The sequence below is a fragment of the Cryobacterium psychrophilum genome, assembly GCF_004365915.1.
Taxonomy (GTDB): domain Bacteria; phylum Actinomycetota; class Actinomycetes; order Actinomycetales; family Microbacteriaceae; genus Cryobacterium; species Cryobacterium psychrophilum.
The window spans coordinates 57,672-115,342 of record NZ_SODI01000001.1; the positions used below are offsets into that span (position 1 = coordinate 57,672).

General features: G+C 63.7%; 50 protein-coding genes, 1 tRNA gene and 1 other RNA gene (2 of these 52 cut by a window edge). 31 read left to right on the forward strand and 21 right to left on the reverse strand.

The features are described 5' to 3' along the window. The 5 genes from EDD25_RS00295 to EDD25_RS00315 form a co-directional block, all read left to right on the forward strand. Positions 1 to 576: the 3' portion of a PucR family transcriptional regulator gene (locus tag EDD25_RS00295; RefSeq protein WP_166671150.1), read on the forward strand. The gene continues 621 nt to the left of window position 1, outside the view; 576 of the gene's 1,197 nt are visible here — the last part of the coding sequence; its start codon lies beyond the left edge, outside the window; it ends in the stop codon at positions 574 to 576. A gap of 405 nt (positions 577 to 981) precedes the next feature. Beyond that, a complete protein-coding gene (locus tag EDD25_RS00300) occupies positions 982 to 1,629 on the forward strand; it encodes a phosphoribosyltransferase (RefSeq protein WP_134171502.1) in 648 nt (215 codons plus the stop codon). A gap of 35 nt (positions 1,630 to 1,664) precedes the next feature. Then, positions 1,665 to 3,362, forward strand: coding sequence for a bifunctional 3'-5' exonuclease/DNA polymerase (locus EDD25_RS00305; RefSeq protein ID WP_134171503.1), 1,698 nt, complete (start codon positions 1,665 to 1,667; stop codon positions 3,360 to 3,362). 374 nt (positions 3,363 to 3,736) lie between these two features. After that, the gene (locus EDD25_RS00310) at positions 3,737 to 4,258 is read left to right on the forward strand and encodes a DUF3145 domain-containing protein (protein WP_134171504.1); all 522 of its coding nucleotides are present in this window, start codon (positions 3,737 to 3,739) and stop codon (positions 4,256 to 4,258) included. Between the two features lie 30 nt (positions 4,259 to 4,288). After that, positions 4,289 to 4,702, forward strand: coding sequence for an ankyrin repeat domain-containing protein (locus EDD25_RS00315; protein WP_134171505.1), 414 nt, complete (start codon positions 4,289 to 4,291; stop codon positions 4,700 to 4,702). Here EDD25_RS00315 and EDD25_RS00320 read toward each other — a convergent pair. From EDD25_RS00320 to aceE, 6 genes are all read right to left on the reverse strand, one after another. After that, entirely contained in the window at positions 4,699 to 5,934 is a 1,236-nt protein-coding gene (locus EDD25_RS00320) for a beta-ketoacyl-[acyl-carrier-protein] synthase family protein (protein ID WP_134171506.1), read from the reverse strand. The two genes, EDD25_RS00315 and EDD25_RS00320, sit on opposite strands and share 4 nt — an antisense overlap. Positions 5,935 to 6,080: 146 nt before the next feature. Next, entirely contained in the window at positions 6,081 to 6,329 is a 249-nt protein-coding gene (locus EDD25_RS00325; protein ID WP_134171507.1) for an acyl carrier protein, read from the reverse strand. 95 nt (positions 6,330 to 6,424) lie between these two features. Further along, positions 6,425 to 7,429: a beta-ketoacyl-ACP synthase III gene (locus tag EDD25_RS00330; protein ID WP_134171508.1), complete on the reverse strand. Its 1,005-nt coding sequence runs from the start codon at positions 7,427 to 7,429 to the stop codon at positions 6,425 to 6,427. Between the two features lie 37 nt (positions 7,430 to 7,466). Next, positions 7,467 to 8,387 carry an ACP S-malonyltransferase gene (locus EDD25_RS00335; protein ID WP_134171509.1) on the reverse strand — a complete coding sequence of 307 codons (921 nt, stop codon included), beginning with the start codon at positions 8,385 to 8,387 and terminating at the stop codon, positions 7,467 to 7,469. A 94-nt stretch (positions 8,388 to 8,481) separates the two neighbouring features. Further along, the gene (locus EDD25_RS00340) at positions 8,482 to 9,687 is read right to left on the reverse strand and encodes a PucR family transcriptional regulator (protein ID WP_134171510.1); all 1,206 of its coding nucleotides are present in this window, start codon (positions 9,685 to 9,687) and stop codon (positions 8,482 to 8,484) included. A 6-nt stretch (positions 9,688 to 9,693) separates the two neighbouring features. Continuing rightward, the gene (gene aceE / locus EDD25_RS00345) at positions 9,694 to 12,420 is read right to left on the reverse strand and encodes a pyruvate dehydrogenase (acetyl-transferring), homodimeric type (protein ID WP_134171511.1); all 2,727 of its coding nucleotides are present in this window, start codon (positions 12,418 to 12,420) and stop codon (positions 9,694 to 9,696) included. A gap of 234 nt (positions 12,421 to 12,654) precedes the next feature. On the opposite strand from aceE, the gene EDD25_RS00350 reads away from it, so the two are divergent. The 4 genes from EDD25_RS00350 (at position 12,655) to EDD25_RS00365 (ending at position 14,952) form a co-directional block, all read left to right on the forward strand. Further along, entirely contained in the window at positions 12,655 to 13,122 is a 468-nt protein-coding gene (locus tag EDD25_RS00350) for a peroxiredoxin (protein ID WP_134171512.1), read from the forward strand. A 67-nt stretch (positions 13,123 to 13,189) separates the two neighbouring features. Next, a tRNA-Val gene (locus EDD25_RS00355) sits at positions 13,190 to 13,262 on the forward strand. A gap of 440 nt (positions 13,263 to 13,702) precedes the next feature. Continuing rightward, positions 13,703 to 13,975 carry a hypothetical protein gene (locus tag EDD25_RS00360; protein ID WP_422386816.1) on the forward strand — a complete coding sequence of 91 codons (273 nt, stop codon included), beginning with the start codon at positions 13,703 to 13,705 and terminating at the stop codon, positions 13,973 to 13,975. A gap of 2 nt (positions 13,976 to 13,977) precedes the next feature. Beyond that, positions 13,978 to 14,952 carry an FHA domain-containing protein gene (locus EDD25_RS00365; protein ID WP_241986631.1) on the forward strand — a complete coding sequence of 325 codons (975 nt, stop codon included), beginning with the start codon at positions 13,978 to 13,980 and terminating at the stop codon, positions 14,950 to 14,952. 285 nt (positions 14,953 to 15,237) lie between these two features. Here the strand turns inward: EDD25_RS00365 and EDD25_RS00370 are convergent, their stop codons facing one another. Further along, the gene (locus EDD25_RS00370; protein WP_134171513.1) at positions 15,238 to 16,794 is read right to left on the reverse strand and encodes an IS1182 family transposase; all 1,557 of its coding nucleotides are present in this window, start codon (positions 16,792 to 16,794) and stop codon (positions 15,238 to 15,240) included. 794 nt (positions 16,795 to 17,588) lie between these two features. Between EDD25_RS00370 and EDD25_RS00375 the strand changes: the two genes are divergently transcribed. The 6 genes from EDD25_RS00375 (at position 17,589) to rnpB (ending at position 21,656) form a co-directional block, all read left to right on the forward strand. Next, positions 17,589 to 18,290 (forward strand): GAF and ANTAR domain-containing protein, encoded by a 702-nt coding sequence (locus EDD25_RS00375; protein ID WP_134171514.1) that lies wholly within the window; start codon positions 17,589 to 17,591, stop codon positions 18,288 to 18,290. A gap of 12 nt (positions 18,291 to 18,302) precedes the next feature. Beyond that, complete coding sequence (locus tag EDD25_RS00380) at positions 18,303 to 19,037, forward strand: GAF and ANTAR domain-containing protein (RefSeq protein ID WP_134171515.1); 735 nt, start codon at positions 18,303 to 18,305, stop codon at positions 19,035 to 19,037. A 132-nt stretch (positions 19,038 to 19,169) separates the two neighbouring features. Continuing rightward, complete coding sequence (locus EDD25_RS00385; protein ID WP_134171516.1) at positions 19,170 to 19,505, forward strand: hypothetical protein; 336 nt, start codon at positions 19,170 to 19,172, stop codon at positions 19,503 to 19,505. A gap of 109 nt (positions 19,506 to 19,614) precedes the next feature. Continuing rightward, positions 19,615 to 20,436, forward strand: a complete 822-nt coding sequence (locus EDD25_RS00390) for a Nif3-like dinuclear metal center hexameric protein (RefSeq protein WP_134171517.1) — start codon at positions 19,615 to 19,617, stop codon at positions 20,434 to 20,436. 58 nt (positions 20,437 to 20,494) lie between these two features. Further along, positions 20,495 to 21,232: a zinc ribbon domain-containing protein gene (locus EDD25_RS00395; RefSeq protein ID WP_134171518.1), complete on the forward strand. Its 738-nt coding sequence runs from the start codon at positions 20,495 to 20,497 to the stop codon at positions 21,230 to 21,232. Between the two features lie 34 nt (positions 21,233 to 21,266). Further along, positions 21,267 to 21,656, forward strand: an RNA gene (gene rnpB / locus EDD25_RS00400) — RNase P RNA component class A. Positions 21,657 to 21,710: 54 nt separating this feature from the next. Here rnpB and EDD25_RS00405 read toward each other — a convergent pair. The 3 genes from EDD25_RS00405 to map are packed head-to-tail and all read right to left on the reverse strand — an operon-like array spanning position 21,711 to position 24,785. Then, complete coding sequence (locus tag EDD25_RS00405; protein WP_134171519.1) at positions 21,711 to 23,141, reverse strand: serine hydrolase domain-containing protein; 1,431 nt, start codon at positions 23,139 to 23,141, stop codon at positions 21,711 to 21,713. 2 nt (positions 23,142 to 23,143) lie between these two features. Continuing rightward, entirely contained in the window at positions 23,144 to 23,902 is a 759-nt protein-coding gene (gene ppgK / locus EDD25_RS00410; RefSeq protein WP_134171520.1) for a polyphosphate--glucose phosphotransferase, read from the reverse strand. Between the two features lie 16 nt (positions 23,903 to 23,918). Further along, positions 23,919 to 24,785, reverse strand: a complete 867-nt coding sequence (gene map, locus EDD25_RS00415; protein WP_134171521.1) for a type I methionyl aminopeptidase — start codon at positions 24,783 to 24,785, stop codon at positions 23,919 to 23,921. Between map and EDD25_RS00420 the strand changes: the two genes are divergently transcribed. Beyond that, positions 24,786 to 24,986: an SPOR domain-containing protein gene (locus EDD25_RS00420; protein WP_134171522.1), complete on the forward strand. Its 201-nt coding sequence runs from the start codon at positions 24,786 to 24,788 to the stop codon at positions 24,984 to 24,986. Between the two features lie 115 nt (positions 24,987 to 25,101). On the opposite strand, the gene panB is transcribed toward EDD25_RS00420, so the two are convergent. After that, positions 25,102 to 25,989 carry a 3-methyl-2-oxobutanoate hydroxymethyltransferase gene (panB, locus tag EDD25_RS00425; RefSeq protein ID WP_134171523.1) on the reverse strand — a complete coding sequence of 296 codons (888 nt, stop codon included), beginning with the start codon at positions 25,987 to 25,989 and terminating at the stop codon, positions 25,102 to 25,104. Positions 25,990 to 26,060: 71 nt separating this feature from the next. Between panB and EDD25_RS00430 the strand changes: the two genes are divergently transcribed. Both EDD25_RS00430 and EDD25_RS00435 read left to right on the forward strand, forming a co-directional pair. Beyond that, a complete protein-coding gene (locus EDD25_RS00430; protein ID WP_134171524.1) occupies positions 26,061 to 27,398 on the forward strand; it encodes a glutamine synthetase family protein in 1,338 nt (445 codons plus the stop codon). Between the two features lie 18 nt (positions 27,399 to 27,416). Continuing rightward, entirely contained in the window at positions 27,417 to 30,467 is a 3,051-nt protein-coding gene (locus tag EDD25_RS00435; RefSeq protein ID WP_134171525.1) for a bifunctional [glutamine synthetase] adenylyltransferase/[glutamine synthetase]-adenylyl-L-tyrosine phosphorylase, read from the forward strand. A 103-nt stretch (positions 30,468 to 30,570) separates the two neighbouring features. Here EDD25_RS00435 and glnA read toward each other — a convergent pair whose 3' ends face one another. Continuing rightward, positions 30,571 to 31,995, reverse strand: coding sequence for a type I glutamate--ammonia ligase (gene glnA / locus EDD25_RS00440; protein WP_134171526.1), 1,425 nt, complete (start codon positions 31,993 to 31,995; stop codon positions 30,571 to 30,573). A 146-nt stretch (positions 31,996 to 32,141) separates the two neighbouring features. Between glnA and EDD25_RS00445 the strand changes: the two genes are divergently transcribed. Further along, positions 32,142 to 32,570 (forward strand): RDD family protein, encoded by a 429-nt coding sequence (locus tag EDD25_RS00445; protein WP_134171527.1) that lies wholly within the window; start codon positions 32,142 to 32,144, stop codon positions 32,568 to 32,570. An 80-nt stretch (positions 32,571 to 32,650) separates the two neighbouring features. Here the strand turns inward: EDD25_RS00445 and EDD25_RS00450 are convergent, their stop codons facing one another. The 3 genes from EDD25_RS00450 to lipB are packed head-to-tail and all read right to left on the reverse strand — an operon-like array spanning position 32,651 to position 35,055. Further along, positions 32,651 to 33,358 carry a DUF4191 domain-containing protein gene (locus tag EDD25_RS00450; RefSeq protein ID WP_134171528.1) on the reverse strand — a complete coding sequence of 236 codons (708 nt, stop codon included), beginning with the start codon at positions 33,356 to 33,358 and terminating at the stop codon, positions 32,651 to 32,653. A gap of 48 nt (positions 33,359 to 33,406) precedes the next feature. After that, on the reverse strand, positions 33,407 to 34,393 hold the full coding sequence (gene lipA, locus EDD25_RS00455; RefSeq protein ID WP_134171529.1) for a lipoyl synthase: 987 nt from the start codon (positions 34,391 to 34,393) through the stop codon (positions 33,407 to 33,409). After that, positions 34,390 to 35,055 (reverse strand): lipoyl(octanoyl) transferase LipB, encoded by a 666-nt coding sequence (lipB, locus tag EDD25_RS00460; protein ID WP_134171530.1) that lies wholly within the window; start codon positions 35,053 to 35,055, stop codon positions 34,390 to 34,392. The genes lipA and lipB overlap by 4 nt, the downstream gene beginning before the upstream one ends. Before the next feature lie 213 nt (positions 35,056 to 35,268). Here lipB and EDD25_RS00465 point away from each other — a divergent pair, with 213 nt between their 5' ends. Then, the gene (locus EDD25_RS00465) at positions 35,269 to 36,984 is read left to right on the forward strand and encodes a protein kinase domain-containing protein (RefSeq protein ID WP_166671151.1); all 1,716 of its coding nucleotides are present in this window, start codon (positions 35,269 to 35,271) and stop codon (positions 36,982 to 36,984) included. A 14-nt stretch (positions 36,985 to 36,998) separates the two neighbouring features. Here EDD25_RS00465 and EDD25_RS00470 read toward each other — a convergent pair whose 3' ends face one another. From EDD25_RS00470 to EDD25_RS00480, 3 genes are all read right to left on the reverse strand, one after another. Further along, a complete protein-coding gene (locus EDD25_RS00470) occupies positions 36,999 to 38,507 on the reverse strand; it encodes a 2-oxo acid dehydrogenase subunit E2 (RefSeq protein ID WP_134171532.1) in 1,509 nt (502 codons plus the stop codon). Between the two features lie 72 nt (positions 38,508 to 38,579). Beyond that, complete coding sequence (gene lpdA / locus EDD25_RS00475) at positions 38,580 to 39,953, reverse strand: dihydrolipoyl dehydrogenase (protein WP_134171533.1); 1,374 nt, start codon at positions 39,951 to 39,953, stop codon at positions 38,580 to 38,582. A gap of 97 nt (positions 39,954 to 40,050) precedes the next feature. Continuing rightward, on the reverse strand, positions 40,051 to 41,514 hold the full coding sequence (locus EDD25_RS00480) for a leucyl aminopeptidase (RefSeq protein ID WP_134171534.1): 1,464 nt from the start codon (positions 41,512 to 41,514) through the stop codon (positions 40,051 to 40,053). Positions 41,515 to 41,611: 97 nt separating this feature from the next. Between EDD25_RS00480 and EDD25_RS00485 the strand changes: the two genes are divergently transcribed. The 5 genes from EDD25_RS00485 (at position 41,612) to EDD25_RS00505 (ending at position 47,475) form a co-directional block, all read left to right on the forward strand. Beyond that, positions 41,612 to 42,535, forward strand: coding sequence for a proteasome assembly chaperone family protein (locus EDD25_RS00485; RefSeq protein WP_134171535.1), 924 nt, complete (start codon positions 41,612 to 41,614; stop codon positions 42,533 to 42,535). Positions 42,536 to 42,588: 53 nt separating this feature from the next. Beyond that, complete coding sequence (locus EDD25_RS00490) at positions 42,589 to 43,923, forward strand: MFS transporter (protein ID WP_134171536.1); 1,335 nt, start codon at positions 42,589 to 42,591, stop codon at positions 43,921 to 43,923. A gap of 191 nt (positions 43,924 to 44,114) precedes the next feature. Then, the gene (locus tag EDD25_RS00495) at positions 44,115 to 45,446 is read left to right on the forward strand and encodes an RNA polymerase sigma factor (protein WP_134171537.1); all 1,332 of its coding nucleotides are present in this window, start codon (positions 44,115 to 44,117) and stop codon (positions 45,444 to 45,446) included. Positions 45,447 to 45,454: 8 nt separating this feature from the next. Beyond that, complete coding sequence (locus EDD25_RS00500) at positions 45,455 to 46,750, forward strand: MurT ligase domain-containing protein (protein WP_134171538.1); 1,296 nt, start codon at positions 45,455 to 45,457, stop codon at positions 46,748 to 46,750. Next, positions 46,747 to 47,475, forward strand: a complete 729-nt coding sequence (locus EDD25_RS00505; RefSeq protein ID WP_134171539.1) for a type 1 glutamine amidotransferase — start codon at positions 46,747 to 46,749, stop codon at positions 47,473 to 47,475. The genes EDD25_RS00500 and EDD25_RS00505 overlap by 4 nt, the downstream gene beginning before the upstream one ends. 88 nt (positions 47,476 to 47,563) lie before the next feature. On the opposite strand, the gene EDD25_RS00510 is transcribed toward EDD25_RS00505, so the two are convergent. Next, the gene (locus EDD25_RS00510; RefSeq protein WP_134171540.1) at positions 47,564 to 47,800 is read right to left on the reverse strand and encodes a DUF7455 domain-containing protein; all 237 of its coding nucleotides are present in this window, start codon (positions 47,798 to 47,800) and stop codon (positions 47,564 to 47,566) included. Between the two features lie 160 nt (positions 47,801 to 47,960). Between EDD25_RS00510 and EDD25_RS00515 the strand changes: the two genes are divergently transcribed. Beyond that, positions 47,961 to 50,039, forward strand: coding sequence for a DNA gyrase/topoisomerase IV subunit B (locus EDD25_RS00515; protein ID WP_134171541.1), 2,079 nt, complete (start codon positions 47,961 to 47,963; stop codon positions 50,037 to 50,039). Between the two features lie 42 nt (positions 50,040 to 50,081). Here EDD25_RS00515 and EDD25_RS00520 read toward each other — a convergent pair whose 3' ends face one another. Further along, positions 50,082 to 52,574: a DNA gyrase/topoisomerase IV subunit A gene (locus tag EDD25_RS00520; RefSeq protein ID WP_134171542.1), complete on the reverse strand. Its 2,493-nt coding sequence runs from the start codon at positions 52,572 to 52,574 to the stop codon at positions 50,082 to 50,084. Positions 52,575 to 52,696: 122 nt separating this feature from the next. Here EDD25_RS00520 and EDD25_RS00525 point away from each other — a divergent pair, with 122 nt between their 5' ends. Further along, on the forward strand, positions 52,697 to 53,842 hold the full coding sequence (locus EDD25_RS00525; RefSeq protein ID WP_175182986.1) for an alkaline phosphatase family protein: 1,146 nt from the start codon (positions 52,697 to 52,699) through the stop codon (positions 53,840 to 53,842). A 25-nt stretch (positions 53,843 to 53,867) separates the two neighbouring features. Here the strand turns inward: EDD25_RS00525 and EDD25_RS00530 are convergent, their stop codons facing one another. Beyond that, a complete protein-coding gene (locus EDD25_RS00530) occupies positions 53,868 to 54,458 on the reverse strand; it encodes a DUF3043 domain-containing protein (protein ID WP_134171543.1) in 591 nt (196 codons plus the stop codon). A 38-nt stretch (positions 54,459 to 54,496) separates the two neighbouring features. On the opposite strand from EDD25_RS00530, the gene EDD25_RS00535 reads away from it, so the two are divergent. From EDD25_RS00535 to ctaD, 4 genes are all read left to right on the forward strand, one after another. Then, entirely contained in the window at positions 54,497 to 55,918 is a 1,422-nt protein-coding gene (locus EDD25_RS00535) for a dipeptidase (protein ID WP_134171544.1), read from the forward strand. A gap of 174 nt (positions 55,919 to 56,092) precedes the next feature. Continuing rightward, positions 56,093 to 56,443, forward strand: a complete 351-nt coding sequence (gene erpA, locus EDD25_RS00540) for an iron-sulfur cluster insertion protein ErpA (protein ID WP_134174998.1) — start codon at positions 56,093 to 56,095, stop codon at positions 56,441 to 56,443. Between the two features lie 212 nt (positions 56,444 to 56,655). Next, entirely contained in the window at positions 56,656 to 57,543 is an 888-nt protein-coding gene (gene ctaC / locus EDD25_RS00545) for an aa3-type cytochrome oxidase subunit II (RefSeq protein WP_134171545.1), read from the forward strand. Between the two features lie 3 nt (positions 57,544 to 57,546). Continuing rightward, a protein-coding gene (gene ctaD / locus EDD25_RS00550) for an aa3-type cytochrome oxidase subunit I (protein WP_134171546.1) crosses the window boundary here: on the forward strand, positions 57,547 to 57,671 show its beginning. 1,606 nt of this gene lie beyond the right edge of the window; only the first 125 of its 1,731 coding nucleotides appear in the window; the start codon lies at positions 57,547 to 57,549; the stop codon falls past the right edge of the window.

Sequence of the window (57,671 nt, forward strand, 5' to 3'; positions counted from 1 at the left end):
GACCCGATGCCGGGGGTCGCGTCCCGACTTCGCGCGGCTGGCATCTACTCGGCGTGGGCGACCTGGAAAGGGGAATTTGTCGGCCTCCTCGCGTGCCTGCTCGATACGGAAACGGCGAGCGCGATTCACGTTGTTGCCGAACTTGCAGCATCACGAATCGGTGTCAGCCGAAGCTTTCCCAGTCTGAGCGTTGCCCGCGACGCGGTTACGCAAGCGCGGCTCTCCATGCAGTGCATCCCGAACGGGAGCGTGGGGGCCCATCGCTACGGGGCGGCACCTCTTGACCTGCTGATCGTCAGCGACCCGGCGTCTACGGCGGAGGTCCACGCAACCGTTCTCGGCCCATTGAGCGCGATCGATCATCGAGATTCAGGGTTGCTGCTCGACACCCTCGAAGCCTGGTTCGCCGCTAACGGGTCCACCAGCGAGGCAGCGCAACTGATTCACTGTCATCGCAATACGGTGCTGCATCGACTGGCAAAACTCTCCGAGCTCACCGGGCGATCGGTCACGCGACCGTTGGATGCCGCAGAACTCTACGTCGCGCTGCGTGCCGCCCGCCTCGCCCGAGGCTGACGGTTAGTCCAGCCGCCTGCTCGTGGCGGTCGTGGTATTGACGCCGGTGCCAAGCCTGGTGACCGGTGTCGCCCATTCGTTGTTTGGAGCTGGCTCGCCGGCACGGCACCCAAAAGGGTGAAATCATGACTCTGGATCTGTTGCCGTGCTCGACGACCCTCATGGTCGACGTTTATTCCTTGAGTTCGCTCGCTCAACGTGAGACAGGGAGACCACGGATGCTGATGAGCTTCGGCAGGGAGGTACATGGGGTTCCAGACCACGGCTGAGCGGGCAGCGCCACCGGCGGCCCGTGCCGGCAGCACGCGGGTCCGGGTTCACCTGACTTTGGTCGTCGCCCATTGGCGGCGGGCGCGGTAGACGCTACATTGTGATCACGTCCCTCGGTATCGAAAGGCGGCAGTGGTGATCTTCCGGAATCGAAGTGAGGCAGGTCGGCTGCTTGCCGAACGCGTGGCGGAGCTTGAGCTGTTTGATCCGATCGTTTATGCGCTGCCGCGCGGCGGCGTTCCCGTGGCTGTCGAAGTGGCGCGAACGCTCGCGGCCCCCCTCGACCTGCTGATCGTACGCAAGATCGGAGCCCCCGGTTTTCCCGAAGTGGCGCTCGGTGCCGTCGTCGGAGGCGTGACCCCTCAACTCGTTCTCAACGACGACATTTACGCCGCCACCGGTCGTGATGCCGCGAACCTCGAACGAGCGCGCCGGAGTGAGCTTGACGAAGTCGCGCGTCGTCGTCGTCGATATCTGGGGGACCGACCCGTACAAGACCCCGCGGGCCGGGTTACCATCGTCGTCGATGACGGAATCGCCACCGGAGCCACTGCCAGGGTTGCGTTGGCGGCGCTACGAGCGCAGGGAGCGGCGACGATCGTTCTGGCGGTACCCGTTGCACCCGCGAGTTCCGTGGAGGATCTCAAGTCCGAGGCGGACATAGTCGTCGTGCTCCACGCGCCGGAGGAGTTCTGGGCGATCGGTCAGTTCTACCGCGACTTCCATCAACTGAGCGACGAGGAGACGATCAGCTATCTGCGAGCTGCGTGGGACTCGGAGTGAACCAATCAGGGCCCGAACAACGGCAGAATTGATATGTGTATGAAGTGGTCAGTCAATCCGGCGGTGGTGGCTTTGTCGTCGCTACCTGTGACCGGTCGGGTCATCAATCCCAGCCGTCCAGGTCGTTGTCGACGGCCGAGTTTCTCGAATATGTCGCACGCGTGGAACCGGCAGGACCACGATGGGTTTGGGCCGACACATCTGCCCTGTATCCGCTGCTCCTGGAGCACGGAATCCGGGTACGGCGCTGCCATGACCTGCGCCTGTGTCACGTCATTCTGCGCAATTCCACACTGACGCTCGACAGCGACCTGGCCCGCCAGGCACCGAACCGATGGGACAGCGCGCACCGGCGTGACGCCGACCATAGAGCCCCTGGAGCGACGGCAACCCTATTTGACCTCGACGAGACGGGGTCTGCAGGCGTTTCGATTCAGAATGATGACGTTGGCGAATTCGTCAGCCAGCTGACCGCCATGGCCGGGTCGTGTGACCCCGCTCGCCTTCGGCTGCTCCTCGCCGCCGAGTCCGTGGGCGCCCTGATCGCCGCGGAAATGACCCGAGCAGGGCTGCCATGGCGAACGGAAGTCCACGATCGACTACTGACCGCCGAGCTTGGACCCCGGGTCGCCTACGGCGTGCGTCCGGAACGACTCGAAGAGCTGGCCGTCGCGATCCGCACCCATCTCGAGGATCCGCACCTCAACCCCGACTCGCCGAGCGATCTGCTCAGGGCGCTCCAGCGCGGGGGACTCGCCGTCACCTCGACCAGGGCCTGGACGCTGCAGGAACTGGATCACCCCGTGATCGAGCCGCTCCTGCGCTACAAGAAGCTCTACCGACTCCTGAGCGCCAATGGCTGGTCGTGGATGGACACCTGGATCGTGAACGGGCGATTCCACCCGGAGTATGTTCCCGGCGGCGTCGTCACCGGGCGATGGGCGGCACGTGGCGGCGGTGCCCTCCAGCTCCCCAAACAGATTCGTGGTGCTGTCGTCGCGGACGAGGGCTGGACCTTCGTCGTGGCTGATGCCGCCCAACTGGAACCGAGGATTCTCGCGGCGCTCTCCGGTGACCTCGTGATGGCGGGAGCGGGCAGGGGCACGGACCTCTACGCCGGCATTGTTGCCAACGGAGTTGTCGACACCCGCGCCCACGCGAAGGTCGCCATGCTCGGTGCCATGTACGGGGCGACGACGGGAGAGAGCGGACGACTGCTCCCGCGACTGGCCAGGGCGTATCCGCGCGCGATCGGCCTCACCGAGTCCGCAGCTCGCGCAGGGGAACGCGGGGAGGTTGTCACGACCCGATTGGGTCGGTCATCACCGACGCCCGGGCAGCCGTGGCATGACGCCCAGGCCCAGGCGTATGATCCGGGGGCGACGAGTTCCGATGAGAAGCGGGCACGAAGCCAGGCGCGGGACTGGGGACGCTTTACGCGCAATTTTATCGTGCAGGGAAGCGCGGCAGAGTGGGCGCTCTGCTGGATGGCTGAGGTACGCAAGCAACTCTGGTTGCTCTGCGAAACCGACGCAGGGTTCGATACCGCGCCGCACCTGGTGTTCTTCCTCCACGACGAGATCATTGTGCACACGCCAATTGCTCTCTCAGCCCGGGTCGCCATCGTGGTCAACGAGGCGGCAGCGACCGCGGGACGACTGCTCTTTGGTGACTTTCCCGTTGACTTCATGTTGACTGTAGCGACGGTCGATACCTACGCCGAGGCCAAATAGCGCTCGAATTCTTTCGACGGATCGAAGCCGGCCGAGGGTCTTGGCGCAAAAAAACTCACTCCGTTGACTTCGCAAGGGCAGACCGTGTGCATTTAGTGACAGTTCGCGGCGATGGCACGAAACTTCTACGCGCCGCACAACGCCCTCGTGGACCTTCATACGGGGTGATTCCCAGGCCGGAAGCCGCGGGAACTGGCTCACGCTGGTGCGATCAGTCCCCGCGGTCGGCCCCGCTGCCGAGGCGGGGTTCACCCCGGCCTCGGCCTTGTGGTTTCTCACGTCGGTGGGGCATAATTCACCTAACGGCAGCAGTGTCGTGAATTCCGTTCAGAGGTCGTTGGGGAAGACGCACCTCACAGGAACGGAGAGAAAAGATGACTGCTACACAAACCCGTCGGGCAACCGCCGCGCGGGGTGTGCTTTACGTACACTCCTCACCCCGCGCACTGTGCCCACATGTCGAATGGGCCGCGGGTCGAGCCCTTGGAGAGGCTGTGAACTTTGACTGGGCCGACCAGCCCGTTCTCAAGGGTGCCCAGCGCGCCGAATTCTACTGGGAGGGCGAACGTGGCACCGGGGCGGCCCTCGCCTCTGCCCTTCGAGGTTGGGAGCATCTCCGATTCGAGGTCACCGAAGATGCCGGTCTCGGGACCGATGGCGGTCGCTGGCTGAATACGCCGGACCTTGGCATCTTTTACGCCCAGACGGACACCGTCGGCAACCTGGTAATCCCCGAGGACCGCATTCGGTATGCCATGGAAGCGGCGGGACCCAACGTCCTTGAACTGCATCGGGAACTGCGGTTAGCACTGGGGCAGGCTTGGGACGATGAGCTTGAACCCTTCCGACACGCAAGCGACGCGAATTCCGTCGTCTGGCTGCACAAGGTTGGCTGATCGGGGGATAGGCCCGGCTACCCTTGATGCATGACTAAAGAACAGCTGCCCGCTCTGCCCGACGACGTCCTCGCTTTCGCCGAGACCGTCTTCGACCTGGCCCGTGAAGGCAACGCCGGCCAACTCGTCGCGCTCATTTCGCAAGGAGTCCCCGTCGACCTCACCAATGCCCGGGGCGACAGCCTGCTTATCCTGGCGGCATACCACCAGCACATCGAAGCAGTGAATGCGCTGGTTCGCCTCGGTGCCGATACCGCACGGGTGAACGACAACGGCCAGACCGCTCTCGTCGCGGCCGTGTTCCGTAACAACACGACCATAACCCTAGCCCTGCTCGCTGCGGGTGCAGACCCGGAACTGGGCGCGCATCCGGCCCTCGCTGTTGCGTGCCAGTTCGGCCTGGCCGATATGGAACAGCTGCTCAGTTCAGCGTCGAAACCCTAAACGGAACGGAAGGCTACGACGGCGTTATGGCCACCGAACCCAAAGGAGTTGCTCAGAGCAAGCAGGTCTCCGGCCGGCAGCGCTCGCGGCTTGGTCACGACGTCGAGTGGGATCGCCGGGTCCTGGTCCACGAGGTTGATCGTGGGGGGAGCGGTGCGCTCCGACAACGCCTTTACGGTGAAGAATGCTTCGAGTGCGCCGGCCCCGCCCAAAAGATGTCCGGTGGATGCCTTTGTCGCGGAGACGGGAATGCCGTCGAGCAAGTCGCCGAAGACACGACGGAGCGCCTTGTACTCGGCTATATCACCGACGGGAGTGCTGGTGGCGTGTGCATTGATGTGCGCCACGTCCGACAGCTGCGCACCGGCCCGCTCCACCGTTGAAATCATCGCTCGAGCGGCAGCGGAGCCTTCCGGATCCGGTGCCGTGATGTGGTACGCGTCGCTGTTCACTGCGCCCCCGACGAGCTCGGCGTAAATGTGAGCGCCGCGCGCCTTGGCGTGCGCCTCGGTCTCGACGACCAGGGCCGCAGCACCCTCCCCGAGGACGAAGCCGTCTCGGGACACGTCATACGGGCGGCTCGCTATGGCCGGGGCATCATTACGGGTGGAGAGCGCGTGCATTGCGGCAAACGCGGCAATCGGCAACGGATGGATGGCGGCTTCCGAGCCGCCGGCGATGACGACGTCGGCGAGGCCGGCCTGCAGCCGGTTGTAGGCGTTGACGAGAGCTTCGGTGCTCGACGCGCAGGCCGATACCACCGTGGTGATTCCGGCACGGGCGTGCAGGTCCATGCCCACGGCAGCTCCGGGACCGTTCGGCATGAGCATCGGCACGGTCATGGGCAGCACGCGCCGAGGACCGCGTTCACGCAGGGTGTCCCAGGCATCGAGCAGGGTCCAGACCCCGCCGATTCCTGTCGCCCAGTCGACGGCGACGCGATCGGGCTCGACGTCGGGGGAGCCCGCGTCTGCCCACGCCTCGCGGCCTGCGATGAGCGCGAACTGACTCGACGGGTCGAGTCGTTTGACTTCGAAGCGCTCAAGAACCGTGCTCGAGTGCACTTTGGCCTGCGCCGCAAAGGTCACGGGAATCTGCGTTTCGGCGACCCATCCGTGTTCGAGAGGGGTGGCGCCTGATTCTCCGGCGAGCAGTGCAGTCCAGGTGTCCGGCGCGTTGCCGCCAAGCGGCGTGGTCGCACCGATTCCGGTGATAACGATTTTCTTGGTCATAAGTCAACTCTCCATGAACGACAAACTTGAGGGCCGGAGGCAATTCACGGGCGCACGAGCACCAGCGATCACGACGGGTCCATTGTCACAACCCAGTGAGCAGGCCGGCCGATGCGGTTCGGCCGGCCTGTTCGCAGGCTGGTGTTCTAGTCCTGGGCCTTCACAATGAAGTCGACGGCGTCGCCAACGGACTTGAGGTTCTTGACCTCTTCGTCGGGGATCTTCACATCGAATTTCTCTTCTGCGTTGACGACGATGGTCATCATCGAGATCGAGTCGATGTCGAGGTCATCGGTGAATGACTTGCCGAGCTCAACCGTGTCGGTTGCGATTCCGGTCTCGTCGTTGATGAGCTCGGCCAGGCCGGCAAGAACTTCTTCGGTAGACAATGCCATTATATTTTCTCCTTGGGGGGTTGACTCGGTTGACCGAGACCTAGTTTAGAGGGGTGGTGAGCAAGAGCCGCGCAGCGAGGGTCGAGCGGCGTGGCCTAAGGAAGGACAACTACCTGGGCGCCGAACACGAGACCAGCTCCAAAACCGATCTGGAGGGCGAGGCCGCCGCTAAGTTCCGGGTGCTCCTCGAGCAGTCGGTGCGTGGCCAGGGGGATCGACGCTGACGAGGTGTTTCCCGTTGTCGCGACGTCGCGGGCGATCACGACGGATTCCGGCAGCTTGAGCTGCTTGGCGAACTCGTCGATGACACGCATGTTGGCCTGATGCGGAATGAAGGCGTCGAGCTGGTCGCTCGTGATGCCGGCAACTTCCAGGGCCTGCTTCGCGACCTTCGCCATGTCCCACACCGCCCAGCGGAAGACGGCCGGACCTTCCTGGCGCAGGGTAGGCCATTCCGCCTCGCCTCGACGGTATTCCTGGAGCGTGGCGTTGGTCGAAATCGTGTCGGCCTTCGACCCGTCGGATCCCCACACCGTGGTGGAAATCCCAGCGAACTCGCTCGGGCCGATGACGACCGCGCCGGCGCCGTCACCGAGAAGGAAGGAGATGCTGCGGTCTGTGGGATCGACCAGGTCGGACAGCTTCTCCGCACCGATGACGAGGGCGTAGTGTGCTGCTCCTGCGCGGATAAGAGCGTCGGCCTGGGCGATCGCATAGGCGTAACCAGCGCAGGCCGCGTTGACGTCATACGCCGCGGCAGGATTGGCGCCGACTCTGTCGGCGACAATGGCCGAGACGGAGGGTGTTTGACGACCGTTGCTGATGGTGGCCACGATGACAGCGTCGATCAGGGCCGGGTCGATCCCGCTCCGCTCGATGGCTTCGCGAGCAGCATCCGTTGCCATGTCGACAGTCTCAACGTCGCGGCTGGCCCGGGAGCGGGTGATGATTCCCGTGCGCTGCTGAATCCATTCGTCGGACGAATCGATGGCCTCGATGAGTTCATCGTTGGCGACGACGCGATCGCCGCGCGCGGCACCGACCGAGAGGATGCGGGTGTACTTCGGTCCCTGGGACTGCTGAAGCGTTGGCTTGCTCATTCATCTCTCTCTAACTCGCGGCTGCGTGAAGCGCGATTCATGACTGCTGATCGATCAGGTCGAATGCGGCGGTGAGGTCATCCGGCGTCTTGATCGCGACACTGGGAATGCCCTTGAGACCTCGTTTTGCGAGCCCGACCAGGGCACCGGCCGGCGCAACCTCAATGATGCCGGTGACACCGTCAGCGGCAAAGGATTGCATGCACAGATCCCACCGTACCGGCGAGGACACCTGCCCCACGAGCAACTCCACAAAACGAGGGCCGTCGGTGATCGGGGCGCCATCGTTGTTGGACCAGATGGGGAGTGTCGGGGTGTTCGCCTGCACGGTCTGTGCAACATCGACAAGGCGAGTGCGTGCCGGGCTCATGTACCGGGTGTGGAATGCCCCGGCGACCTGGAGCGGAATGACCCTGGCCCGAGCAGGGGGAGCTTCGGAAAGCGCGGCGAGTGCCGGGAGAGCGCCCGCAACGACGATCTGACCGGCCCCATTGAAATTCGCTGGTTCAAGGTCCAGCGCGGCGAGGAGCGCAAGCAGTTCGGTTTCGTCGGCACCGATAACGGCGCTCATCCCGGTGGGTTCGAGTGCGGCCGCGGACTGCATGGCGAGCCCGCGTTCGCGAACGAAACGGAGAGCATCCGTGGAACTGAGGATGCCGGCTCCAGCGGCTGCGGTGATTTCGCCCACTGAATGACCGGCAATGCCCGAGATGCGTTCGCGTCGGCCGTCGGCCAGGAGGGCGTTCAACGTGAGCAGTCCCGCAGCGACGATGAGTGGTTGGGCGATGGCGGTGTCGCGAATAACGTCCGCCGTGCTTGTCGTTCCGTGCGCGAGCAAATTGATGCCCACCGCCTCGGACATCGCATCAAGATCGGCTTCGAAACCGGGAATGGACAGCCACGGCGTGAGGAATCCGGGGGTTTGGGAGCCCTGACCTGGGCAGACGACAACAATCACGTACTTAGTCTTCCAATCTCGAGTCAACAACGAGCGTACATATTGTATGAAGAATGTAGGAAACCTTTGTGCGATACCGCAAAAAAGTTGTCAGCTAGCGACGGCGTGAGGAGCCGTCGTGGTCGCTGATGGATCCAAGAATGAGTGCCGCCTGCAAAATCAGTGCCTCCCGGGCCCCGGTCGCGTCGTAGCCGATGACCTCCGACACGCGCTTAAGGCGATAGCGCACCGTATTCGGATGCACAAAAAGCTCTCGTGCCGTTGCTTCCAGGGAACGACCATTGTCGAGGTAACACCACAAGGTGGTCAACAATTCGGTTGAGTGGGCCTGGAGCGGACGATAGATGCGATGGATGAGAGTGGCCCGGGCCAGGGGGTCCGCGGCCAGCGCCCGCTCGGGGAGCAGGTCGTCGGCCCGCACCGGACGCGGCGCGTTCCGCCAGGACCGTGCAACGGCGAACCCGGCCAGGGCCGCTTTCGCGCTCTTGGACGCGTCGACCAGATTGGGAACTTCGTGACCGAGCACGAGGTGGCCGGCGCCGAAACTCGGCTCCAGTTGCACCGCGATCTCCATGAACGTCAGCGCCGCTGCCGTGCCAACGGTGTCATCGGTCTCAACCGGCGTGGGGCGGGCACGACCGATCACGAGCACCAGGCGGTTTCCTTGTACTCCGATGAGCACATCAGCGGCCATGTGTCGTGCCGAGCGACGAAGCTGGTCGACATCGAGCATCTTCGGCGTGGTGCCGACGAGAACGCAGACTTCACCGTGCCCGTGCCAGCCGAGAGCGGCGATCCGACTCGGCAGCTCGTCATCGTATTCTCCGCTGAGGATCGAGTCGACGACCAGGGCCTCAAGGCGCGCGTCCCAAAGCCCCCGGGCCTCGGCGGCCCGGGCGTAGACATCCGCTGATCCGAAGGCAATTTCGCGAGAGTAGAGCAGGATCGCCTCGCGGAGCAGCTCGCCGCCGTCCTTGACGCGTTCCTCGACAACTTCCACCGTCACCCTGATCAGCTGAAGTGTTTGCTGCAGGCTGACCGAGCGGAGCAATTCGCGCGGTGCGGCACCAAAAACGTCAGCCGCGATCCACGGAGTGGAGCGCGGGTCCTCGAACCAGGAGATGAACGATGTGATCCCTGCCTGGGCCACGAGGCCCACGGCCGACCGCCGCCCTGGTGGCATGTCGCCGTACCAGGGCAGCGTGTCCTCGAGACGCTTGAGCGTCGCCGTGGACAACTCACCCGAAATCGTTCGGAGCCAGTTGAGTGTCTGTTCTTTCGTTTTGGGCGCCGGTGCCACTGTATTTTAGCTCTCGCCACCGGCAGAGCCGGTGGTGCCGGCCGTCACGTCGTGCAGCTGATACTTCTCGATGGCCTGGCTGACGATGCTCCGGTCGATCTCACCACGGCGAACGAGCAGCTCGAGGGTGCGCACGACCATCGACGGGCTGTCGATTTTGAAGAAGCGTCGTGCGGCCGGACGAGTGTCCGAGAAGCCGAAGCTATCCGCGCCGAGTGTCGCGAAGTCACCCGGTACGAACTGACGGATCTGGTCGGGCACGGCGTGCATGAAGTCGGACACGGCAATGAACGGGCCCGTTGCCCCGGCGAGCTTTGACGTGACGTACGGCGTGCGCTGACCGGCGTCCGGGTTGAGGAAGTTGTGCTCCTCCACCGCAAGCCCGTCTCGGCGCAATTCGTTCCACGACGTGACGGACCAGACATCGGCGGAAATGCCCCAGTCGTCGGCAAGGAGCTGCTGTGCCTCGAGCGCCCATGGAACGGCGACTCCCGATGCCAGCAGCTGCGCCTTCGGGCCGGCCGCAGCGGATGCGCTCACTCGGTGAATTCCGCGAAGGATGCCCTCGACGTCCACGTCCTCCGGTTCGACCGGCTGCACGGCCGGCTCGTTGTAGACGGTGATGTAATACATGACGTTGGGGTCGGTGTGGGTGCCGCCGTACATGCGCTCGAGGCCGTCCCGAACAATGTGCCCCATCTCGTAGCCGTACGCGGGGTCATAGGACACGACCGCCGGGTTTGTGGAGGCCAGCAGGGGCGAATGGCCGTCAGCGTGCTGCAGGCCTTCCCCGGTGAGCGTGGTGCGACCTGCGGTCGCGCCAATGATGAAACCACGGGCCATCATATCCCCGGCGGCCCAGAAGGCGTCCCCGGTGCGCTGGAATCCGAACATGGAGTAGAAGACGTAGACCGGGATGAGCGGCTCGCCCTGCGTGGAATAGGAGGTTCCCACGTTGGTGAATGCGGCGGCGGCCCCGGCCTCGTTGATTCCAACGTGAAGGATCTGGCCCTGCGGGCTCTCCTTGTAAGCGAGGAGCTGCGCGTGGTCCACGGACGTGTAATGCTGGCCGTTGGGGTTGTAGATCTTGGCGTTGGGGAAGAAGGCGTCGATGCCGAAGGTGCGGGCCTCGTCGGGAATGATCGGAACGATCCGGTTGCCGAAGTCCGGCGACCGCAGGAGCTCCTTGAGCAGGCGAACGAACGACATGGTCGTTGCAATCTCCTGCGTGCCGGAACCCTTCTTGGCGATGGCGTACGTCTTGTCGCTCGGGAGGTTGAGTTTCGTGTGCTTGGTACGGCGCTCGGGCAGGTAGCCGCCGAGCGCGCGTCGGCGCTCGTGCATGTACTGAATGGCCTCGTCGTTTTCGCCGGGTGTGTAGTACGGCGGCAGGTACGGGTCTTTCTCAAGCTGTGCATCCGTGATCGGCACGTGCATGCTGTCGCGGAATGTCTTGAGGTTGTCGAGGGTCATCTTCTTCATCTGGTGGGTCGCGTTGCGGCCCTCGAAGCTCGGACCGAGGCCGTAGCCCTTGATCGTCTTCGCCAGGATGACGGTGGGCTGTCCCTTGTGCTCGGCGGCAGCCTTGAACGCCGCGTAGACCTTGCGATAGTCGTGGCCACCGCGCTTGAGATTCCAGACCTCGTCGTCGGTGTATCCCTCGACCAACTTGAGGGCGCGCGGGTCGCGGCCGAAGAAGTTTTCACGCACGTAGGCGCCGCTCTCGGCCTTGTAGGTCTGGTAGTCACCGTCAGCGGTGACGTTCATCAGGTTGAGCAGGGCTCCGTCGGTGTCGCGCTTGAGGAGTTCGTCCCACTCGCGGCCCCACACGACCTTGATGACGTTCCATCCAGCGCCGCGGAAGAAGCTCTCGAGCTCCTGGATGATCTTGCCGTTGCCTCGGACAGGGCCGTCGAGGCGCTGAAGGTTGCAGTTCACGATGAAGTTCAGGTTATCGAGACCCTCGTTCGCGGCGACCTGCAGCTGGCCGCGGCTCTCGACCTCGTCCATCTCGCCATCGCCGAGGAATGCCCAGACCTGCTGGTCGCTCGCGTCCTTGATGCCCCGGTTGGTGAGATACCGGTTGGCTTGGGCCTGGTAGATGGCGTTGATCGGGCCGAGGCCCATCGAAACCGTGGGGAACTGCCAGAACTCCGGCATCAGCCGGGGGTGCGGGTAGGACGAAATGCCGTTCGGTGCGTGTGACTTCTCCTGGCGGAACCCGTCGAGCTGCTCGGTCGTGAGGCGGCCCTCGAGGAAGGCTCGGGCGTACGTACCGGGGGACGCGTGTCCCTGGATGAAGATCTGATCGCCACCGCCGGGGTGATCCTGGCCGCGGAAGAAGTGGTTGAAGCCGACCTCATACAGGGCCGCAGATGAGGCGTAGGTCGAAATGTGGCCGCCAACGGCGATTCCGGGGCGCTGCGCGCGGTGAACGAGAACTGCAGCATTCCAGCGAATCCACGCACGGTAGCGTCGCTCAATGTCTTCGTCGCCCGGGAATTCGGGTTCGTTCTCCGGGGCGATCGTGTTGATGTAATCCGTCGTAGGAACCATCGGAACGTTGAGGTGCAGTTCCTTCGAGCGCTTCAGCAGGCTGAGCATGATTTCGCGGGCGCGCTCGTGGCCGTGTACGGCGACGAGTGAATCCAGCGATTCCGACCACTCCATCGTTTCTTCCGGATCGGAATCGGCGTTGTTCGTTGAGTACGGGTCCTGGTCGTTGACCGTCACAGTCGACCTCTCTCTGTTATTCACACGGCACTGACTTCCACAGCGCGGTTGTTCTAGCCGAGCTGTCGGCAGGTCGTAACTAATTAGGCATGCCAGCAGAGGACGGGTCGGATTGCGACCATCGGCACCCCGCAAGCCTACAGATTCTCTCCGCGCTATGCGCGCGAGACACACGCGGGGTTAGGCTGATGGACTGTTGTATCGCGAACCTTCGCGGCGGAAAGGAAACGCACTATGGCTCTGGAGAATGACACCCAGGCACCGGACTTCGAACTCGTCAATCAATTCGGCGAACATGTTCAGTTGAGCCAGTTCCGCGGGTCAAAGTCCGTGGCGCTGGTTTTCTTTCCGCTCGCCTTTTCCGGGATCTGCAGCAATGAGCTGTGCGAACTTCGCGACAATCTCCAGCTTTTTTCCGACGGCGCCGTCGAACTCATTGGCATATCCGTTGATTCGAAGCATGCCCTGCGAGTTTGGGGCGAGCAGGAGGGGTACGCGTTCAACCTGCTGTCCGACTTCTGGCCCCATGGCGGCGTTGCCAAGGAATACGGTGTGTTTCTCGAGGCCAAGGGCTTCGCCAACCGTGCGACCTTCCTCATCGACCAGGGTGGAATCATCCGTGCAAGTTTCATCACCGCGCCCGGTGAGGCGCGCTCCATGGACGCCTACAGGGCGGCGCTCGACGAGCTTCAGCCGGCGTAGCGGCGAACATGGCGTTCTGGAGCAGGTAGAGTAGAAACATCCTGCTCGTGAGCAACACGCAGTGCAGGGGCCTTTAGCTCAGTTGGTAGAGCGCCACGTTTACACCGTGGATGTCATCGGTTCGAGCCCGGTAGGGCCCACACTATAAAAACCTTGATCAGCTCGGGTTTTCGGCTTCGATGCGGCCCTTGGGTTCGTGGCAAGCGGCTCTCGTGTTCGCCGACGTCCGCGTCGGACCGGCCAGCGGTCGGGATCAGTCGTTCATGACGGCAAGGGACCAGCGCCAGCCGGCCTGCCCGCGGAGCCCGGCCTTCGGGTGTCTTCTCCCACCGGGCGTGCGCGCAGCCAGCGGAACCAAAATAGGCGAGCAGGTCGACGACGCAATGGATGCGTCTGGCATTCTGTCAATCAGGAGCCGCGGTGTCGAATAGTTCCTTCCCCTTTTGGCGCCATCCCCCTTGGACACTCACAACTAGGTAACTAAGATAGGTAAATCTCCAGAGCGCGAATATGTGCCCACGAGGCCGGTGCACCTGCCGGGACCCGCACCATCCTGTTTGCGAGCGAAAAGGAACCTATCGTGACTGAACGACAGACATACCTGGGCAATGTGGAGAGCACCCCTGACGTCGAGGAACACACCATCAAGGACTGGACCGATCTCGGCCAGGAAATGTGGTCCTATCTCACGGGCAAGGGCGCAGCCATCAATTACAGCTTTATCGACATGATGGTCGAGGTTCCCCGCGATATCGGCCCCGACGCCCCGCGCGCGGTGTGGAAGCTCAACGGCACCCTGCGCGTCACGACGAGTGACGAGCAATCCCTCGGCTCTGACCCTTTCCGGAGCTGACCGTGAGCTCCTCGGTGAGCTCACCAGCGACGGGTTCGAAGACGGCGCAATCCGCCGTGAAGCTGCACATTGATCTCGCCTTTTCCCTGGTTGAACCGTCGGCCGCCCTCGGTGCTTTGAGCACGGAGTCGACTGGAGCGGAGTTCGGCGATTCATTCGGGGCAGCGGATGTCATGCACGGCACGGTGACCGCCAATGGAACGGAAATCACGGTCTTCACGAGCAACCCCGAAATGTTCGTGCAGGGGCGTGCGCTCAATCTGGAACCGCTGCGCACGCTGGCCGCCGAACTGGCGTCCCGCGGTCTGACCATGGCGATCATCGGCTCTGCAGGGCTGATCGCGCGAATCGGCGACGTGCAGGCGTCCGTAACGCAACGCATGGTGACGCGTTCGCCGCACATTGTTCTCGGGTCACGAAACGCGCTGGGACCACTAGTTCAGGCACGAATGCGGGGGCAGGCACGCATGCCGGTGGCCATTCCGCTTCCGCCGCCAACGCTGTTTCCGATCGCGCCGACCTTCGACCGTCGCAGCCGTCGTAGGGTGACGACGACCCATTACACGCCGGGAAGCGGGCGTCCCCGTCTCATCTTCGTCGTGGGGTCGGAGAACTGGAATGGGCAGATGCCCCGGGAATTCGACCTGCTGCCGGGCACCACGACGATCGGTTCCTCCGCCGATGCCGACCTGCAATTGCCCGGATTGGAACCCGTGCACGCCGAGATTCGCCACGATAACAACGACGAGTACCGGTTATTTGCCGTCGGTGACGTCGCCGGCAGCTCCCGGCCGCACGAGGAAGGCCGCAGCATGGGAGACGGTCAAATTCTGCGCACCGGCTCACGGCTGGAGATGGGCCCGTGGCGGATGGGCTACTTTCGGGAGGAGTTCGCCGACCATGGCCGCCCGTTCGGCGGACGCGTGGGCGGTGAGCTGGCTTACCAGAAGCCCCAGGCGCCCAGGCCGCGGGCCTGATCCGTGAGGGTGCCGCACTCCGGTGTGGCATCCTCTCCGGAGCATGCCCGGCCTCCCAGCGTGGAGGGCGTGTCTTGGTGACGGTGCTTCCGGCCTAGGACGCTGCTGATTTAGGGGTTGTGGGGAGGCCTGGCGAGTCGTGAGAGCGATTTTTGGCCTGTGTATTTCATGGTGACGCCTCTCATTTCTCGTTTTTGTGGTGGTGTTGATCTTCGCGTGCGGGGCGGTTACGGTCTCTGATGGCCGTCTGCGGCCGGCGGCCGTGGGTGGCCGTCTTCCGGGGTGTTATCCCATGGCCCAGATCCCGCTCTGGCGGGTGAGGCCGAGGTTCAGGAGCCGTTTAAGGTTGATTCCGGCCGCCCGATTCACCCACCACGCGTTGTTCTTCACGACGCCTCGGTAAGGGACGCGGCGGGACTTGCGTGTCATCCAGGCGATGGAGCGTTCAACCATCGGCCGGTGTTGTCGATAATCGGCTTGGAAGAGCGGATCCTGAGCCCGGACACGGTGCTCCCGGCGTATGGCGTCATGCTCACGGAGCAGCATTTTCTTGCCGCTCTTCGCCGTCGTGCACTGCGTCATGAGGGGGCAGGTGGCGCAGGAACTACCAAAACTTGCGCGCCCCGCAGCACTGAGTGGGCGGGTCTGACCCGCTGGGCAGGTGACCGTGTTCGTGGTCTCGTCGATAGTGAAATCATCGACGGTGAAGCCGCCGGGAATCGCCCGTCCCAGCGGCGGTGGTTTGATGATCGCGGTGTGACCGGCGGCGGTGATCGCGGCGAGAAGCTCACCACTGCCATAAGCAGAATCGCCCAGAACATCGACGTTCTGGGCGCCGATGCTCGTGTCTTTGGTGACTAGTTCCATGCCGCGGGCCGCGTCGCTGTTGGCCAAACCAGCCGCCTTGGTCAGGATCGCCGCGGTCACCAGGCCCGTGTCCGGTTCGATGATGATGTGGCTTTTGAAGCCGTCGACTTTCTTCTGGCGGCTCTTGTGCGCGTGACGGGCATCAAGATCAACGGTGGAAATGACCCGGTCCGGGGCGACCCGCCGTGCAATTTTCCACCGCCCCTCCGTTTCATGCGACCCGTCCGCCGGCTCAACGTCCTGCCCGGCGACCAACGCGAGCAGGGCGACGGTTTCCTGCTGCGCGTCGGTGAGAACCGTCGGGTCAATGCCGGCCAGCAAGGACAGGGCATCGGTGACGAGCGCGGACACGAGGTCGTCGCGAGCGGCTCGGTCATCCCACGCGATATCCGGTTTCCCTGGCTTCGCGTAATCGTGACCGGTCAACGCGGACACGAGCACATCCGCGCCGGGAATCTCCCGGCCCACCCGGCGGATCTGCGCAACGAGCTGTGTGACGGTGTCCTGACGCGCGACAGCGTCCTCCAAAATTGTGGAGTCCAACGCACGTCGCTTCCGACCCGATAACGCCCCGGACTGCTCGATAACCTCGGTCACTGCCTCAAAAATACGGTGGGGGCGCGTGCTGTTCGCGAGGCGGCGGCGCCAATACGTGAGGACCGTCGGATGAAACGACGCGTCCGTCAACGCGAACCCGCAGGCCGCTTTCCACCGCAAGTCGAACGTGACCGCCTCGGCCGTTTCCCGATCCGAGAGGCTATGCAACGTCTGCAACACCATCACCGACGCGATCACATCAACTGGAGTGGACGGGCGCCCCCGACCGGACGGAAACAAATCCTCGAACGCGTCATCGGGGAACAACTCGTGCCGATGATCGGCGAGGAACTTGAACACGGAACCCGCTGGAAGCATATGCCCCGCCATCGACTCGACATCCAAAAGCTGACGTTGACCATCATCACGACCCTGCATGAATCAAGTCTTAATCATCGGCCCGCAAACCCGAGCAGGCGCGCCTTAATACCCCAGATTAATCAGCAGCGTCCTAGGGCTCTCCCCGGCGCCTGGACGACGGGAGATTGTTGAGGAGCGACCGGCAATGGAGCGCAGAACACCGAACATGACTCGCGTCCAGGCCGGTCACACTCCACGGGGTGTCGCCCGGGGTGTCGCGCTGGAAAAGCACGATCGTTCTGGTCTGGTCTGGTCTGGTCTGGTCTGGTCTGCGTCCTGTTCTGGTCCGAAAGCCTCGCGTTCACCGTGCCGTTCGTGATCGGCCCGTCGCTGGCACTGCTGTGGACGGCGATCGCTCAGGCGGCTCCAGCGGATCGCAGCCGCGCTCTGCACGTCACGTGGGGAACCGTGATCGGCACTTCGCTCGCTGCAGCGATCGCACTGATTCGGTATCCGTCAGTAGCGACCACAACCCGCGGCCCCTCGCCCGCTGGATCGTAATTGCGGAGAGGGCGGGGCATCGTGACTGTATGGTTACAATAAGCAAGAAAGAGCCCCTGCTCACCTGTTAGTGAGGTGTTGGTGCACGGTGCGAAAGTGTGAGACACCGCGGAAACAAAAGCAAGTCAGCGCAAAGGGGACCCCACCACGAACCGCGTATTCTTGGGAATTCTTGCCAAAATCTGGGTGGGCCTACCGGTCACACCTGCGGCTATCATCGGTTCGAGCCCGGTAGGGCCCACACCATAATTGCCCGGCATGTAGCGCTGGTAGCGGGAAGCAAGCGTGAGGCACGATGCCCAGGAGGCGCCATGGCGAGTAGGCATGTGTTCGGGCAGGCCGTCGCGGAGCTGACGGTTGCCCACGAACGGCAGACCAGCCTTTGTACGCCGTTCCTCAACGTCATCCCGGCCGATAGTGCTGTCATCTCGACATTCGGCTCCGCATTCGACGTCGCAACGGTATGCGCGAGTGACCCGCGGGCCGCTCGCTTCGACGAGATGCAATTCGATCTGGGCGAGGGTCCGGGTTGGACCTCCCTCAACACGAGGGCTCCCGTGGCCGTGCACGATCTGCAATCCCCGGCTAATTCTCTGTGGCCAGCACTTCTGAAGGCCGTAGACGCCGACGGCGTGCGCGGTGTCAGCGCCTTTCCACTGATGCTCGGCTCGCTCCTGATAGGTGCGGTGGGACTGTATACGTGGAGGCCGGGCACTCTGACCGAACCCGAAAAGATCGATGCGGGGATGCTCGCGAGTATCGTTGCCAGGCAAGTGTTGCGGCGTTCGCTGGCAGCACAGCCATCAAAGACTGGCGCAGGGGATAATGGAAGTCATTCGCGACGCGTCGTGCACCAGGCGACTGGGATGGTTTTGGCTCAGCTCAACCTCTCAGCCGCCGACGCGCTGCTGATTATTCACGGTCACGCCTTTTCGAACGGTCGTACGGTTCGCGAAGTCGCCGCCGATGTTGTGGCACGGCGACTGGATCTCTCGTCGATGCTGGATTCGTAAGATTGGAATATCGTGCCTCAGACGCGTGAAGGTCAGCTCTTGGAGACCTTTGTAACCCTCGCTGACACCCTCGTGGCCGACTACGACGTTGTCGACCTGCTGTGTACCCTCGTGGACAAATGCGCGGATCTGCTCGACGCCGCGGCGGCTGGCATCATCCTGTCGGACGGTGACGGTGACGGTGACGGTGACGGTGACGGTGAACTCGAGGTCGTCGCTTCCACGAACGAGCGAAGCCGACTCGTGGAGATCCTGCAGTTACGGGCAGGGAGCGGTCCCTGTGTCGAGAGTTTCACAACCGGTCGGGCCGTCGCCGTTCCGGACATCGGCGATGTCGGTGGAAAGTGGCCTCGATTCAGTGCGGGAGCCCTGGAGCAGGGTTTCGCTTCAATGCACGCGGTCCCGCTGCGACTGCGCCAAGCGACCATCGGTTCGCTCAACCTGTTCTGGGATCGCACCGGGGGCCTGAGCCAGGCTGACACGGAGACCGTGCAGGCCCTCGCGGATGTCGCGACCATCGGTATCCTGCAGGAACGTGCCATACGGGAGCGTGATGTTGTGCGCCAGCAGCTCCAGCACGCACTCAATAGCCGGATCCTGATCGAGCAGGCAAAAGGTGTCCTCGCCTACACGTATGACATCCACATGGGTGATGCTTTTGCATTGATCAGGGATTATGCAAGAAAGCACTCCATGCCTCTGGCCGCCGTCGCCGAGCGGATCGTGCAGCGAGAACTGTCGTTGTAACCGCAGGTTCGTCTTGCGGGAAATTCTCGGTTGCGGGAATTTCTGAGGCGAATTACGGGCCGTCAGAGTACACTGACAATGCCACCCCAGACCCCGGTAGCGCACTCATTTGTGAGCTTTCGAGGGAAAACGATGAAGCACATATACTATCCGGGCGGTTCAGTCGTGACGGGCAGCCAATTGGCGGACGCGCTCATGCTCTACGCCGAGGCTCTCTGCAATCGTCGTCAAGTCGACGTTGTGGATATTCCGGTGGCCGGCTCAAGTGGGGAGTTCCTTCGCGCACAGTTCCTGATTGGCACAGCGAGTCAACTCGTCAGCGTCGGCGCGGAGCCGCACGCAGCCGAACTGGTTGAGCCGGAAACGCTGGATTTCCTTCACCGCAAGGCGCAACCCGGCGCGATGATCCCCGCAGCCTGGACCCGGGAGGAAGTTGCCGCAGCGCAATTCGACGACTTCGATTACTAGTCGAATGTGACCACGACGGACGCGGACGAGTCCCTCTTGCCCTCACGACGACATGCCGCGGGGTGACCGACGCCAGGCCGCGAAGGCCCTGCCACGGTAGGCTGGCCGTGTGCCTTTCTCGCTCGCCGATGTCAATCGAGTCGCCCACGAACTGTGGCCGCTCTCTGGAGCCGAAGCGTGGGACGCCCCTGGGCTTGTCACGGGGGACCTCTCCCGGGAGGTCGCCTCGATTCATCTCGCCGTCGATGCTGTCGCGGAGACCGTTGACGAAGCGTGTGATGGAGCGGCGGACCTGCTGCTCGTGCATCACCCGTTGCTCTTGCGCGGCGTGACGTCCATCGCCGAGGACCGGTACAAGGGAGCCCTGCTGAGCCGTCTGATCCGCGCGAATTGTGCGCTGTTGGCCGTGCACACAAACGCCGACATCGTTCGCGCCGGGGTCTCCGATACTCTGGCGACGAGACTCGGGTTGCGCAACGCTCGGCCCATTGTCGAGGGCGCCACGCCCGACGTTGGACTCGGGCGTGTGGGTGAGCTGAGTGAGGCGGTGACCCTCGGGCATTTGGCCCACCTTCTGAGTGATCTCCTTCCGGCTACGGCCTCCGGAGTTCGAGTGGCCGGTGACTACGCGGCCATGGTAAAACGCGTGTCCCTGTGTGGGGGAGCGGGGGATTCCCTGCTGCGTGAACCCGCCGTGGTTGATTCAGACGTGTACATCACCTCGGATCTCCGTCACCACCCGGCCTCTGAGGCCCGCGAGCAGTCGCATCTCACGGGTGGCACGCCGGCCCTCATCGACGTGTCGCACTGGGCGAGCGAATGGCTGTGGCTCGACGGTGCGGCGGAACAACTGCGCGCTGAGTTGCCGGGCGTGCGTGTGACCGTCAGCGATCTGCGCACTGACCCCTGGGATTTCGTCATCATGCATTGACGCTCCCCAAAAGACTTTTCTACTACCCATAAACTCCACATAAGCAAAGGTCAGACACGTGAAGTCAACTCCCCTCCAGCAGAAGGAGCTTCTCCGGCTCCAGGCCCTCGACACCAAGGTGCTCCAGGTCACCCACCAGACAACGGCGCTGCCCCAAAACGCTGAAGTGCTCAGCCTCAAGCGAGAAGCGGATGCCGTCCGCGCCAGGCTGACGACCGAGGGCGGCGCCCTCGACGACGTGCGAACCGAACTCGGGCGGATCGAATCTGACGTCGCCGTCGTGGAAAAGCGAATTGCGCGGGACACCGATCGTGTGCAGCACACCTCATCGATCAAGGACGTCCACGCGCTCGAAACGGAACTCACCGCGCTGCGCAAGCGGCTGTTTGACCTCGAAGAGATCGAGATCGCCGTGATGGAACGCCTCGAGGAACATGAGGCAGCCGTTGCCGTGGTTGTCGCGGAGCGCGAAGCCGTGGCTGAGCGCATGGCCGTCGCGGAGTCGGCGCGGGACGAACTGCTCGTCGATCTGGAGCGTCAGCTCGGCGAGCTCCGGCGCGACCGCTTGACCGTGGCAGGGACGATTGACGAAGAATTGGTTGCGCTCTACGAGAAGCGACGCGTCGCCGGGCGAGGCAACGCCGCGGCGCTGCTGCGTGCCCGCACCTGCAGCGGCTGCACCATGACGCTCACGGGCAATGACCTGGCCGAGGTTCGCCAGGCCGCCGCAGACGAGGTCATCTTCTGCCCCGATTGCGGTGCAATTCTGGTACGGACGGAAGAGTCCGGCATCTAGGAGCGGCCAGGGGCTGTAGGCTTGACTACCGGAATGGGTCGGCAAGACGGTCGCGTCGTTCATGGGTTTCTGGGACGTGTCCCAGAGCCCTGCACGCCGAGGAACGTCCGGGCTCCACAGAGCAGGACGGTGGGTAACACCCACCCGGGGTAACCCGCGAGACAGTGCCACAGAAAGTAGACCGCCACCGGCTTCGGCCGGGGGTAAGGGTGAAACGGTGGTGTAAGAGACCACCAGAGGTCAGGGTGACCTGGTCGGCTAGGTAAACCTCGTCCGGAGCAAGGTTAGACAGAAAGCGCTAAGGCGGCTCGCCGAGCTTTCGGGTAGACCGCTAGAGGGCTGCGGCAACGTAGTCCCAAGATAGATGGCCGTCCACGGTGCCTCGGCACCAGGACAGAACCCGGCGTAATAGCCGGCCCATTCCACACCACACCACCGCATGCGGCGAATAAGGCCCCGTGAGTGCACTCGCCACGGGTCAGCGCGGCTGCACGAGATCGGCCGCGATCGTGAGCGTCTGCACACGTGGGGGATGCTCCGGGGTCAGCCGAATTTCCACCCGCAACCGGCCCGCGCGCCCGGGAACATGCCACACGAGGTGAGCGGGGCCGTTCGAAAGCTCACCGGCGTCCAGAACGCGACCCGGATCATCCGTTGATGAGGGTGCCGGATCGAGGCCCCCGACGCGCTCCACGGCCCGTGCAAGCGCCGCCTGTCTCCGATCAAAGTAGTCGTCGAGCGCCACATTGGGGGCGAAGATCGCGCGCGCGGAGTCGTCGGACCACTGTCGGATCAGGTCGTTCAGGCTGCGCTGAGCGGCCCGGGTGGCGGGGAGTACCGTCACGGGTGGCGGCGTTGCTGCGGCGTGGAGCAGGTCGAAGGCCTGCGTTGTGGCCACGGACAACCGCGAGTGTGTTGCATTGCCAAATGCCACGATCCCGTGGCCTCCTGTAGTCGACCACCGCATGTGCGCGGAGAAGCCGGGATAACCACCGGAGTGCGACACGACGGTGCCCGTGCGCGCATACTGTTCGACGAAGAGGCCGAAGCCGTAGCCGGTCGGATGCTGGGGGAGCGTGGGGACGAAACGGTACGCCTGCTGCATCTCGCGTCTGCTCGCGCGAGATAGCGGCGAATTCGGCTCCTCGACGCCCGTGGCGTCGTGTGCCGCGGCGAGCCAGGCTGCCCAGCGGCTGAGGTCGGTGACGGTGCTGAAGAGTCCGCCAATGGGGGAGAAGGCTCCCGGCGAGGAGAACGGCAGCGCGTGCCAGTCGGTGTCCAGCCAGCGGGTCCCGACGGCGACCCCACCGCTCGCCGACACGGACGCGTCCCATCCCGTTCCGGTCAGGCGAAGCGGCTCGAGAAAGAGTTCGTTCACAACATCGCGGTAGCCGCGGCCGCTCGCCTGCTCGATGACTCGCCCCAACAGCGCGAATCCGAGGTTGGAATAGGCAAAGCGAGTGCCGGGAATCGACTCAAACGTGAGGCCGCGCTGAAGCAGGGAGTCGAACGCCTCGACGCTCAGGGCTTCCTGCCGGTCCGCCCAGGGGTCGTCGGTGGGCAACCCCGCCGACATGGTGAGGAGCATACGCACGGTGGGTACGGGAGCGTCGACGCTCGGCAGCGGCACGCACGCGAACGCCGGCACGAAACGTGTCACGGGATCGTCGAGGCTCAGCTTTCCGGCGTCGCGCAGCGCGAGCACCGTGGCGGCGGTGAAGCTCTTGGTGCACGAGGCGATGCGGTAGGCGGTGTTGGAACCGGGAACGGTCCCGTCCTGGCCCAGGCCAGCCGATCCGAAGCGCACGAGCCCGCTTCGATCGAATGTTCCCCACGCCAGGCTTGGCGCGGAACCCCGAGCGTGATGCTCGGCGAAGACCTCGTCAACCTCGTCGTACACCGCGGGCATGTCTAGTCCTGGAATTTCACCGCGAGCGCGGCGGCTCCGAGGATGCCGGCGTTGTTACGGTGCACGGCCGGAATAATCCGCGTCTTCAGCTGCAGGAGCGGCAGGAAATGCTCATGGTGCTTGGAGACCCCGCCTCCGACGATGAACAGGTCGGGGGAGAAGAGCATCTCGAGCGTGGAGTAGTACTTCTGCAGGCGCGACGCCCACTTGTCCCAGCTCAGACCGTCGCGTTCCTTCGCTGAATACGCCGCCTTGGTCTCGTAGTCCTTGCCGTCGATCTGCAGGTGCCCGAGTTCCGTGTTGGGCACGAGAACCCCGTCATTGAGCAGCGCCGTACCGATTCCGGTGCCGAGTGTGGTCAGGAGAACAACGCCGGGCACGTTGCGGGCCGCACCGAATTGGGCTTCGGCATAACCGGCAGCATCCGCGTCGTTGACGAAGTGAATCGGGAGCTTGAGCGTCTTTTCGAAGAGCGCCTCAGCGGCCAGTCCGATCCACTTGTCGGACACGTTTGCCGCCGACATCGTGTGACCATTCTTGATAACGGCGGGGAAGCAGATCCCGACCGGCAGGTCATCTGTTCCGTTCGACACCTGCGCCAGCAGCTGCTTGGTGGTGTCGATGATGTCTTGGGGGCGTCCGCCCTTGGGCGTGGGCAATTTGACCCGGTCTGACAAGAGGGCACCGGTCGCCAGATCGACGATGGCCCCTTTGATGCCGGTTCCGCCGATGTCGATGCCGATGGCCGTCGTTGAGCTCATGGTTAAAACCTACCGGTTACGGGAGAGTGAGGATCTCGGCGCCACGCTCGGTCACCACGAGCGTGTGCTCGAACTGGGCCGTGATACTGCGGTCCTTGGTGAGAACGGTCCAGTCATCGTTCCACATGTCCCAGTCGGCGGATCCGCCGAGGGTCAGCATCGGCTCGATCGTGAAGACCATGCCCACCTCCATGACGGTGTCGTACTGGGGAGCGTCGTAGTGGGGGATGATCAGGCCGGAGTGGAATGCCGCACCCACGCCGTGGCCGGTGTAGTCGCGAACGACGCCGTAGTTGAAGCGCTTGGCGTAAGACTCGATGGCCCGGCCGATGACGTTGACCTGGCGTCCGGGTGCGACCGCCTTGATTCCGCGATTGAGGGCCTCACGGGTGCGGTCGACCAGCAGGGTCACTGCCTCGCTCGCTTCGCCAACAACGAACGTGACGTTGGTGTCACCGTGCATACCGTTCTTGAAAGCGGTGATGTCGATGTTGACGATGTCACCGTTCTCGAGCACGGTGTCGTCGGGGATACCATGGCAGATGACCTCGTTCACCGAGCTGCAGAGGGACTTCGGGTACCCGCGGTAGCCGAGTGTCGAGGGATACGCATCGTGGGCAATGATGTACTCGTGCCCGATGGCGTCGAGTTCTTCCGTTGTGACACCGGGGCGGATGGCCCTTCCCACGGCCTCGATGGCGCGGGCCGCGATCAGGCCGGATTCGCGGATGAGTGCGATCTGCTCGGTCGAGTAGACATCTGACCCGGTGAAGGGGGTCGGAGCCTTCTTGCCCACGTATTCGGGGCGCGCAATGTGGGAGGGGACGGAGCGCATCGACGACACGCTTCCAGGGACGAGGTGACCGGTTGAATCCTTAGGCATATGATCAACCTTATGGCCGAGGACACCGAAAACCAGTACTGGTACAACATGCGCACCGGGGCCGTCGAGAAGGGGGTCCAATCGCCCTCCCTCGACAGGGTCGGACCGTTTGCCACTCACGACGAGGCGACCCACGCCCTCGAGAAGCTGCGCGCGAACAGCGCGAAGTGGTCAGAGGACGACGCGCGGGACGCCCGCTGACTGTTGTTCCCCCGTCGCTAGCGCAGAAGAGCGTAAGTACGGAGCTTTTCGCGACGCCGTCACCCCAGGCAGCACAAGGTGCGTGTCGCGAGTATCTCCGAGGTTAGTGCGGTGGCTACTCGTAGTTGTGCTCAGGGGCGGGGTACGCGCCCGAGTTGACGTCATCGCGAAAATTGTGGACGGCATCCGTGAGCACCTGACGCAGATTCGCGTATTGCCGCACGAAGCGGGGGACCCGGCCCTCGGTCATGCCGGCGAAATCTGTCCAGACGAGCAGCTGTCCGTCCACCGACGGCCCGGCACCAACGCCGATTGTCGGGATTTCGAGCGCCGCCGTCACCTGTGCGGCCACGGACCCCGGTACCATTTCGAGCACGACGGCGAAGGCGCCCGCCTCCTGCACCGCGAGGGCGTCGTCGATCAGGTTCTTCGCGGCGTCGCCGCGCCCCTGGATGATGTGGCCGCCGAGGCCGTGTTCGCTCTGCGGTGTGAAACCCACGTGGCCCATCACTGGGATGCCGGCCGAGACGATGCGTTTGATCTGCTTGTGACTTCGAACGCCGCCCTCAAGTTTCACGGCGTGAGCCTGCGCCTCTTTCATGAAGCGCACGGCCGTGGAGAGCGCCTGGTCGGCGCCGCTCTCATAGGAGCCGAACGGCATGTCGGCGACCACCAGCGCACGCGTCACCGCCCTGGCCACGGCGCGCGTGAGCGGAATGAGTTCGTCAACGGTCACCGGAAGGGTGGTCTCGTAGCCGAAGACGTTATTGCCCGCCGAATCACCCACGAGCAGAAAATCAATGCCAGCCTGATCGAATATCTGGGCCGTGAGCATGTCATAGCTCGTAAGCCCCGTGATCGGGATCCCCTCACGCTTGGCATTGTGGAAATGACGGGTGCGAACCCGTTTGGGGCCGTCGGGGGCATGCCCATACGGGTGCTGTTCGGGCGCGGGGAGTGACGAGTCTGGCGCAGTTGAGTCTGGCGCGGTCGATTCTGACATGCCACAAGTGTAGCCAAGCCATCAATCCGGGCGCCAAGACAGTACCCTAGTAAGGAACCAGAAGGGGCTGAATGGACAAGCAGCGCGATTTCGTTCTCCGTACCATCGAGGAGCGAGGAATCAAGTTCGTTCGACTATGGTTCACCGACGTCGTTGGCACCCTGAAGTCGGTGGCCATCGCACCCGCCGAGGTTGAGGGCGCCTTCAACGAGGGCCTGGGTTTTGACGGCTCCGCCATCGAGGGTCTCACCCGGTCGTTCGAAGCGGATGTGCTCGCTCACCCGGACCCCACCACGTTCCAGATCCTGCCGTGGCGCGGGGAAGTCGACCCGACCGCACGCATGTTCTGCGACATCACGACGCCCGACGGCCAGCCCGCCGTCGCCGATCCGCGCAACGTGCTCAAGCGCACCCTCGCGAAAGCGGCCGATCGTGGCTTCACCTTCTACACGCACCCCGAGATTGAGTTCTACCTGCTCAAGTCCTCAAAGTACGGAAAGAACGGTCCCACACCAGTCGATTCTGCCGGATACTTCGACAATGTTCCCGGCGGCACGGCCCACGACTTCCGCCGTCGGTCCGTGCGCATGCTCGAAGACCTCGGCATCTCCGTGGAATTCAGCCACCACGAGGCCGGCCCCGGCCAGAACGAGATCGACCTGCGGTATGCCGACGCGCTGACCACGGCCGACAACATCATGACCTTCCGCACCGTCGTGAAGGAGGTGGCCATCGAGCAGGGCGTCTACGCGACGTTCATGCCCAAGCCAATGTCCGAGCACCCCGGTTCCGGAATGCACACCCATATGTCGCTTTTCGAGGGCGACACGAACGCTTTCTACGAGGCCGGAGCCCAATACCAGCTCTCCAAGATCGGTCGTCAATTCATTGCCGGGCTGCTCAAGCACGCCCCGGAAATCACCGCCGTCACAAACCAGTTTGTGAACTCCTACAAGCGACTCTGGGGCGGCGACGAAGCCCCGAGTTTCGTGTGCTGGGGTCACAACAACCGGTCAGCCCTCATCCGTGTTCCGCTCTACAAGCCGAACAAGGGACAGAGCGCCCGGGTCGAATACCGTGCGATCGACTCCGCGGCCAACCCCTACCTCGCGTACTCGCTCATGCTCGCTGCCGGCCTCAAGGGCATTGAAGAGGGCTACGAGCTGCCGGCGGAGGCCGAAGATAACGTGTGGAGCCTCAGCGACACCGAGCGGCGTGCGCTCGGCTACACACAGTTGCCCGCCAGCCTCGACCATGCCATCCAGTTCATGGAGGACTCCGAACTGGTAGCGGAAACGCTCGGGGAGCAGGTCTTCAACTTCGTTCTGCTGAACAAGCGGAAGGAATGGAAGGACTACCGGTCCCAGGTCACCCCGTTCGAGCTGCGCAAAAACCTCGAAATGCTCTAGGAACCGGGGAACCGGGTAATGACGCGCGAACCTCTAACCCTGACCGGGCTGGCCAGGGTGGGCTTCGTCAACCTTGGTGAGGTTCGTTTGCGCCTCACGGAGGTCGGCGAACTCGGCGGGCCCGACAGCAGCGACCTCCTTCCGCTGCTGTCCCGCGCCGCGAATCCGGATGCGGCGCTCGGCGCGCTCGTCGAACTGCTCCGGCAGGACTCGGCGGAGATCTTTGCCATTCTGTCCAGTACGGATGCCGCCCAGCGCCTCATTCGGGTGCTGGGCGCCTCAAGCGGCCTTGCCGAGTTCTTCCTGCGGCACCCCGACGAACTGCCGGTGCTCGCGGCCCCGTTACTGGCGCTGCCCACCGTGGACGAGCTGACTCGTGACCTGCTGGAGTCCGTGGGGGCCGTCGGCGGTTTCTCGACCCTCGTCGACGATGCCGCGTGGGCTGCGTTGCGCGTGCGGTATCGCAGACGACTGGCCGCCGTCGCGGCCTTCGACCTCGAACAGGCTGATCCTGTGGCCGGTGTCGACGGCATCGCCGACGCGCTGGCCGATCTCGCCACCGCCGCTCTCGAGGCAGCGCTGGCGGTTGCGCGCAGCATGTCGAGCGGCGAGGCCGCGGGGCGGGGCGTGTTTCCTCGCGAGCAGGTGCGAGCCACCCGCCTTGCCGTAATCGGCATGGGCAAGGCCGGCGCGCGTGAGCTGAACTACGTGAGTGACGTCGATGTCATATTCGTTGCCGACGGTGATCCGGAGGCCGGCCTCGAATCGACACGGGCCGTGGAGATCGCGATCCGACTGGCCATCCTCATGATGCGCGGAATGAACGAGAGCGCGGTCGAGCCCGAACTGTGGGAGGTGGACCCCAACCTGCGCCCCGAGGGCAAGAGTGGCGCGCTCGTGCGGTCCATTGAATCGCACCTCGCCTACTACGACCGGTGGGCGAAGAGCTGGGAGTTCCAGGCCCTGCTGAAGGCCCGCACCCTTGCCGGCGACCGCGAGCTGGGAACGCGGTACATCGACGCCGTCTCACCCAAGGTGTGGAGCAGCGCAAGCCGCGAGAACTTCGTCGACTCCGTGCAACGGATGCGGGAGCGGGTCACCGATAACATCCCCGACGACGAGGTGAATTTCCAGCTCAAGCTTGGACCCGGCGGTCTCCGAGACATTGAATTCACGGTTCAGCTGCTGCAACTGGTGCACGGCCAGTCCGATCCGGCCGTGCACCAGAGCGGAACGCTGCCGGCGTTGGCCGCCCTCGCGCAGGCCGGTTATGTCGGTCGGGCGGAAGCGGCCGAGTTCGCGCAGGACTACCGGATGCTGCGCCTCATGGAGCATCGCCTGCAGTTGGAGAAGCTGCGTCGCACGCACCTGGTTCCGCGGGACGAAGCGAACCTGCGCGTGCTTGCTCGGGCCACCGGCCTCGCCACCAGCGCGGCGGGGCTGTCCACTCGCTGGGCCGAAATGAAGCAGCGGGTGCGTGGGCTGCACGAGCGGCTCTTCTACCGGCCTCTGCTGAGCGCCGTCGCTGCACTTCCGGCCGAGGGACTCAATCTCACGAACGCGCAGGCGGAGGCCCGCCTCGCCGCGATCGGTTTTCTCAATCCTCGGGGCGCTCTTGCTCACATCGCCGCGCTCTCCGGCGGAGTATCGCGTCGGGCGACGATTCAGCGCCATCTGCTCCCGGTGATGTTGCAGTGGTTTTCCCAGGGCTCGGATCCCGACTACGGACTGCTGGCGTTTCGCCGTTTGAGCGACAACCTGGGGTCCACGTACTGGTTCCTGCGAATGCTCCGCGACTCCTCGGGCGCCGCGGAACGCCTCACCCGGGTGCTATCCGGGTCACGGTACGTGGGGGAGTTGCTTGAGAAGATACCCGAAGCGGTTGCCTGGCTCGAGAACGAAGAAGACCTTCGGCCTCGGCCGCTCACCGCGCTGCTCGACGAGACGCGGGCGGTACTCGCTCGGCACGAGAGCCCGGATGCCGCCGCCTCCATTCTGCGTATGGCACGGCGCCGGGAGCTGCTGCGCCTCGCGGTCGGGTCCATGCTTGGCCGGATCAGCATCGATGAACTCGCCGTCGGACTCACCGACATCACCGCCAATTTCATTCGCGGAGTGATCGCGGCCATTCGCGGTCGAGAGCTCAACGAACCGGGGGTCGGCACCCCTGCCGGGCCGCAGACCCCCGATGGCATCGAGTTCGCGGTGATAGCGATGGGGCGGTTTGGCGGCTCCGAACTCGGTTTCGGTTCAGACGCCGACGTGATGTACGTTTTTCGCAACGGCGAGCTGGAGGGCGAGCCGGCTCATGAGCGGGCGAGGTTCATCGTGAAAGAGCTGAATCGGCTCACGGATGATGATCGTCTGCCTCTTGACCTTGACACCGGCCTGCGACCGGAGGGCAGCAACGGGGCGATTGTCCGGTCCCTCGACTCCTACGCGGCATACTACGGCCGCTGGTCGCTCACCTGGGAGGCGCAGGCGCTCCTGCGTGGCCGTGGCGTTGCAGGCGACCGTGGACTGCAATGCGACTTTGAGCGACTCGCGGATTCCGTGCGGTATCCCAGCGCAATCGCCGAGAAGGAAGTTCGCGAGATCAAACGCATCAAGGCACGCGTCGAGAAGGAGCGCTTGCCTCAGGGTGCAGATTCCAAACGGCATCTCAAACTGGGTCGCGGTTCCCTCAGCGATGTTGAGTGGTTCGTTCAGCTCCTGCAACTGCAGAGTGCAGCGACCGTACCCGGACTACGAACCACGTCCACATTGACGGCGCTCACGGCGGCGATTGAGGCGGGGCTGGTGAGCGCAGCGGAGGCCGAGACTCTGCGATTCGCGTGGCTGTTCGCGTCTCGCGCCCGTTCGGCAATCACGCTGTGGACCAACAAGACCTCCGATGTGCTTCCCGTCGACCGCGCCCAGCTTGAGGGCATCGCGCGGATTCTGGAGTACCCACCGGGCTCTGCAACGGCCCTCGAGGATGATTACCTGTCGGCGACCAGACGTTCCCGATCCGTTTTTGAACGCCTCTTCTACGGTCCTGTGGAGCGCTCGGGCGCCAACGTCGGCTGAGCGCGTGCCGCCCGCGCACTGCATGTCCGGGCGGCTGAGAAGCCTCAGGGCAAACAGGAAGGACCGCACCCGAGGGTGCGGTCCTTCCTGTTTGCGGCGGGGCTTAGACGCCGTAGTACAGTTCGAATTCGAACGGGTGCGGGCGCTGAGAGAGAGGCTTGATCTCGTTCTCGCGCTTGTACTCGATCCAGGTCTCGATGAGCTCCGGGGTGAACACGTTTCCGGCGAGCAGGAAGTCGTGGTCGGCTTCGAGGGCCTGAAGGGCCCCTTCGAGAGACGCGGGAACCTGGGGTATGTTCTTGGCTTCCTCGGGGGGGAGCTCGTAGAGGTCCTTGTCGACGGGCTCGTGCGGCTCGATGCGGTTCTTGATTCCGTCCAGGCCGGCCATGAGCTGAGCGGCGAAGGCGAGGTACGGGTTTCCGGAGGCATCGGGTGCGCGGAACTCAAGGCGCTTGGCCTTCGGGTTCGTGCCCGTGATCGGGATTCGGATCGAGGCGGAGCGGTTGCCGGCGGAGTAAACCAGGTTGACCGGAGCCTCGAAGCCAGGAACCAGGCGGTGATACGAGTTGACCGTGGGGTTGGTGAAGGCGAGCACGGCGGGGGCATGCTTGAGCAGGCCTCCGATGTACCAGCGTGCCAGGTCGGAGAGCCCGCCGTAGCCGGCCTCATCGTAGAACAGCGGCTTGCCCTCGGCCCACAGGGACTGGTGTGTGTGCATGCCGGAGCCGTTGTCGCCAAAGAGCGGCTTGGGCATGAACGTGGCAGTCTTGCCCCAGTCGTGTGCCGTGTTCTTGACGATGTACTTGAACTTCAGCAGGTCGTCGGCGGCGTGAACCATCGTGTCGAACTTGTAGTTGATCTCGCCCTGGCCGCCGGTGCCCACCTCGTGGTGGCTGCGTTCGAGGATGAGGCCCGCGTCGATGAGCTTGAGGCAGATGTCGTCACGCATGTCGGCGTGCTGGTCGACGGGGCTGACCGGGAAGTAACCGCCCTTGAAGGGAGTCTTGTTGGCGAGGTTTCCGCCCTCTTCCTTTTTGCCCGAGTTCCAGGCGCCCTCGCTCGAGTCGACGGAGTAGTAGCTCGTGTGCTGGTTTACTTCGTAGCGCACGTCGTCGAAGATGTAGAACTCGGCCTCGGAGCCGAAGAATGCGGTGTCACCGATACCCGTCGAGGCCAGGTACTTCTCGGCCTTCTTGGCTACCTGGCGCGGGTCCTTGGAGTAGATCTCGCCATTGCGCGGGTTGTAGATGTCGAACAGCATGATGAGTGTGCGTTCGGTGCGGAAGGCGTCAATGTAAGCGGTGGACACATCGGGGATGAGCTGCATGTCGGATTCGTGGATCGACGCGAAACCGCGGATCGACGAACCATCAAACATCTGGCCGACAGTGAAGAATTCCTCATCAACGGTCGAAGCCGGGATGTTGAAGTGCTGCTGCACACCGGGCAGGTCGGTGAAACGGATGTCAAGGAACTTGACGTCCGTTTCCTTGATGAATTTGAGCACTTCTGACGAATCGCGGAACATACGGGTTTACTCCAAACGAAGTGGGCGTGGATCACGCAGTGTGCTGCACACTGCGGCTCCCTTGAGATTAGCGTCGCGGCATTACCTGAGGGTGACGCTTATGTTTCACACATGTTACAGGCGAGCACGCTCGATAGACTCATCAGGTGCCCGATTCTGACTCACGTTCCAGCCCCAACGGACCCCCAGCCCCGAGCGTTTGGCCCGGTGAACGCCTCGGGCTCCCTCGTACCGGTCGGGGCTCGATCGCTCGCCCAGGCAGGAGAATTGCGGGTGTTGCCATCGATTGGTCCCTCGCCGTGGGGGTGTCGATGGTCTTCTTCCAATACGACGCCGTGGCCAATTCCGTGATCTTCGTTCTGTTGCACGTGATCTTTGTTCCCACCATCGGCGGCAGCATCGGGCATCGCCTCGTGGGTTTGCGCGTGGTACCGGCGCAGGGTGGGTGGATCGGTCCGTGGCGCGGAATCGTGCGCGCTGTTCTTCTCGGTATCGTGCTTCCTGCCCTCGTCTGGGACTCTGACCAACGGGGTTTCCACGACAAGCTCGCCGGAACGGTATTGATCCGGGCGTAGCGGACGGAGCTGGCGACAACGAGAAAAGGAACGGGCACCTGATGCAATCAGGTGCCCGTTCCTTTCTTCACGGCGAGGATCTAACCGCGCTGAGGCCTGGCCTTCATGGGATCGACGCCCTTGGGGATGGGGAGCTTCGTGGTCATCGACGACAACCGGTTGTTTACCGCGAGGACTTCGGCCTTGGTGAGCGTCGGCTTGATGCGGGTCAGGCGACGGGCGAGCTTGTGCAGCGGTACGGCATCGGCGTCGGGGCCGACCGCGATGACGGTGACGGTGACACTGCCACCGATCTTTGCAACGCGGCGACGTTCGTCGTCGAGCATCCGCTGAGTTCGAGTCTTGGGACCCTCGCTGATGAGCACGACCCCGCCTCGTCCCACGGCGCGGTACACGGCGTCCTGCGTCTTGCCGTTGACCGCGACGGGCATTTCGCTCCCGACCCAGCCACGTTTGAGCGAGCTGCGGAGCACGGCGCCGACGGCGCCCGGCTGGCCCTCGATCTGGGAGTACGCCGCCTTCTCTGCGCGACGACCCAGAATGATGAGCATGATCAGCACGCCCGCGAGCACGCCCGAGACGGCCCAGAGAATGATCGTGAGTACGCTACCGGGTGACAGGATCAGGGCCAGAGCGACACTGATGAGAACCGGAACCAGGAAGCCCAGAATCATGATCCAGACGATATTGGAGTCGTAACGCCGAGTCATCTGGAACACCTGCCACATTTGCTTGATGCGGCCGGGCTTCTTGGGGGGTTTTGGAGTCTTGTCCTTGCTGCGTGCCATGAACCAAGACTACCCAGTCACCCGAATGTTTCGTGACCGATTTTGGGGTTAAACGGCTTGGGCGAAACCGAGCGAGGCATCCGCGAGCGCGCGGAGTTCTTCGGGGACCTCACGACCGGTCGCCTGCATCGACGTGGCCCACAGTCGTCCCGCGCGGTAGGAGGATCGCACGAGGGGGCCGGAGAGCACGCCGATAAAGCCGATGGCCTCGGCTTCTTCCCGCAGTTCCACGAATTCCTCGGGTCGCACCCAGCGAGCCACCGGCAGGTGCCGGGCGCTCGGTCGCAGGTACTGGGTGATGGTGATGATGTCGGTGCCGGCGTCGTGCAGGTCCTGCAGCGCCTGGGTGACCTCGGCACGTTCCTCGCCCATGCCGAGAATGAGGTTGGATTTCGTGATCATTCCGGCTGCGCGGCCCTGGGTGAGGACATCGAGGGAACGGTCGTAGCGGAACGCCGGCCGTACGCGCTTGAAAATGCGCGGGACGGTTTCGACGTTGTGTGCGAAGACCTCGGGTTTGGCGTCGAAGACCTGGCCGAGATGTTCCGGATTTCCGGAGAAGTCGGGCACGAGGATCTCCACGCCGGTGCCGGGACTCTGCTGGTGAATCTGCCTGATGGTTTCGGCGTAGAGCCAGGCGCCCTCGTCGGCGAGGTCGTCGCGTGCGACCCCGGTGACCGTGGCGTAGCGGAGGTTCATCGACACGACCGATTCGCCGACGCGACGCGGTTCGTCGGTGTCGTAGTCGGCTGGCTTGCCGGTATCGATCTGGCAGAAGTCGCACCGGCGCGTGCACTGCGAACCACCAATGAGGAAGGTGGCTTCGCGGTCTTCCCAGCACTCGAAAATGTTCGGACAGCCGGCCTCCTGGCAGACCGTGTGCAGGCCTTCACTCTTGACGAGCTTCTGCAATTTGCGATACTCGGGGCCCATCTTGGCCACCGTCTTGATCCACTCGGGCTTGCGCTCAATGGGGGTCTCGGCGTTACGAATTTCGAGTCGCAGGAGTTTGCGTCCCTCGGGTGCGGCACTCATGCTGATACCTTCACGGTGTTGGGGAGACCGGAATATTGCAGGCCGGACTGGAGGAAATTGGCGGTGACGGAGGCGATAACGTCTCTCGGTTCGATGGCGCGGCCGAGCGCCAGTGACATGGTCGTGACGCCGGCATCCTTGATGCCGCACGCAATGATGTGTGTGAAGGGTTCGAGGGAATTGCTGCAGTTCAGGGCGAAACCGTGCATGGTCACCCCGTTGGAGACGCGGATGCCGATGGCCGCGATCTTTTCTTCCCGGCCGGCGGGCCCGACCCAGACCCCGGAGCGACCGTCAACGCGCACTCCGGTGATTCCGAAGTCAGTGAGAACGCCGATCAGGATCTGTTCGAGCTGACGCACATAGCCGACGACATCGATCGGTTCCGCGAGCTTGAGAATCGGGTAGCCGACGAGTTGGCCGGGGCCATGCCAGGTGATTTTGCCGCCGCGATCGACATCGATGACCGGCGTATCGTCCACCGGCCGTTCTTCGGGCAACGTACGTTTGCCCGCGGTATACACGGCGGGGTGCTCAAGGAGCAGGACGGTGTCCGTCTTCTCTCCGGAAGCAACGGAACGGTGGACTGCGCGTTGGAGCTCAAGGCCCTCAACATACGGCACGGAGTTGGCGCTTAGCCCCGCGACGACAAAGTCGAGCATACGGGAAGTCTAGCCCAGCGTGTCGCTGTCCGGCGCAGCGGGGCCGTCCCTCCACAGCGTGTCGTTGCGTGTATTACGCACCCGGCGTACGGACGCGCGTGCGGAGAAGCGCCCGGCGGGGGAGTCTGGTGTTGGGACCGCAAGACGACCGAGAGAGGACCTGCTGTGATGAGAGCTCCTGGGCGCGGTGGCCGTATGATCCCTGCTCGCGCCGTGACCCGGACGCCCCTGGTACAGGCCCCGCCCGTCCCGGAGTCGGTGCGAAACACATCCGACCTCGCGGGATACCGCGTCGTTCGCCGACTCGCTTCGGGAGAACATTCCGATGTCTACCTCGGGTATTCAGCGACGCCGGGGATGGCGCCGGTGGCGCTCAAGGTATTCAGGCCGGAAGCGGATACCGAATCCATTGAACGCGAGATTCGGGTGCTCTGCTCTGCCCCGGACAACCGTTTGGTCAGACTCATCGATGTGGCGTCGCTGCCGGACGAGCGGGTCTGCTTGGTTCAAGAGCGCCTCGAAGGCCGTACCCTCGGCCGGATTCTCCTGGACCGCGGCACCATCTCGGCCGGCGAAGCCGTAACGCTTCTCGCACCGGTGATTGTTGCGGTGGCTGGCCTGCATGAGTCGGGCCTCGGACACGACGCCATTGGTCCGGCGGCGATCCTGCTGCACCCCTCAGGGCGCCCGTTGCTCGCCGGACTGAGTTCGTTGCGTGAACTGCCCGACGCTCCCACCATGCGACTTCGGGCGCTCCGTGAGGACTACTCGCGGGTCGTGAGCCTCCTCCGGGACGTGTTTGCTCATCTGGATGCCGCTGCCGCGTCCAACGGCGCGACACGCGAGGCCGCGCTGCTCGTGGACAGGTTTGAGAGCCTCATCTCGCGTACGCCCTTTCGCCCCTGCCTGCCCGAGCTCGAACGTCAGCTCTTTGAATGGGCGCCAGCGGCGCCCGTTCTGCTCGGCGCTCCCGAATTCGGGGGCACTCAAACAGTGCCGATCACGCTGAGGCGCGATCCCGAGGCCATCGGGGAATACCCCGTGACCCAGCGCACGGGGCGTCATCGTGAAAACGCGTCTGCGCGCCCGCGCGCCACGAAACGGCGTGACCACGTGACACACCGCGGTGCCCCGTCCAGTGACCGACCCGGGGAAGTCACAGTTCCTCCCGGACGAGGAACGTCCCTCGGGTTCCCGGCGGATGCACTGGCGCTCGGCCAAACGTTGAGCGGCTCGGCCTGGCAGCTGCTTGAGAGTCATCCAGGTGAGCGACTTCGGGCACGCGTGGGTTCCGCGGTTCGATTGCGGCGGCGGCCGGTGCTGGTCGCCGTGCTCGTTGGCGCGTCGGCAGTCGTGCTTGCGTTGAGCCTGCTTCCGCCTGGTGGCGAGCCCAGTCGCGGCCAGGAGCCTCTGAGCGCCGGTCTGAGCGATAGCCAGAGCGATAGCCAGAGCAACGGTCAGACCGCGGCTGCCTCTTCATCGCCGTCACTTGCCTCGGACACACCCGCGGCGCCCGGAAGCCCGGCGCCGAGGGCTGGTCCGGAGAGTGAGAACCCCGTTGCGCTTACCGGGGACGATCCGGTGCTCGCCGTATCAGGGCTCCTGGACGCCCGGGCGGAATGCTTGGCCCAGGCTTCCATTATCTGTCTCGATGCGGTCGATCAGTCTGGGTCTACCGCCTTGGCCGCGGACAGCTACGCGGTGCGTATGCGCCAGGAGGGAGGCGCGGCTGTGAGGGAACCGGACTACACGTCTCTGGCGGCTTCTCTGGTGGAGCGCACGGGAAATGTGGCTCTCGTCGCGCTTACGGCGTCAGGTTCTGATCCGACAGGGGGTGATTCGACGGGAGCGTTAAACAGCAAACCGGCCTCGGTCCTTGTAGTCAAGGGCGAGGCCGGTTGGCGGTTACGCGAGATACTTACGTACTAAGCAGTGCTAAACCCTCAAATGCCGAGGTTGCCCTCGAACGCGCCGGCTTCGAGACGGGCCTTCATCGTGGTGAGGAAGAGCGCCGCATTCGCACCGTCGATGATGCGGTGGTCGTAGGAGAGCGCGAGGTACACACTCGACCGGATTGCAATCGAGTCGAGACCGTCGTTGGTGACAACGAGCGGTTTCTTGTACACAATTCCCGTGCCGAGGATGGCGCTCTGCGGCATGAATACGACGGGCGTGTCGAAGAGGGCGCCACGAGAACCGGTGTTGGTCAACGTGAATGTTCCGCCGGACAGCTCGTCGGGCTTGAGCTTGTTGTCACGGGTGCGTGTGGCGAGGTCTGCAATCTGAGCGGCGAAGCCGGCCAGATCCAGATCCCCCGCGTTGCGCACGACGGGTGTCAACAGTCCACGTTCCGTGTCCACGGCAATGCTCATGTTTTCCTGCGCCGGGTACACGATCGTGTCGCCCTCGATCGTCGCGTTGACGATCGGCACGGCCTTGAGAGCCTCGGCTGACGCCAATGCGAAGAAGGGCAGGAAAGACAGCTTGTTGCCCGTCTTGGCATGGAAGTCAGCCTTGACACGGTCGCGAAGCATGGCGACGCGAGTCACGTCCACCTCAATCACGGTCGTGAGCTGAGCGGATGTCTGCATCGAAATGACGGCGCGCTCGGCAATGACCTTGCGAAGTCGAGACATCGGCTGCGTGGTTCCGCGTAGCGGCGAGACCTCGACAACGGGAGCGGCCGAGGCAGGAGCAACGGCAGAGGAGGCCGCGGCGATGTCCTGCTTGCGGATGCGCCCGCCGACTCCGGTGCCGCTGATCGTGGACAGGTCCACGCCAGCCTCGTTCGCGAGCTTGCGTACGATCGGGGTGACGTAGCCGCTGGTCCCGGCGTGGGAGCCACGAGCCGTGGGCGCTGCCACGGGTGGCGCCACCGCTGCGGGAGCCGCTGCCGGTGCAGCACCAGGTGCAGCTGCCGGTACCGGTGCGGGAGGTGAGACGGCAGCAGGTGCTGCTGCCGGCGCCTCGGCTGCCGGTACCGCAGCAGGCTCGGCCGCAGCAGGTTCGGCCGCAGCAGGTTCGGCCGCAGCGGGCTCGGCCGCGACGGGTTCGGCCGCGACGGGCTCGGCCGCAGCGGGCTCGGCCGCGACGGGCTCGGCCGCAGCGGGCTCGGCCGCGACGGGCTCGGCCGCGACGGGCTCGGCCGCGACGGGCTCGGCCGCGACGGGCTCGGCCGCAGCAGGCTCAGGTGCCGCTTCGGCAGCCGGTGCGGATCCGTCACCAATTCTGACGAGCGGGGTGCCCACCTCGACGGTCTCGTCTTCCTGAACCAGAATTTCTTCGATCACGCCGGCAATGGGCGACGGAATTTCCGTGTCCACTTTGTCGGTCGATACCTCGAGCAGTGGCTCGTCGACCTCCACGCGGTCGCCCACGTTCTTGAGCCAGCGGGTGACCGTTCCCTCTGTAACACTCTCACCGAGTGCTGGGAGGCTGACGGATTCGCTCATGCGCATGTCTCCTTCAAAACCATTTGATTATTCATAAGATACTGAGTTTCTGTGTAGCAGCCGGGATGCCGGCTACATGGCGTGCAGAGGCTTGCCGGCGAGAGCCAGGAAGGCCTCTCCGAGTGCCTCGTTCTGAGTGGGGTGCGCGTGCAGCAGAGGAGCAATGTCCTCGGGGTACGCTTCCCAGTTGACAATGAGCTGGCCTTCACCGATGAGTTCACCGACGCGAGCGCCGATCATGTGCACACCAACGACGGGACCGTCCTTGACCCGGACAATCTTGACCGAACCGCTGGTGCCGAGGATAGAACTCTTTCCGTTGCCACCGAGGTTGTACTCGTAGGTGGCGATATCGTCCTTGCCGAACTTCTCCGCGGCCTTGGCCTCTGAGTAGCCAACGGAGGCAATCTCCGGGTCGCAGTAGGTGACCTTGGGGATATTGATGTCTTCCACGATGATCGGGTTCAATCCGGCGATCTCTTCCGCAACGAAGATTCCGTGCTGGAAACCACGGTGCGCGAGCTGGAGGCCGGGGACGATGTCACCCACGGCGTAAACGCCGGGAATGTTGGTTGCCAGACGCTCGTCAGTGATGACGAAACCACGGTCGACGGTGACGCCGACCTCTTCGAAGCCGAGACCGGCGGTTGCAGCGCCGCGGCCCACGGCCACGAGCAGGATGTCCGCTTCAATCGTCGTGCCGTTTTCGAGGGTGACGACAACGCCCGAATCGTTCTGCGTGACGCTCTGGAAGCGCACGCCGAGGGAATGCTCGATGCCACGCTTGCGGAATGCGCGCTCCAGCTGCTTGGAGATGGATTCTTCCTCCATCGGGGCGAGGTGCGGGAGTGCCTCAATGATGGTGACGTCGGATCCGAAGGACTTCCACACGCTCGCGAATTCGACGCCGATGACGCCGCCACCGAGCACAGCGACCTTCTTGGGGACGTAGTCGAGCTCGAGGGCCTGCTCGCTCGTGATGACGCGGCCGCCGATTTCGAGACCGGGAAGCGAGCGAGAGTAAGAACCCGTCGCCAGAATGATGTTCTTGCCCACGATCATGTCATCACCGACCTGAACGGTCGTGGGGGAGACCAGACGGCCCTCACCCTGGATGAACGTGATGCCGCGAGCCTTGATGAGGCCCTGGAGTCCCTTGTACTTGCTCGCGACGATTCCTTCGCGGAACGCCGTGACGGCCGCGATGTCAATTCCGTCGAACGTGGACTTGACCCCGTACTTGGCGCCCTCACGGCTGACGTCGGCGACCTCCGCCGAGTGCAGGAGAGCCTTCGTGGGGATGCAGCCAACGTGAAGGCAGGTGCCGCCGAGCTTGTTCTTCTCGATCAGACCAACGGTGAATCCCAGCTGCACGGCACGCAGTGCTGCTGCATACCCACCGCTTCCGCCACCAAGAACAACAATGTCAAAGTTTTGTTCGGACACTCAACTACTCCCTCGCGCACGACACCCTGCAGCTGCCAGCACGCATGAGCGGGCCAGTAGGCAACAACGGCAAGCTTTTCTTGCCCCTATGACTGTACTACGGGCGCGAAAAATCCTCGGCCAGTCGAATCAAGGCTCGAACGGACACTCCGGTGGGTCCGACGCCGGTGAATCCCCAGGGGCTGCCTGAGTTCTGTGCCGGTCCGGCGATGTCCACATGGGCCCACGGAATGTTCGGCGCCACGAATTCCTTGAGGAAAACGCCGGCCAGGAGCATGCCCCCGGCGGTGCTCCCAATCTTGGCATTGGAGATGTCTGCGACGTCGGAGTTGAGCGTGGCGCGCAGTTCTGCGGGGAACGGCATCGGCCAGGCCGGCTCGCCAACGCTCTTGCTGGCGCTCAGCAGCTGGGCGACGAGGTCATTATCGCCCATTGCGGCGTAGTAGCGGTTCCCGAGGGCGACGACGGCCGCGCCGGTCAAGGTCGCCACGTCCACGATCGCATCGGGCGCTTCCTCGCCCGCCGCGACGATGCCGTCGGCGAGCACGAGGCGACCCTCGGCATCCGTGTTCAACACTTCCACCGTGCGGCCGCCCCGCATGCGCAGTACGTCGTTGGGGCGGATCGCCGATCCCGATGGCATGTTTTCGGCGATGCACATCCAGGCGGTGATACGCACAGGCAGGTTGAGTCGGGCCGCGGTGGCTGCAACAGCGAGAACGGTGGCCGCGCCTGTCATGTCGTATTTCATGCCGACCATGGATGCTGGCGGCTTGAGGGAGAGTCCGCCGGTGTCAAACGTGATTCCCTTACCCACGAGGGCGAGGTGCTTCGTGGCGGACTCCGGCGCGTAGCTGAGCTTGACGAGGCGGGGAGGCCTGGTTGATCCTTGACCGACCCCGGCGATGCCTCCGAAGCCCTCGGCGACGAGCTGCTCTTCGTCCCATACCGTCACGTCGATGGGCAGTCCAGCCACGGCGTCAACGGCCTGTGCGGCGAGCGAGGCCGGATAGAGGTCAAGCGGGGGCATATTGACGAGATCCTTGACCAGGCTGATCGCTTCGCCGATCGCCTCCGCACGGCTGACCGCGCTCGGCGCCTCAACCTCGGTGTGCACCGTCAGTCGAAGCGCCGGCAACTTCGTGGCGGCGAGCGAGCTGTGTCGATAATCCGTGTACGAATAGCCGCCGAGAGCAGCTCCCTCGAGGACAGCTTCAACTTCAAGGGCGGTCTGCACGGGGATCGCGAAGGCGAGCGTGTTCACGCCAGTGAGCTGTCGCACGGCTGACCCGGCCGCATGGCGCAGCGAATCCGCCGTGACCTTCCGCCCGAGTCCCACGATCGCGATGCTGCGCATCGTTCCGACGAGGGCCGCTACGCGCACGACCTCGTCGGGGGCGCCTGTCACGGCCAGTGCCGCCAGCTGCTCGGAAATGAACTCGAGGGAGGGATCAGCGAGCAAGGTGGGAGTGCCATCGGTCTGCACGGCGGCTACGACGACTATGTCGGAATCTGAGTCAAGAGCGGGCTGGCTGGACACGAAAAGGCGGGGAACTGTCATGAACCGATCGTACGTCCCGTTGAACTGTTCGCTCTAGGCACCACATATCCGAACCGGAATCGAGTCGTTGCGGCAAGGGGCGGAATAGAGTTAACACATGCGGGATCCTTCTGAACTGTACAAGCTGACCGCCGACGCCGAGGGCGTACCCGATGGTTTGAACCTCGTGGCGGGGCTGACCGGCTTCGCCGACGCTGGTGGAGCCGTGTCGCAATTCAACGAGTATCTCTTGGGCACGCTCGAACACACCGTGATTGCGGAATTCGATCCCGACGAGCTGCTCGACTACCGCGCTCGTCGGCCAATCATCTACTTCGACAAAGATCACCTCACCGACTACCAGCCGCCGGCGCTGCGGTTGTATCTCTCCCACGACGAAATCGGCCAGCCCTTCCTGCTGCTGGCCGGATTTGAGCCGGACTTCCGATGGGAACAATTCACCGCGGCAGTCCTGCAACTCGCTCAGCGTTTCTCGGTGACGTCTACGACCTGGGTCCATGCGATTCCCATGCCGGTCCCGCACACACGTCGAATCGGGGTGACCGTCAGCGGCAATCGCTCTGATCTCATTGGCAGCATGTCCGTGTGGCGTCCGCACACCCAGGTTGCGGCCAACGTTTTGCACCTGGTGGAATTCCGCCTGCAAGAAATAGGAGCCTCAACCGTGGGGTACGTGCTGCTCATTCCGCATTACCTCTCGGACACGGAATTCCCGTCGGCGGCCCTCGCCGCTCTGGAGAGCACGAGCGCCGCGACGGGACTGATTTTTCCGACCGATCGGCTGCGGGAGACCGATCGTGAATTCGTGGCGCGCATCGACGACCAGGTGCGCGATAACCCGGAACTCGGTAAGCTGGTTGGCACCCTTGAAGAGCGTTACGACGCGTACATGGAGGGGAACCCCCTACGTTCCCCCCTGACGGACGAGGAGGGCGAACTGCCGACGGCCGACGAAATTGCCGCCGAGCTGGAAAATTTCCTGGCGATCCGGCGCAGCAAGGACGACGGTCCGCTGAACTGATCGCCGGGGAGCCCGGTTCGTCCCGGGCAACGAGCCGCAGGTAGATTGGGCAAGTGAACTCCCGTCGATCCTGGTTAGTCTTTTACATCGGCTCGTTCGCGTACCTTTCCGCGGTCCTGCAACGCACGTCACTCGGTATTGCGGGGGTGTCAGCGGCGGAACGATTCGGCGGTTCGGCCGCCGTGCTCTCGAGTCTCGCGGTCGTTCAGCTGATCGTCTACGCCTCGGCCCAGATCCCCGTCGGTGTCATGGTCGACCGCTTTGGTCCCCGTGTGCTCATGGTGGGCGGAACCGCGCTCATGGCTGCCGGCCAGCTCACGCTCGCCTTTGCCCCCAACATCACGATCGCCGTCATCGGGCGAATTCTTGTCGGTGCGGGCGACGCGACGATCTTCATCTCGATGATTCGTTTGATCAGTTTGTGGTTCTCCGGCCGCAGAGTTCCGCTCCTGTCCCAATGGATGGGAAACATCGGGCAATTGGGCCAGGTGCTCTCAGCGGTTCCGCTCGCCTGGCTGCTGCACATTTGGGGCTGGACACCCGCCTTCGTGTCCGCAGCTTCCGTAGCCGTTCTTGCGCTGATCGTGCTGCTCGTGTTCGTGCGGGATCGACCGGTCGGCGCCCAGGAACACCCCCGGGCAAACGGCTGGAGGGAAGCGCTCGTGCAACTGCGGCACAGCTTCAGGCGACCAGGGACCCAACTGGGGTTCTGGTCCCACTACGTGACCCAGTCGTCCGGGAATATTTTCACCCTGCTGTGGGGTTTTCCCTTCATGGTCTACGGGCTCGGCTACGACCCAGCACGAGCGGCGGCGATGCTCACGATCCTGGTCGGTGCCGGATTGGTATTCGGGCCGGTGCTGGGCGTCCTGACCGCGCGGCATCCCTTGCGTCGCAGCAACATCGTGCTCGGAATCGTGACGGCGATCGGCATTGCCTGGGCCGTCGTGATCCTGTGGCCCGGCACGCCGCCCGTCGCGGTCGTTGTCGGACTCCTGATTGTGCTCGGAGTCGGTGGCCCCGGGTCGCTCATCGGATTTGACTTCGCCCGCACATTCAACCCGCAGCGAAACCTGGGTTCGGCCAACGGCGTCGTCAATGTCGGCGGCTTCACGGCAAGCTTCACGACCATGTTTCTGATCGGTGTGCTGCTCGACCTGCAGGACAGGTGGCGCGTGGCCGGGGGAGCCCCGAGCGATCTGTACTCGCTCGACTCCTTCAAGGTGGCGTTTGCGGTGCAGTACCTGGTCGTCGGTATCGGAGTCGTCTTCCTTCTTCGAGCGCGGTCGCGCACGAGAAGCCAGCTGTCGCGCGATGAAGGAATAGAAGTGGCCCCGGTGTGGGTTGCACTATCCAGAGCATGGAAGCGGCGTAAAGGGAGAGAGTAGTCGACACCTTGGCTTGCCGTCCAGACAAACCGTGCAATAATTAATAACAGGACCCGTTCTGGTCTTGGGAGTTCCGGCGAAATGCCGGCACGGTTGTCCCGGGACTTGACATGGGTCCTAGTACTGCCCGAAATCCCCGGAACTGTGGGGATGTTGGCACGTGCGCATAACTCGGCATGAGAGGTGTTCGAATGGCAACCCCCGTAAAGACTGAGGCGACCGAAGCGGTCCCAGCGGCGGACACTGCGGCTGCGGTTCCTGCGGCTGCGGACAGTGCGCCAGCGAAGGTCGTCAAGCCAAAGACGGCGACGGCTAAGACTGCTGCGGCCAAAACCGCTGCGGCCAAGACTGCTGCGGCCAAGACCGCCGCCGCGAAGCTCTCTGCAGCGGCTGGCCCCGCTGCCGAAAAGGCCCCACCACGCAAGCGTGCCGCCGCAAAGAAGGTTGGGGTCAAAGAAGAAGACGTGCCCGACCAGGTGCCTGTCGAAGACGACGACGAAGACTCGAAGCGCGCCGCACCGACCGAGCCGCTGCCCAAGGGTGCCCTCGTGCTGTCCCTCGTCGACGACGAAGATGAAGTACCGGTCTACTCAAGCGCCATCACCGGTGCCACCGCAGACCCGGTCAAGGATTACCTGAAGCAGATCGGTAAGGTCGCCCTGCTCAACGCGGCCGAAGAAGTCGAGCTGGCGATGCGAATCGAAGCTGGCCTCTTCGCCGAAGACAAGCTCGCGGAGATGACCGACGCCGAGCGGAGGGCGGCCTTGGGCCGCGAACTCCAGTGGGTGGCCAAAGACGGCGCCCGCGCGAAGAGCCACCTTCTTGGTGCGAACCTTCGACTGGTCGTCTCCCTCGCCAAGCGCTACACGGGTCGTGGAATGCAGTTCCTCGACCTCATCCAGGAGGGCAACCTGGGTCTGATTCGTGCCGTCGAAAAGTTCGACTACACGAAGGGCTTTAAGTTCTCCACCTACGCAACCTGGTGGATTCGCCAGGCGATCACCCGCGCCATGGCCGATCAGGCTCGCACGATTCGTATCCCCGTCCACATGGTCGAGGTCATCAACAAGCTCGCGCGTGTTCAGCGTCAGATGCTTCAGGATCTGGGTCGCGAACCGACACCGGAAGAGTTGAGTCGCGAACTTGACATGACGCCGGAAAAGGTCGTCGAGGTACAGAAGTACGGTCGCGAACCCATCTCCCTTCACACTCCGCTGGGTGAAGACGGTGACAGCGAATTCGGTGACCTCATCGAGGACACGGAGGCCGTTGTTCCGGCCGATGCCGTGGGCTTCACGATGTTGCAGAAGCAGCTGGAGAGCCTGCTCGATTCCCTGTCCGAGCGTGAGGCTGGAGTCATCCGCATGCGTTTCGGGCTGGGCGACGGCATGCCCAAGACCCTCGACCAGATCGGTGACACCTTCGACGTCACGCGTGAGCGGATCCGGCAGATTGAGTCGAAAACAATGGCCAAGCTCCGTCACCCGTCCCGGTCGCAGTCACTACGCGACTACCTCGAGTAGACGTGCCGGTGCGTTATGTCCCGGCGATCCTCGTTGGCAGGATCGTCCGGACGCTCGCGCGTTGGCGCAAGCCGGGCGGAGGCTCGGCAATCCCCGGGCTGGTTGTCAACCGGGTGGCCCCAGCCTTCCTGACGACGACCCTCAACGGATTTCCCCAGGGGCTCGTCGTCGTGACGGGTTCGAGCGGTAAATCGACCACCACGAAAATGCTCGTGGCGATCTTGCGCGCGCACGGAACGAGCGTGTTCACCAACTCGTCCACAGCCAACATCAGTCAGGGCCTGACGTCTGCGCTGCTCGAACAGGTCAGTCTGACCGGACGCATGAGCGACGACATCGGCGTACTCGAAATGGACGAGGGCCACGGAGCGCTCATCGCCGGAGGACTGACACCACGTGTTGTGGCGCTGACCAACGTGATGGTCGATCAAATCGACCGTTTCCACGACTCCGAAATGGTTGCGGCGCTTCTCGCCAAGATCGCGGCCCGTGCCACCCAAAGCGTTGTGCTCAACGCCGACGACCAATTCCTCGTCGAGGTGGGTGCCGGGCTCGGGGCGACGGTGTCCGTCGCGACCTATGGCGTCAGCACCGATGTGCTGGCAGCCAACCCGCGCGGTCTGGGTTACGCCCGAACGGCCGGGGAACGGTTGAAAGCCGGTACGGGCACACTAGTGACTCGGGTGGCCGGTCGTGTCGCGGACCTTTCGCTGCCTGTTGCGCCGTCTCAATCGCAGGAGCCGGCCACGACGGTGACGATAGATCTTCCGGCGCGCGGAACGCACTATGCCGTTGACGCGGCCACCGCGTTGGCCACGGCTCAGGCAGCCCTCGGTGACCAATTTGACTCCGCGACGGCGGCCGCAGCACTGTCCACGATTCCGGCAGTGTTTGGTCGCGGCGAGATTGTGACCGTACGCGGGCAGCAGGTCGAATTCGTGCTCGTGCAGAATCCGGCGAGTTTTCAACTCAACGTCGATGCCCTCGAACCGCACACGGAGCAGATCCTCATTGCCATCGGTTCGGATGTTCGGGATCCCTCGTACTTCTGGCCGGTGGATACGTCCGGCCTGGAACACGTGCTCTTCGCGTCCGGGTCAAAGGCTCACGAGATTGCACTGCAACTGGCCTACGACGATGTGCGGGTCGACCGGATCGAACCGGATGTCCCCACGGCGCTTGACGCCTTCCTCGCGTTACCCGCTCCCGAACATGGACTCAAGACGATCATCTTCTCGGCCGACGGCATGCGCCGCACTCGCGTCCACCTCGGCCTGGAAACGAACGACGAGGAGCAGTCATGACGCGTCAGCTCACTATCATCTCCGTGCTTCCCGATCTGCTGAACACCAATGGGGACGCCGCGAATGCCCGGGTCCTGGCGCAGCGGGCCCGGTGGAGCGGCCATGAGGCATCCGTTGTTGAGGTGCGGTCCAGGGCCGATCTTCCTGAATCTGTTGACGCCATCGTGATCGGCTCCGGGGCGGACGCCGAGCTTGTCGGTGCCCGTGACATCTTGCTCACCATGGTCGACGAGCTTCGAGCGTGGACGACGGCAGGTGTTCCCCTTCTCGCGGTCGGAACGGGTTGGGAGCTGTTGAGCTGGGGGATTGAGCTGCACAGCGGCACCGTGGTTGAGGGGCTCGGTCTCGTCGCGGGCAGGGCCGTTCCCCGCGTTGTTCGGGCCACGGACGATATCGTCGTCACGAGTAAGCACGGTCGTCTCGTCGGATTTGAAAACCATGCGCGTGACTACGTCGGCGCAGAGGCGTCGCCCCTCGGACGAGTTCTTTCCGGCACCGGCAACGGAAACGGCGGTGAGGGACTGGTTATGGGCGATCTCATCGGGACGCATCTCCATGGCCCCGTGCTTGCCCGAAACCCTGGCCTGGCCGACCATATGCTCCGAGCTGCGTTCGGCCGGGTGGGTGAGGTCTACGAATCAGGGGAGCGCACCGCACCTGTCGACGCCATGGCGCACGCCGTTCGCGATCAGATTGCGACCCGCCTGTCGCTCTCTGGCGAGTAGCTGCCACAAACGTCGCTCTGAAACGAGAAACGGCCCGGGAATCGTCTCAGACGAATTCCCGGGCCGTTGTGCGACGCGCGTCGGTTTGCTATGAGCGCTGATCTTCGAGCAGTCGGCTCGATTCGTCGTGCCAGCTCTCGGCAATCGCCGACAACTTCTCCTGATGCTTACGACCGTGGTGAGCGCAGAACAGCAATTCGCTGTTGTTCACGACGACTCGAATGTACGCCTGGGCGCCACAAGCGTCGCAGCGGTCTGCCGCGGTCAGCTGGTGGGGGGTGCCCTGCTGCTCTGCTGCACCATGTTCGGTGGCGATCTTAGACATGTGTTCCTCCTCCAGACAAAAAACCTTATTGCCTCTTGATCAATGTTTACACGCCGAGGCTTCGTTATCGAGCACAATACGGGCTATTTCGCTGGGGGCGTACCGCGCGGCGGGGGGTGTCGATTCCCGGGGGCACCGCTCGGGCCGGTAATCTGGGTTAGTGAGTTCTGATTATTCTGCGCGCCATCTGTCCGTCCTCGAGGGGCTCGAAGCGGTGCGCAAGCGGCCGGGAATGTACATCGGGTCAACGGACTCACGAGGCCTTATGCACTGCCTCTGGGAAATCATCGACAATTCCGTCGACGAGGCCCTGGGCGGGCACGGCAGCAGCATCAAGATTGAACTTCATCCCGATGAGAGCGTCGAGGTGCGCGACACGGCTCGTGGCATCCCCGTCGACATCGAGCCCAAGACCGGCCTGACCGGTGTCGAAGTGGTCTTCACGAAACTCCACGCCGGTGGAAAATTCGGCAGCGGGTCGTACGCCGCGTCGGGCGGACTCCACGGTGTTGGGGCATCCGTCGTCAACGCCCTGTCCGAACGGCTCGACGTCGAAGTCGACCGGGACGGCAAGACCTGGGCGATGTCCTTCCACCGGGGTGAACCAGGCGTGTTCGCCGATACCGGCGCCAAGAGCCCGGACGCGCCCTTCACCCCGTTCGAAGAGCAGAGTGTGCTGCGCGTGGTCGGCAAGGTCGCCAAGGGGGTCACCGGCACACGGGTGCGTTATTGGGCAGACCGCCAGATCTTCACGAAGGGCGCGGCCTTCCAGGCGGAAGAGGTTCTCAACCGAGCCCGCCAGACAGCGTTCCTCGTGCCGGGCCTGGCCATCGAGGTCGCCGATCGGCGCACCACCGAGGAGGTCGTCAACGCTTTCCAGTTCGACGGCGGCATCTCGGAGTTCGTCGACCATCTCGCCACAGACACACCGATCACGGACACCTGGCGCCTGACCGGCAACGGAACCTTCAAAGAGACGGTTCCCGTTCTCACCGAGAAGGGCGCCATGGTGCCCACGGAACTCGAACGCAACTGCCAAGTGGACATCGCGCTGCGCTGGGGAACCGGCTACGACACGACCGTGCAAAGCTTCGTGAACATCATCGCCACCCCGAAGGGGGGAACGCACCAGGCCGGATTCGACGCCGGGCTCTTGAAATTCCTCCGTGCCCAGGTGGAGCAGAACGCTCGCCGCCTGAAGGCAGGTTCTGACAAGCTTGAAAAGGACGATGTGATGGCCGGCCTGACCGCCGTGCTCACCGTTCGTCTCCCGGAGCCACAGTTCGAGGGCCAGACGAAGGAAGTACTCGGCACACCCGCCGTGCGTGCGATCGTGGCCGCAGTCGTCGCGAAGGCCATGAGCGAACGTTTCGTGTCACCCAAGCGTGACGACAAGGCACAGGCCGCCGTCGTGCTCGACAAGATTGTCGCCGAGATGAAGTCGCGCATCTCAGCGCGTGCGCATAAGGAGACCCAGCGGCGCAAGAATGCTCTCGAGAGTTCATCGCTTCCGGCGAAACTCGTGGACTGCCGCAGCAATGACGTGTCCACGAGTGAACTGTTCATCGTGGAGGGCGATTCGGCACTCGGCACGGCGAAACTTGCGCGCGACAGCGAGCACCAGGCGCTCCTTCCGATCCGAGGAAAAATTCTCAACGTGCAGAAGGCATCCGTCTCGGACATGCTGTCGAACACCGAGTGCGCCTCGATCATTCAGGTGATCGGAGCGGGTTCCGGCCGGAGCTTTGACCTCTCCGCGGCCCGGTACGGCAAGGTCATCATCATGAGTGATGCCGACGTGGATGGCGCACACATTCGTACGCTCCTGCTGACACTCTTCTTCCGCTACATGCGCCCGATGATTGCCGAGGGGCGCGTGTTCGCCGCTGTGCCGCCGCTGCACCGCGTCGTGGTGATGAACCCGGGAAGCAAGCCCAACGAAACGATCTACACCTACTCCGAGGTTGAGCTCTACGGCGTACTGAGCGCGCTCGAGAAGAAGGGCAAGCGCTATCAGGACCCCATCCAGCGCTACAAGGGGCTGGGTGAAATGGATGCCGATCAGCTCGCGACCACCACCATGGAACGCGCCCACCGAACGCTTCGCCGAGTACGCGTCAACGACGCGGATGCCGCGGCGAAGGTTTTCGAATTGCTGATGGGCAACGAAGTGGCACCGCGCAAGGAGTTCATCGTCGACAGCTCGGACAAGCTCAGTCGGGATCGGATCGACGTGTAACGTCTCCGGGTGGCCGGAGCCACCGGCCACCCGGACGGTTGCCTAGATTTCGCTGCCGATGGCTCCGATGATCGCGTCGAGCATCACACCGGCCGCGTCGCGGCGAGAGCCCGTCTCCGGAAGCGGGCGGGGTGTTCCCTCCGGAGAGGTGGCGCGGGCCGGTGCTGGGCCCACCCAGGCGACGGCGATGGCGTCTTCGCCCTTGAGGAAACGCTGGGAGCGCACCCCACCCGTCGCGCGTCCCTTCGCTGGATACTCGGTGAACTCAGAGACCTTGGCGCTGCCGGGGTCGGTGCCGGGAAGGGTCCGGCTTCCGGTGGCGACGGTTGCCACCACGGCGTTCGCAGCGTCCGTCGCAGCCAGGCTCGTGAAGAACACCACGGCGGCGCCGGGGGAGAGCTTAATACCGGCCATTCCGCCGGCTGCGCGGCCCTGTTGTCGAACGCCGGCGGCCGGGAAACGCAGCAGCTGCGCATCCGACGCAATAAAGACGAGTTCGTCGTCTTCAGTGCCCTGCGCCACACCGACGACCTCGTCCTTCGGCTTGAGGGTGATGATCTCAAAGTCTGGTTTGCTGGCCCAGTCGCCCGGAGTGAGCCGCTTCACGACACCCTGCCGCGTGCCGAGCGCGATGGCTCGATCGGAGTCGAGGGAGACCAGGGCGAGCACCCGCTCTCCTCGGCTGGAGAGCACAAGGTAGTCGTTGATACGAACGCCTGCGGCGAGCTGAATCGACGTCGGTGGCATGACGGGCAGGTCGACGGGGGAGAAGCGGATGAGTCGACCATGGTTGGTGACCGCCCCGATCTCCGTGCGACTCGTCGTTTCGAGCGACGACAGGATGGCATCGTGCTTGCTGCGGCGTGGCGGGGGTGTGATGCGCTGGGGAGCGGAGTCGTCCACCGCCACAAGGTCGACGCGTGCAATGCGGCCGGTGGCGCTGAGGAAGATGCGCGTCGGGATGTCCTGTACCTCAAGGACAGCCGCCTGACGTTTCGCTGCGGCCGCAGACATGCCCGCGATGCTGGGTTTGGCCTCGGTGAGTACTGTGCGGCGCGGGGTGCCGAACTTCTCGGCGACGGCGGCGAGCTCCGTGGACACGAGCGTGCGGATGGCGGCCTTGCTGGAGAGCAGTGCCTCAAGTTGGGCAATCTCGGCCAGGAGCTGGTCGCGCTCAGCCTCAAGCTCGATTTTCGAGAAGCGCGTGAGGCGACGCAGTCGCAGCTCGAGAATGTACTCGGCCTGCACCTGGCTGAGGTCGAAAACGTCGATGAGACGAGTCCTGGCCATGTCGGTGTCGTCACTGGCACGGATGACCTGAATGACCTCGTCGATATCGACAATGGCCACGAGGAGGCCTTCCACGAGGTGTAGGCGTTCCTTGCGTCGGGCGAGCCGGTAGGAGGAACGACGGGTCACCACTTCGATGCGGTGGTTCACGTAGACGAGTAGGAGTTCGCGCAGCCCCAGGGTCTGCGGCGTTCCCTCCACAAGGGCGACCGCGTTGATGTTGAACGAATCTTCGAGGGGCGTGTAGCGGTACAGCTGCTCGAGTACGGCATCCGGACTGAAACCGGTCTTGATCCCGATGACGAGGCGCAGCCCCTTGGTGCGGTCCGTGAGGTCGGTGACGTCAGAGATTCCGCTCAGCTTTTTGGAGTTGACCCCGTCCTTGATCTTCTCGATCACCTTTTCCGGTCCCACGAGATAGGGCAATTCCGTGACCACCAGACCGGTTTTTCGCGCGCTGATTGACTCCACGGCGACGCGGGCCCTGGTCTTGAAGCTGCCACGCCCGGTGAGGTACGCGTCCTTGATGCCGGCGAGCCCCACGATGGTGCCGCCGGTGGGTAGGTCTGGCCCCGGAATGAACTCCATCAGGTGCTCGAGTGAGGCCTCCGGGTAGGAGAGGAGGTGGCGCGCGGCACCGACGACCTCGATGAGGTTGTGCGGTGCCATGTTTGTGGCCATACCCACAGCGATACCGCTTGCGCCGTTGACCAGCAGATTGGGATACGCGGCCGGGAGCACATCGGGCTGGGTGAGCTGATTGTCATAGTTGGGCACAAAATTGACGACGTCTTCGTCGAGGTGCTCGGTCATCGCGAGGGCGGGGGCCGCAAGCCGGGCCTCTGTGTATCGGGGAGCCGCCGGCCCATCATCAAGAGAGCCAAAGTTTCCGTGGCCGTCGATGAGGGGAACGCGCAGGGAGAATGACTGCGCCATGCGCACGAGCGCGTCATAAATCGCCGTGTCACCATGCGGGTGCAGCTTGCCCATGACTTCGCCGACGACGCGGGCGGACTTGACATGGCCGCGGTCGGGGCGCAATCCCATCTCACTCATCTGGTACAGGATGCGACGCTGGACAGGCTTGAGCCCATCGCGCGCATCGGGGAGTGCCCGTGAGTAGATGACCGAGTAGGCGTACTCGAGGAAGGACCCCTGCATCTCGATCGATACGTCGACGTCTTCGATTCTCTCGGTGTCGATCGCGGTGCGGGCGGCGGGTGGGGTGCTGTCTGCGCGGCTCATTCGTGAATTCTGATTCAGTCGTGTCCGCCCCGAACGTAAATCCCGCCGGGGAGGCACTGGTTTCACGCACTATCGGGAGTGCGCTGGAAAGTTCGGGCGCGGCCTATGTCAGACTTAGCCCGATGTCAACCATGTTACCGGCCCGTCAATTCAGCTCTCTGCGCCTTGCCGATGTTCTGACAAGTTCGCTCCTTGCCGTGCGGAGCGAGCCGAACCGGCTCGGTCTGCCCGCGGTGTCCAAGGCCGTCGTGGTTCTGGCGGACGGACTGGGAGTCAGCGCCCTGCGGGCGCGAGCGGGCCACGCCCGCTTTCTCGCCGGCCGACTGACGAAGGCCGATGTCATCGACGGGGTCTTTCCGGCCACGACCGCGGCAGGGATCGCGACGCTGACGACCGGTCTCGAACCGGGTCAGCATGGTTTGGTGGGCTACCAGGTGCTTGACGCGGACGGCGACCGAATCATCAACCAGCTCACGGGGTGGGACGCCGGTATGGACCCCGCGACGTGGCAGCGCGCCCGCACCGTCTTCGACCAGGCAGCGGATGTCGGCGTGCCCAGTTTCGCTATCGGACCCAAGCGCTTCATTGGCTCCGGTTTCACCCAGGCTGTGCTGAGAGGGGCGCGGTACGTCGCTGCGGAAAGTATCGGGGACCGGTTCGCCGCAGCGCGAGAAATCCTCGCTTCCGAGCCGACGGCGCTCGTCTACCTTTATGTGGCCGAGCTCGACGTTGCGGCGCACGCCCACGGTTGGGAATCCGGGCGGTGGCTGGCACACCTTGAGACCCTCGACTCAGAAATGGCCCGATTCGCGTCCGAGCTTGCCTCTGACGAGGGTGTGCTTCTCACAGCAGACCATGGCGTCATTGACGTGCCAGAGACCAAGCACGTGCTCTTTGATACAGCACCGGCCCTCGTGGATGGGGTGCGTCACATCGGGGGAGACCCGCGGTGCCTGCAGCTGTACGTCGATCCCGCGAGGATCGACGTGACGAGCGATTCCCTTGCCGCGGCGTGGCAGGTGGCGGAGGGGCACCGCGCCTGGGTCTACACCCGCGCGGAGGCTGTAGCAGCCGGACTGTTCGGGCAGGTCGACACCGATGTGCTTCCCCGTATCGGAGACGTCATTGTCGCGGCGAGAAAAGGCATCGCCTACTACGATTCGCGCCCGGCTAACCAGAGCGCACGGTCCATGATCGGTCAGCACGGCTCCCTCACCGATGAGGAAATCCGCGTGCCGCTCATCCGGGCCGGGGCATTTTCCCGCTGACCCGAATGAACGATTGTCCCGGGCGTTAGACCGGGTATTTTCCGCGCTTGACCTGCGGCTTCGGAAGACGCATGGGACGAAGTTGGAGAGCACGCATAGCGACGTACCAGCGCACCTTCTCCACCTTTCCGGCACCGAACTTCGACTCAATCTTCTTGGTCACGATGAAGCCGAGGACGACGCAGTCAACAATGGCCAAGATGAAGAACGCCCAGAGGGCGATGATTCCATAGGTCGCAATCGACGGGATCGTTGACAGCAGGATGACGAGGAACATCACCGGGATCATCAGCTCACCAACGTTGAACCGAGCGTCAACGAAGTCGCGTGCGTAGCGCTTCTGTGGCCCACGCTCACGAAGCGGGAGGTATTTGTCCTCACCGTTCGCCATGCCGATTCGGGCTCGGTCACGGGACACACGCGACTTCGCGCGAGCCTGCTTCGCCGCGAGCTTACGGTCGTTGGGTACGAGGGGTCTTTTGTTGGCCGCTTCCTGCATTCGGCGCGTCGGAGTCGGCTGACCTTTACCGGCTGAAGTGCCGTTCAGGCGAGCGGCCGTCTCGGCTGCGGTTTCGATCGACGGCTGTGCGTCGGGGTTCACTGGTTGTTTAGCCACATCAAATCCTTGCAATTGGGTGCCTTAAGATTACCCGTATGACAGATATCCCACGGACAATTGACGACAAAAGCACAGCTGACGACGCATCCGTTCGCACCGCGGTCGAACTCGGACTACCGGCGACCATCGCAGAACTGTGCGCGCTGGTGCGCATTCCCTCGGTCGCCTGGTCTGCTTTTGATCGCGCCACCGTGCTGCGAAGCGCCGAGGCCGTGGCGACTCTGGCCCGGGACCTACACGTCTTTGACACGGTCGAAATCAAACAGGCGGGCATTCCCGGAGGCACCGAGCTCGGCCAGCCCGCCGTGCTCGCGACACGGGCGGCACGGAATGGCCGGCCAACGGTCCTGCTCTACGCCCACCACGATGTGCAGCCTCCCGGCAAGGACGAGGATTGGGACTCGGCCCCTTTCGAGCCGACCGTGCGTGGTGACCGTCTCTATGGTCGCGGTGCGGCCGACGACAAAGCAGGAGTCATGGCGCACGTCGCCTCCATTCGTGCCCTTGTCGATGCTGCAGGTCCCGATTTTGATCTCGGCCTCGCCCTCTTCATTGAGGGAGAAGAAGAATTCGGCAGCCGGTCCTTCGCGACCTTCCTCGACGAGAATGTCGATGCCCTGCGAGCAGATGTGATTGTCGTCGCCGACTCGAACAACTGGGATGTGTCGACCCCAGCGCTCACGACCGGCCTCCGCGGCAATGTCACCCTGCGCCTCAACGTACGCACGCTGGACCATGCTTCCCATTCCGGCATGTTCGGGGGAGCCGTTCCCGACGCCATGATGGCGACGATTGCGCTGCTGGCGACGCTCTACAACGAGGACGGATCCGTCGCCGTGGCGGGGCTAACGATCCACACCGGCGACACCCCCGAGTACTCGGAAGAGCAGCTGAGGGAGGAGACGGGTCTCCTCGATGGAGTGTCGCCCATCGGACATGGCTCCATTCTCAGCCGGATCTGGTCCCAGCCCGCCATCACCGTCACCGGAATCGACGCGCCGAGCGTTGACAACGCGTCCAACACGCTGTCGCCCTCGATAACCGTGAGAGTGAGTTGCCGCATTGCTCCCGGGCAGCGAGCCAGCGATGCGGCAGCTGTGCTCGAAGAACACCTGCGCGCTCATGCACCCTTTGGCGCGCATGTCGAGATCTCCGAGGTGGACTGTGGCCAACCCTTCCTCGTGGACACGAGCGGATGGGCCGTGACCGAGGCGCGCCGTGCAATGACGGATGCCTGGGGCGCGCCCCCGATAGATATTGGGGTTGGCGGTTCCATCCCGTTCATTGCCGACCTGGTGCGGGTCTTCCCGGAGTCCCAGATTCTTGTGACCGGCGTCGAAGACCCCGACTCGCGGGCACACAGCCCCAACGAGTCCCTGCACCTCGGGGTCTTCAAGCGCGCCGTGCTTACCGAGGCACTGCTGCTGTCACGGCTGAACCACCGCAGCGGGCAGTAGCCGGAGTCAGAGCCATATTCCCCGCACTTTGCATCACGGGGAATGATTCAGGCTGCCACACGGTTGGAGGAGGTAGAATTGATTGTGATTTCCGAGTTATCACCTCGACTAGTCGACTTGACCACTTGACACGTTCGCGCGCTGCGACCACCAAGGAGAAACATGACTGACGCCATGACCGACACGACCAGCACCGCAGCCCATGGTGTTGGCCTGAGCGATACCGCCGCCGACAAGGTACGAAGCCTCCTGGCCCAGGAAGGACGTGAGGATCTTCGTCTGCGCGTCGCAGTGCAGCCCGGGGGTTGTTCCGGCCTGATCTACCAGCTCTATTTCGACGAGCGAGTTCTCGAGGGCGATGCTGTTGTTGACTTCGATGGAGTCGGTGTTGTCGTTGACAAGATGAGTGTTCCGTACCTTGATGGTGCGAATATCAACTTCGAGGACACGATCGAGAAGCAGGGTTTCACGATCGACAACCCCAATGCCGGCAGTAGCTGCGCGTGTGGAGACTCTTTCAGCTAGGCAAAGACCCCGCTGAAATGCGAAAAACAGGAGATCATCCCCAGTGGATGGTCTCCTTTCGCAATTTAAAGCCTGATTCCACCAGTGTCACGCGCGCTTCGGCGCAAAGTTGACCTCCAGGGTGCACGGAAGAAGGCTTTGCTCGGAGTAGGCTAGGAATCGGTCACAGCACTTCCTGAGAAGTGTCCTCGAATCCCCCCGAAAGGTCCCCGGTGCGCATTAATCACCGTCTCCGATGGGCTGCATTTCCGCTTGCAGCGACACTTGTCATTGTTCTCTCCGGCTGCACGCAGGCCCAGTTAAACGGCTATCTTCCCGGTTTTGAAGAAGGTCAACCGGCGGTGACAAACCAGACCGAACGAGTGTCCGGTCTGTGGACCACCTCCTGGATCGTCCTCCTCATCGTGGGCATCCTCACGTGGGGCCTCACGCTCTGGGCCATCGTCGTCTACCGTCGTCGCAAGGGCCAGACCGGACTCCCGGTGCAGCTCCGCTACAACATGCCGATCGAGATCTTCTACACGATCGTTCCGCTCATTCTGGTCGTAGGCTTTTTTGCCTTCACCGCGCGGGACCAGGTCGCACTCGAGACCCGCTTTGACAGCCCCGACGTCACTATCGAGGTCCAGGCCAAGCAGTGGGCGTGGGACTTCAACTACGTCGACGAGGATGTCTACTCCGCAGGCGTGCAAGCGCAGGCCGACCCTGACGGCGAACCCGGCGCCATCGTCGACTCAGAGCTGCCCGTCCTTGTGCTCCCGGTCAACAAAAAGGTTGAGTTCAAGCTCGAGTCCCGAGACGTCATTCATTCCTTCTGGGTCATCGACTTCCTTTACAAGAAGGACGTCGTCCCCGGCAAGACCAACTACATGTCGGTCATTCCGGAGCGCATCGGAACCTATGCGGGCAAGTGCGCGGAACTCTGCGGTGAGTATCACTCCATGATGCTCTTCAACACGGAGGTCGTGTCCCAGGCCGACTACGACACCTACATCGCCTCGCTGCGGGCTGCCGGCAACACCGGGCAGCTGGACAATAACTACGATCGCAATCAGAATCAGCCGGGCACGGAAGCCCCGACCGCTCAGGAAGGCAAGTAAGCCATGAGCACCACTATCACCCCTCCAGCGACGCGCATGGAGACTCCGGTCTCGCCGTCCGCTGAACGCAAGGGTAATTTGCTCGTCAAGGCGATAACGTCAACCGACCACAAGGTGATCGGTTACAT

Bases quoted from the DNA above. Each gene is read 5' to 3' on its own strand.
- EDD25_RS00310 (WP_134171504.1), top strand. From the start codon at position 3,737: ATGACTGCTACACAAACCCGTCGGGCAACCGCCGCGCGGGGTGTGCTT.
- EDD25_RS00315 (WP_134171505.1), top strand. From the start codon at position 4,289: ATGACTAAAGAACAGCTGCCCGCTCTGCCCGACGACGTCCTCGCTTTC.
- EDD25_RS00320 (WP_134171506.1), bottom strand. From the start codon at position 5,934: ATGACCAAGAAAATCGTTATCACCGGAATCGGTGCGACCACGCCGCTT.
- EDD25_RS00325 (WP_134171507.1), bottom strand. From the start codon at position 6,329: ATGGCATTGTCTACCGAAGAAGTTCTTGCCGGCCTGGCCGAGCTCATC.
- EDD25_RS00330 (WP_134171508.1), bottom strand. From the start codon at position 7,429: ATGAGCAAGCCAACGCTTCAGCAGTCCCAGGGACCGAAGTACACCCGC.
- EDD25_RS00350 (WP_134171512.1), top strand. From the start codon at position 12,655: ATGGCTCTGGAGAATGACACCCAGGCACCGGACTTCGAACTCGTCAAT.
- EDD25_RS00370 (WP_134171513.1), bottom strand. From the start codon at position 16,794: ATGCAGGGTCGTGATGATGGTCAACGTCAGCTTTTGGATGTCGAGTCG.
- EDD25_RS00375 (WP_134171514.1), top strand. From the start codon at position 17,589: ATGGCGAGTAGGCATGTGTTCGGGCAGGCCGTCGCGGAGCTGACGGTT.
- EDD25_RS00385 (WP_134171516.1), top strand. From the start codon at position 19,170: ATGAAGCACATATACTATCCGGGCGGTTCAGTCGTGACGGGCAGCCAA.
- EDD25_RS00405 (WP_134171519.1), bottom strand. From the start codon at position 23,141: ATGCCCGCGGTGTACGACGAGGTTGACGAGGTCTTCGCCGAGCATCAC.
- ppgK (WP_134171520.1), bottom strand. From the start codon at position 23,902: ATGAGCTCAACGACGGCCATCGGCATCGACATCGGCGGAACCGGCATC.
- map (WP_134171521.1), bottom strand. From the start codon at position 24,785: ATGCCTAAGGATTCAACCGGTCACCTCGTCCCTGGAAGCGTGTCGTCG.
- EDD25_RS00420 (WP_134171522.1), top strand. From the start codon at position 24,786: ATGATCAACCTTATGGCCGAGGACACCGAAAACCAGTACTGGTACAAC.
- panB (WP_134171523.1), bottom strand. From the start codon at position 25,989: ATGTCAGAATCGACCGCGCCAGACTCAACTGCGCCAGACTCGTCACTC.
- EDD25_RS00430 (WP_134171524.1), top strand. From the start codon at position 26,061: ATGGACAAGCAGCGCGATTTCGTTCTCCGTACCATCGAGGAGCGAGGA.
- EDD25_RS00435 (WP_134171525.1), top strand. From the start codon at position 27,417: ATGACGCGCGAACCTCTAACCCTGACCGGGCTGGCCAGGGTGGGCTTC.
- glnA (WP_134171526.1), bottom strand. From the start codon at position 31,995: ATGTTCCGCGATTCGTCAGAAGTGCTCAAATTCATCAAGGAAACGGAC.
- EDD25_RS00450 (WP_134171528.1), bottom strand. From the start codon at position 33,358: ATGGCACGCAGCAAGGACAAGACTCCAAAACCCCCCAAGAAGCCCGGC.
- lipA (WP_134171529.1), bottom strand. From the start codon at position 34,393: ATGAGTGCCGCACCCGAGGGACGCAAACTCCTGCGACTCGAAATTCGT.
- lipB (WP_134171530.1), bottom strand. From the start codon at position 35,055: ATGCTCGACTTTGTCGTCGCGGGGCTAAGCGCCAACTCCGTGCCGTAT.
- EDD25_RS00470 (WP_134171532.1), bottom strand. From the start codon at position 38,507: ATGAGCGAATCCGTCAGCCTCCCAGCACTCGGTGAGAGTGTTACAGAG.
- EDD25_RS00480 (WP_134171534.1), bottom strand. From the start codon at position 41,514: ATGACAGTTCCCCGCCTTTTCGTGTCCAGCCAGCCCGCTCTTGACTCA.
- EDD25_RS00485 (WP_134171535.1), top strand. From the start codon at position 41,612: ATGCGGGATCCTTCTGAACTGTACAAGCTGACCGCCGACGCCGAGGGC.
- EDD25_RS00495 (WP_134171537.1), top strand. From the start codon at position 44,115: ATGGCAACCCCCGTAAAGACTGAGGCGACCGAAGCGGTCCCAGCGGCG.
- EDD25_RS00505 (WP_134171539.1), top strand. From the start codon at position 46,747: ATGACGCGTCAGCTCACTATCATCTCCGTGCTTCCCGATCTGCTGAAC.
- EDD25_RS00510 (WP_134171540.1), bottom strand. From the start codon at position 47,800: ATGTCTAAGATCGCCACCGAACATGGTGCAGCAGAGCAGCAGGGCACC.
- EDD25_RS00520 (WP_134171542.1), bottom strand. From the start codon at position 52,574: ATGAGCCGCGCAGACAGCACCCCACCCGCCGCCCGCACCGCGATCGAC.
- EDD25_RS00525 (WP_175182986.1), top strand. From the start codon at position 52,697: ATGTCAACCATGTTACCGGCCCGTCAATTCAGCTCTCTGCGCCTTGCC.
- EDD25_RS00535 (WP_134171544.1), top strand. From the start codon at position 54,497: ATGACAGATATCCCACGGACAATTGACGACAAAAGCACAGCTGACGAC.
- erpA (WP_134174998.1), top strand. From the start codon at position 56,093: ATGACCGACACGACCAGCACCGCAGCCCATGGTGTTGGCCTGAGCGAT.